Here is a 53,132-nt window from a genome sequence, read left to right as displayed (position 1 = left end):
CCGGAAATCTGCGGGCCGGGGGCCTGCGGGAAGCCGGAGGAGCGCCGGCCGGGCCTGCTCCACCGCCTCGCACTCGAGGACGAGCCGGGCGCCGGGCCCTGTCTCCTCGAGCGCCCTCGGAGGCGGAGCCGTTCAGAGCCCGTCGTCGGCCAACAGCTGGGAGCCGAGGGTGTCGTACGCCCATTGCTCCCACTTGGCCGGTGGCCACGCGCGGTCGCGGGTGAGGACCAGGAAGAGCTCCGGGCTGAGGATGGCGTAGACGATGTCCGCCGCTTCTTCGACGGGGACGGCGGTGCGGGCGCCCGGCTTCTCGGTCAGGGACTTCGCCGCTGTCGCGATCACCGTGTACCGCGGGTCCGTCCGGTCCGGCCACAACTCCCGGATCTCCGGGTTGGTCGCTGTCGCGGCGCGGACCATCTCGTTGACGGCCGCGACGCGTTCGAGTGTCCTGCGGGTGCCGGCGACCAGCGCGGCCAGCGCGGACTCGGCGGTGGGCGCGGTCGTGACCTCCGTGAACCAGGGCCGCTCCATCGTCGGCACGGGTTCGTCGTCGCCCGCGATCGTGACATCGACGAGTTCCTTGAGCAGCGAGGGCTTGTTGCGAAAGACGAAGTAGACGGTCTGCACCGCCACCCCTGCCCGGTCGGCGATCTCCTGCAGCTTGGTCGCCCCGTAGCCCTGCTCGACGAAGAGCGCGCCGGCCGCCTCGATGATCCGTCGCCGTGTCTCCTGAGCCTTGCCGCCCTGCTTCCCCTTGCCTTCACCCATGACTGGAGCTTATATCTAGAGTTGAACTCTAGAGGTTGACTCCAATCGTCGGAGGGCAAGCCGTGCACACGATCGCCAACCGTCAGCAGGCAGAGGCGTGGAACGACTGGGAGGGCGTCCTCTGGGCCGAACACCCCGAGCGTTACAACGGGATGATGGGCTCGTTCAACGCGCCCCTCTTCGCCGCCGCGGACATCACAGCCCGGGACCGGGTCCTCGACGTCGGCTGCGGCACCGGCCAGACGACGCGCCTCGCGGCGCGACGGGCCCACGACGGGAACGTCGTGGGTGTCGACCTGTCCGCGCCGATGCTGGAACGTGCCCGCCGTGACGCGGCCGCGGAAGGCCTCGACAACGTCACCTTCGAACAGGGGGACGCACAGGTGCATCCGTTCCCCGACCGCGGATTCGACGTCCTCGTCAGCCGCGGCGGTGTCATGTTCTTCGCCGACCACGTCGCGGCCTTCACCCATCTCGGGCACGCGCTCGTGCCCGCCGGCCGCCTCGCGTTCCTGGGGCCGCAGCCCGCGGGCCCGGACAGCGCCTACGCCCGCGCGACCGCCGCACTCTCGCCGTTCCTGCGCGAGGCGTCCCCCGCCTCCAGGGGTATGGGGTCGCTCCTCGACCCGGCGCGCATCCGCCGAGTGCTCGCCGCCGGCGGGTTCACCGACATCGAGGTGGCTCCGGTCGAGGCGCCCATGACCTTCGGCGCCGACGCGGGCGACGCCGTCGACTTCATCTTCTCCATGGGCCCGACGCGCTACAACCTGCGCGATGTCGACCCGGCGACCGTCACCCGCATCCGGGCCGAAGTGCACGACGCCCTCACGGAGTTCGAGACCGCAGACGGTGTCCGCATCCCCGGGGCGGTCTGGATCGTCACAGCGACGCGTGAGCGTGTCCGTCCGGGCGAGTGACGCATCGGGCACCGGCGTGCGGTGGCGTGAGCCGCCGGAACGCTTCGGGCCGTGGCGGACCGTCCACGGACGACACGCGCTGTGATCAGCCGACGGCACCCGGGACATGCCGCTTCAGCATGCTCGGCACCGTCACCGCGGCGGCATCACTCGTCCGGCTCCGATCCCGATCGGGGAGCCGGGTCCTGGAGAAGGGGGCAGGTGAGGGGCAGGACGCGTTCGGTCAGTCGGCCGGTGAGGTGGGTGTCGGTGAGGGTGGGGTCGGTGAGCCAGTCCGCTGTGGTCAGGCGGTCGATCAGGTGACGTAGTTCGTCGGGGTCGGCCGGCGTCCGGGGGGTGAGGGTGTCCAGGGGGACGCCCTGGCCGTCGGGGCCGAGGCGGCCCGAGGCGTCGGCCCGGGTGGCCAGGGTCAGGGCGAGCAGCCGGGTGCCGGCGGTGGCCTTGGTCTTGCGGAGCTTCTTGTCCGTCACGACCCGCTGGGCCCAGCCGGAGAGCTTGGGCCGCATCTTCCTGCCGAACGTGAACGGGCCCGTCCCGTCCTCGGGGGGCACCAGGGAGGGAACGGTGATCGGGGTGGGGTTCTCCGGCCGGGAGGCGAGCAGGTCGTCGACGGTGCCGGGGAGGGACAGCCAGCCGCAGCCGGTCAGCTTCTCCACCAGGTCCCGCGGATCGGTCAGGCCCAGCGCGTTGACGTCCTGGCCGACGAGGTTGCCGGTGCCGGTGTACGCGGTGCGCAGGGTCAGCATCAGCACCAGCAGCCGTGCCTCCGGTCCGGGCAGCGGGGCGTGGTCGGCCACGTGCGCGAGGACGGAGCGCGCGTGCTCCCACTGCGTCGGTACGGTCAGCAGCCGCGTCACGGCCGGCCCGTCGCCGTACGTGACGCCGCCGGTGCGCTGCTGGTGCTGGGAGCGGATGGTGGCGGCGGCCTGCTCGGCGCGCCGGGCCTCCTCCCGCAGGTCGTCGTCGCCGGTGACGGCGGCCCAGGTGGTGAAGGCGCGGGCCTTGCGTTCCTGGAGGTCGGCCAGGATCGCCAGGTCGGGCTGTTCGCGCCGCTGGTAGGCGCGGAAGAGGTCGCCGAGTTCGGTGAGTTCGTCCCGCAGGGTGTCGGGCAGCAGGTCGTGCGGGACGACCCGCTGGGCGATCCTCCCCTGCCGTGGGCGGCGCCGCGCGGGTACGGAGCGGGGGGTCGGGGCCGGAGCCGTCGTCCCGGCGGGGGGCTGATGATCGGAGAACTGCGGCGCGCCCACGCCCGTGGGCACGGGGGCCTGGTGGTCGGAGAACCGCGGCGCGCCCACGCCCGTGGCTGCGGAGGACGGGCGTTCGGCGGTCCGCGGGGCGGGCGTCCGGGAGGTGCCCACGGTCTTCGCCCCGGGGGTGGCGGCCGCGCACCGCGAGCAGCACTCCATCGCCTGCCACCAGCGCCCTTCCCGGTCGGTGACGACCGCGAGGACGACCGGGCCGCCGCACCGCCAGGGTTCGGCGCGCGCGGGGCGGCCGGTGGTGTCGGGCAGATGGGTGCGGCAGCTCTCGGCCCGGCACGCGCAGTACGCCTCGGCCCTGGGGACGGGGACGGCGCGCAGATGGGCCTTGAGGTGGGCGACCGCGGCCGCGCGGCCGTCGGCCGTGGACGCCAGGCGCTGTTCGGCGCAGGCGGGGCGGCTGCACGTGACGCGCACGGCCGTACTGCCCCGGCCGACGGCGTCCAGACGCACCGTCCACCAGCGCCCCGGCACCCGCTCGCCCGGATCGCCCACCGCGGCCTGTGTCATCCCGCTCTCCCTCCCGATGTGTCCCCGGTACCCGCCGCCGGCCCGCGAGGACCGAACGGCGTCACCTGGTGAACGCCCGGGGAGCGGGGCGGTTTCTCTCCGGGACGTGACAGTTCGGGTCGGCACCACGAAGGGGAGCGTTCCTCCCGGCGGGAACACCGCGCGGACGGCCTCATGCCGGGAGAAACGCTCCCGTCACCGGACGGCCGGCGTGCTCAGGAGCCGGTGGTGACCAGTGCCGGGACCGTCAGGCGGACCGGCAGGGCGCGGTGGCCGTTCATGATGAAGGTCGGCAGGGGCTGGAGTTCCTCCCGGGGGACGGCCAGTGACAGGTCGGGGAAGCGGGCGAAGAGGCGGGACAGGCCGGTGCGGGCCACCAGGCGGGCCACGCCCACGCCGAGGCAGTAGTGGGGGCCGAATCCGAAGGACAGGTGCTCCTTGTCCGTCCGGGTGAGGTCGAAGGAGCCGGGGGCGTCCGGGTGCAGTCGCGGGTCGCGGCCCACGGCGCTGTAGTTGACCAGGATCGGGTCGCCCTTGGGGATGGTGACGCCGTCGAGCTCGATGTCCTCGACTGCGTAGCGCAGCGGCAGGTGGGCCAGGGGCGACTCCACGCGCAGCGTCTCGTCGATCACGTCGTCCCAGGTGGCCTGCCCGGAGCGGACCAGCTCGAGCTGCGCGGGGTCCGACAGCAGCGCGGTGATGGCGTTGTCGAAGAAGTTGATGGTGGTCTCGGAGCCGGCGCCGAGGATCGCGAAGATGGTGTCGGTCAGCTCCTCCTCGGTCAGCCGCGAACCGTCCTCGTCGCGGGCGGCCACGAGGTCGCTGGTGATGTCCTCGCCGGGCTCGCGCCGCTTGTCGGCGATCAGGTCCGCCATCGCGCCGCGCCAGCCGGCGAGCACGGCCTGGGCCTGCTCGGGGGTGATGGTGGTGTCCACCATGGCGTCGATGACCTTGGCGGTCTTGGCGCGGGCCTCCTCGGGCATGCCGATCAGGTCGGCGACCAGGCGCGCGGGCAGCGGGTAGGCGAACCGCTCGCGCAGGTCCACCACCTCGCCGGGCGCGGTCTGCGCCAGGCCGTCGAGGAGCTGGTCGGTGAGTTCCTCCACGCGCGGGCGGAACGCCTCGGTGCGCCGCGGGCTGAACGCCTTGCCGGTCAGCTTGCGCAGCCGGACGTGGTTCTTGCCGTAGGCGGTGACCATGTTGTCCATGGCCACCCAGCTGATCAGCTCCCAGTCGGGCCGTATCTCACCGTTCCGGAAGGCGGGCCAGTGGTTGCGGGCGCTCTTGGTGACCCGCGGGTCGCCGAGCACCTTCTTGATGACGTCGTGGCCGTTCAGCGACCAGGCGAGGACACCGCCGGGCAGTTCCACCTGGACTGCGGGCCCCTGGTCCCGCAGGACGGCGGCCTCGCCGTGGATGTCCCGCCCGGTGGTGTCGAGGGCGAAGGGGCAGCCTTGCTCCATGGGATTTTCCCTGTCTGCAGAAGGGGCGGTCACTGTCCGGTGCCGAAGTGCGCGCGGGCCAGTTCCCGGCCGGCGTGCGAGGCGAGGAAGACGCCGTTGCCGGCGTGGCTGTGCAGCGTCGACAGGTCGCGCCAGACCCGTTCGACGCGTTCCCCCGCGCGTACGGAGCTGGAGCCCGCCGTCGGGAAGAGCTGGCCCTCGACGGCCCTCCAGCACAGGCGGACCACCTCACGGCTGATGGTGGCCAGCCGCAGCTCCTCCTCGCGGGTGAAGGCCGCCGCGTCCTTCAGGCAGAGCTGCTCCCACTGGCGTACGGCCTCGGTCATCGCCGCGTCGGCGGTGGCGATCATGCCGGTGGCCTCGCCGAAGCGGAACTGGAAGTCCGGGTCCTCGGTGCGCGGGACGATCGGGAAGAACGTGGTGGTACGGGTGCGCATCAGCTCCTCGTACGCGTCGAGGGCGCCCTGGGCCATGCCGACGGCCAGCGCGCCGAGTTCGAGCAGCATGAAGCTGAGCGGTCCGCCGCCGTACTCGGGGCCGTGCAGGGTGCGTCCCGGCAGCTCGTCGGTGACCGGGATCTGGCTGAGGTGGCCGGGCAGGGTGCGGTGGGCGGGGATGCGGGCGCCCTGGATGCGGATGCTGTGCGAGCCGCTGCCCTTGAGGCCGAGCTGGTCGCCCCAGTCGTCCAGGCGCTCGAACTGCGACCGTTCGGCGATGAACAGCATCGGCGCGGGCGGCCCGTCGGGGTCGTCGAAGACGAGGGTGTGGCCGATGAAGTGGGTGGCGTAGGGGGCGCCCGAGCAGTAGTTCCAGACGCCGTCCAGCAGCCAGGAGCCGTCCTCGGCGCGGGTCGCGCCGCCGGCGGGGGCGACCGTGGCCGGGCAGACGAAGTCGCCGCCGGCGAACAGCTCGGCCTGGGTGCGCTCGTCGAACAGGGTCGCGGCGACCAGCGCGTGGGCCGCGCCGAACAGGTACATCCAGCCGGTCGACGGGCAGCCGCGGGCCAGGGTCGTGGCGACCTTCATGAAGGTCGCCGGGCCGAACTCGTAGCCGCCGTACCGGCGCGGGACCAGGATGCGGTAGAAGCCGGCGCGGACGAACGCCTCGTGGGTGTCCTCCGCGTAATAACCGCGCCGCTCCGTCTCGGCCTGCCGGGCGGGCAGGCCGGCCGCCAGTTCCTCGGCGCGGGCGACGATCTCGTCCGGGGTGAGGTCCGGCTCCGGCACGGCCGCGCGCGGGGCGAACGTCTCGGGCAGGGTGGAAGTCATCGGGATCGGTCCTCTTGCGTCGAAGTCGGAGTCGAGGTCGAAGTCGAGGTCGAAGGGGTCGTCTGCGGGGCCGTCGAGGTCGTCACAGCTTCGCCAGCGGTGTCTGCGGGGCGCCGCTCAGGGCCGCGAGCAGGTGCCGGAACTGCTCCACCAGTTCGCGGGCGGTGCGCTCGTCGAAGCGGTTGTGGTCGAACTTCAGGCTGCCCGCGAGCTCTCCGCCGGGAAGGACGTCCATGGCCCACAGGCCGCCGTCCGGGATGGCCGAGCTGACCCGCTGCGACAGGGTGCGGCGCCGGATCTCGGTGAAGCGCGGGCCGTCCGTCACCTTGGCGTCCTTGCCGTCCCCGCCGTCCTCGCCGTCGAGCGGGAACGCCGACTGGAGCACCTCGAAGGCGACGACGGCGAGGAAGCCGTCGGCGAACGGTGCGAGCAGAGCCGGGCTGTCCTCGGCGATGCGGGCGAAGGGGATCTCGTTGCGGTAGGCGCCCACGCAGGCCGCGCGGGAGCGGTCGAGGACGTCGGCGAGGGTGGTGCAGTCGCCGGTGTCGATGCGGATCGGCACGAAGTTGAAGAACGGGCCGACCGAGTCCGCGAACCGCTCCTCGTAGCGGCCCGAGGAGAAGGTCGGGAAGACGACGTCGGTGGTGCCGGTGCGCCGGCGCAGCAGCACGCTGTAGGCGGCGGCCAGCACCATGAAGGGGGTGCAGCGCTCGGCGCGGGCGAACTCCACGACCTTCCTGGACAGTTCGGCGTCGAAGACGAAGCGGTGCACGCCGTACGCGCTCGGCAGGTCCGCCTGGGCCGGGCGGTCGGAGGTGATGCCGGTGATCTCGGCTCCGGCGAGGCGCTCGCGCCAGTAGGCGCGGGCCTGGTCGATGCGGCCGCTGTCGGCGTTCTCCTGCTGGTAGCGGGCGAACTCCCGGTACTGGGCCGCCTCGCCCTGCTCGGCCGTGCCGCCGGCCGCGCGGGCGCGGTAGGCGGCCACCAGGTCGCGCATCAGGACCTGGAGGGACCAGGCGTCGGTGGACGTGTGGTGGGTGGCGAGCACGAGGACGGCGTCGGTGGCGTCGAAGCGGCCCAGGAAGGCCCGCAGGTGGGGCAGTTCGCGCACCGGGTACGGGGCGGCGTCGAGGTCGTTCAGGAACTCCTCGGCGCGCACGTCGCGCGAGGTGTCCGCGTCGGGCAGGTCGGTGACCTCCAGGGCGACCGGCGCGGGCGGGTGGACGACCTGGTGGCCGCCCTCGTCGTCGCCGACCACGGCGGTGCGCAGCACCTCGTGCCGTTCGACCACGTCGTCGAGGGCACGCTGCAGGGCGTCGGTGTCGACGGCGCCGGTGACGCGCCAGCCGCACACCAGGGTGTGCCGGTGGCCGAAGGCGCCGTCCGTCTCGCCCTTGTCGAAGGCGCGCAGGAACTGCTGGTTGTACGACAGCGGGATCCGCCGGGCGGTGCCGTCGTCGGTCTGCGGCGCTGCGGTGGTGATGCTCAAGGTGACCAATCCTTTTCCCGGTCGTGGACGACCGCGTCGTACCTAATGGGCCTGGTGGGCCTGGAGGGGGGCGGGCGTCTGGTCCCGCAGCAGGGTTTCGAGTTCGGCGACGGTCGGGTGGCTGAGGATGTCCGCGGCGGACACCTCGACGCCCAGCTCGGCCCCGATGCGGCCGGCCAGCCGGATCGCCTGGAGGGACTCGCCGCCCAGTTCGAAGAAGCTGTCGTGGGGGCCGACCGCGTCGAGGCCGAGCGCGCGGGCGAACAGGTCGCACAGCAGTTGCCGGCCGGGCGTGAGCTCGTCGGTCTCCGGTACCGGTGCCGGTGCGGGCCGTTCGGGTGCGGGCAGCGCGGCGCGGTCCAGCTTGCCGTTGGGCGTCAGGGGCAGGGCGTCGAGCACGACGAAGGCGGCGGGCACCATGTAGTCGGGCAGCAGGGCGGCGACCGCGGCGCGCAGGCCGTCGGGGCCGGTGCCGTCGGGGTGGCCGGGTACGACGTAGGCGACGAGCCGCTTGTCCCCGCCGGGGCCGTCGTCCCGGGCGACGACGGCGACGTCGGCCACGCCGTCCTGGCGGGCCAGGACGTGCTCCACCTCGCCCGGCTCCACGAGGTAACCGCGGATCTTGACCTGGTCGCCGACGCGTCCGGCGAACTCCAGTCGCCCGTCGGCGGTACGCCGCATGAGGTCGCCGGTGCGGTACATGCGCGTACCGGCGGGGTCGGTGACGAAGCGGTCCTCCGTCAGGGCGGTGTCGTGGTGGTAGCCGCGGGCCAGCCGGTCGCCCGCGACGTACAGTTCGCCGGTCTCCCCGTCGGGCACGGGGTCCAGGCCGGGTCCGAGGAGCCGGAACTCCACCCCGTCCATCGGCCGGCCCACGGGGACCGGGCCGTCCGGCGGGCAGGCGGCGGTCATCGTCGTGTGCGCCGCGAAGGCGGTGAGCTCGGTGGCGCCGTACATGGCCCGTACGACGGTGTCCGGGCAGGCGTCGAGCACCCGCCGTACGGCCGTCGGGGCGATGACGTCGCCGCCGGTGAGCACCTCCCGGACCGGGGCGAAGAGGTCGGGGGCCTCCTGGGCGAAGACGCGGAAGAGTCCGGCCGTCACGTGCAGGGCGGTGATGGACTCGTCCGTGAGGAGCCGGCGGACGGTGGCCACGTCGGGCTCGCCCGGCGGGGCCAGGACGACACGGCCGCCGCGCAGCAGCGGCACCCAGATCTCGTACGTGGAGACGCCGAAGGCGTAGGGGGCCAGGGACAGGATCCGCCGGTGCGCCTCGGACCAGGAGGAGTCGGCGGTGAACGCGAGCACACCGCGGTGGGTGACCTCCACGCCCTTGGGCGCGCCGGTGGAACCCGAGGTGTGGATGACGTAGGCCACGGCGTCGGGGTCGCACGCGATGCCCGGGTCGGTGGCGGGTGCGGCGGCCACCGCCGGGTCGGTGGCGGGCTCGACGACTTCGCCGGCCCGCGGCAGTCCGCGCGAGCGCAGCGCGGCGTCGGTCAGCAGTACGGGCGCCCCGGCGCGGTCGGTGATCTGCTGCATCCGGGCGAGCGGGTAGGCGCTGTGCAGGGGCAGGTAGGCGCCGCCGGCCTTCAGTACGGCCAGCAGGGCGACGACGACCTCGGGGGAGCGTTCCATCAGCACGGCGACCGGGTCGCCCGGGCGCACGCCGAGGCCGATCAGCCGGTGCGCGAGCCGGTTGGCCCGCTCGTCGAGCTGACGGTAGGTCAGGGTGGTGCCGTCCAGGGGCGCCGAGACGGCCACGGCGTCCGGTGTCGAGCTCACCTGCGCGGCGAATCGCTGCTGAATCGATGTGCTGACCAAGGCGTTGTCCCATCCGATCGGCCCTCCGGGCGGCGGATGTCGCCGTGCCCCCGGCTCTGCCGGAACGGTCACACAGCGGTCCGGGACGCGGCATCTCCTGGATTGCCGCGCCCCGCACCGGTGCGCACGACGCGTGTACTTGGTCAGGTCGGTGGCTCAGCCGATGTCGAGTCCGGCGGTGAACCAGGCCTCGGCGGCCCGGATGCGGGCCTCGCACTCGGCCCGGTCCGCGCCCGCGATCACGAAGGCGACGAGGAAGTCCCCGGAGTGCGAGGCCTCGGGCACCCGCTCTCCGACCTGCGCGTACGTCGTGTACTTCAGGACGCCCGGCGGCAGGGTCGCCGGGTCGGGCAGGGCGCGCAGCACGCCCGGCCGCTTGGTGAACAGCAGCTGTCCGGCGATCTGCCCGGGGTCGGCCCGGCCCTCGTGGTCCACGGGCAGTCCCAGCTGGCGGCGCACCGGGTACTCCATGGGGTCGAAGCCGAACAGGGCGCGCTGGACGTCGCGCACCCCGGCCCCGCCCGCGCGCGAGGCGGCCTCGCACAGGACGAGTTCGTCGTCGTCGGTGTGGAACACCTCGATGTGGAAGGCGAAGTGCTCGGGTCCGCCGAAGGCCTCCAGGATCCGCTCGCCGAACTCGGTGAGCCTGCGGGTGAGCGGATCGGCGACGTCGAGGGCGATGTCGACCCGGCCCGCGCGGTCGCGGAAGTTCGCCAGCGCGTACAGGTAGCGGGAGGGCCACAGGGTGGCGATCCGCCCGTCCAGGACGGTGCCGTCGATGTGGCACATGGAGCCCTCGACGAACGTCTCGGCCAGCCACTGCGGCTCGCCGTCCGGGCCGGTCAGCTCGGCGGTGTCGAGCCATGCGGCCAGTTCCCCGTCCGTGCGCAGGACGGCCACGCCGACGGACAGGGCGCCGCGGCGCGGTTTGACCACCACGGGCAGTCCGTGACGGCCGGCGAAGGCGGTGAGGTCGGCGGCCGTGTGCAGCAGGGCGTGGTCGGCGACCTTGATGCCGGCCCGTACGGCCGCCTGCTTCATCTCCCACTTGTCGCGGTAGACGAGCGCGGTGTCCGGCCGCTGGCCGGGGAGCCCGTACCGCTCGCGCAGCACGGCGGCGCGCTCGATGTCGAACTCCTGGCAGGCCACGAGGTCCGTGACGCCGAACTCCTCGATGAGCTCGGCGGCCCGTTCCGCGACGCGGTCACTGGTGTCGTAGTCGGGCAGCACCTCGGCGTGCAGGTAGGGCGCGGTGGTGGGCAACTCCTCGCCGAACAGGGCGAGTTGCTCGGCCGAGCCGAGCAGGACGATCTTCTCGTCCCGGCCGGCGAGCCAGTTTTCGTAGGGGTTGGCCCGCAGGGAGCCGCGGTGCAGGACCAGGGTGGTCATGAGGGGGACCCTTCGGTGAAGATGCTGACGTAGCGCTCGCCGGTGTCGGGCAGGATCGTGACGACGGACTTGCCCGCGGACTCGGGCCGCCGTGCGAGGAGGGCCGCCGCGTACACGGCGGCGCCGGAGGAGACCCCCGCGAACAGGCCCTGTTCGCGCACCAGGGCGAGGGCGGTCTCGAGGGCGGCCTCGTCCGGGCAGGTGATCACCTCGTCGATGAGGTCGACGTCGGTGGTGGGCGACACGAAGCCGCCGTTGAGGCCGGGGATGCGGTGGGTGCCGGCGTACCCCCGGGACAGCACCGGGGAGTTCTCCGGTTCCACGGCGACGATCTCCAGGCCGGGGTTGTGTTCCCGCAGGTAGCGTCCGGCTCCGGTGAGGGTGCCGCCGGTGCCGACGCCCGCGACGAGCACGTCGACGCGGCCGCCGGTGTCGGCCCAGATCTCCGGTCCGGTGCTCTCGTAGTGGGCGCGGACGTTGTCGGGGTTCTCGTGCTGGCGCACGTACCAGGAACGGGGGGTCGCGGCCTGGATCTCCTCCGCCTTGGCGATGGCCCCCGCGAACCGCTCGGCGCTGGGCGTCTGCACGACCTCGGCGCCCAGCGCGTTCAGCAGGCCGATCCGCTCGGGGGTGGCGCTGTCGGGCAGGACGACGATGCAGCGGTAGCCGCGTCTGGCCGCCATGGCCGCGAGCGCGATGCCGGTGTTGCCCGAGGTGGACTCCACCACGGTGCCGCCGGGGGCGAGGTCACCGCGCTCCTCGGCGCCGCGCAGCATCGCCAGGGCGGCACGGTCCTTGCTGCTGGCGAAGGGGTTGGCGGACTCCAGCTTGGCGAGCACCTCGGCGCCGGGCGCGGCCCCGGCGACGGCGAGACGGACCAACGGGGTGTGGCCGATGAGCTCTTCGAGCCCGGCGGCGATGTTGCGTTCGGTACGGACGGCGGTGGTCACGGCAGTCTCCAGGGCGGGACGGAACGGGCGGCCGGGCGGCCGGGGGCGGGACGGCACGCCCCACGAGCGCTCACCGGGAACCGGCCGGGGCGAGCAGGCGTACGGCGTCGAGCGCGGGCGGTGCCGCTACGGCCGGGACGGACGGATTCGGAGCGGCGCATCCCAATCTCACGACCGCTCACCGGGAACCGGCCGGGGCGAGCAGACGTACGGCGTCCAGGGCGGACGTCGGGGCGGGCGACGCCACTTCGGTCGGGACGGACGGAGTCGGGGCCGCTCACCAGGAACCCGCCGAGGCGAGCAGGCGTACGGCGTCGAGGGCGGGCGGCGCCGCACCGGCCGGGTGGGCGACGGCCGGGGCGGACGTCGGGGCGGGGCGGACGGTCGAGCGGGCCGCGTAGACGCGGGCGCCGGGCGGGACGTCGTCCGTGACGGTGGCCATGGCGCCGATCAGGCAGTCGTCGCCGACCGTGACGGGACCGAGCACGGTGGCGTTGGCGCCGAGGACGACCCGGTCGCCGACCACCGGGTGCCGGCGGGCGCCGGGCGGGCGCGCGTTGTCCGCCCACCAGCCGACCGCCCCCAGCGTGACCTGCTGGTAGATCGTCACGTCGTCGCCGACGACGGCCGTCTGCCCGATCACGACGGACGCGCCGTGGTCGATGAAGACCCGTCGGCCCAGCCGCGCGCCGGGGTGGATCTCGACCCCGGTGCGGCGGCGCGCGACACGGGCGACGAGCCGTGCGGCCCAGCGGGTGCGCCCGCGGTGGAGCCGGTGCGCGACGCGGTGGGCCCACAGGGCGGACAGCCCGGTGTGGCCCAGCGCCTCCCAGCGGCCGCCGAGGGACGGGTCCCGTTCGACGACGACGCCGAGGTCCTCGCGCAGGGTGGTCAGCAGTCCTCGTCGTACGGACATGGTGGTCAACTCCTCCTGGTCGTTCAGGCCGCCCGCAGCTCCTCCTGGACCGCCGGGGCGACGTCGATGCGGATCTCCTCGCGGACCAGGTGCTCGCACAGCCGGACCGCGCTGTCGGGGTCGGCGGCCGTCACCGCGACGCTGCCGAGCCGGTCCCAGTTGTCGCGCAGCTCCCGTACGGTGTCGCCGGGCCGGACCGAGACCTGGGCGAGCAGCACCTCGGGCCGGGCGGCGACCTCCTCGACGCCGTGGACTGCGGTGACGGTGCCGGGCTCGCGCAGCACGAAACGGGTGACGGCGGCCGCGGTGGGCTCGGGGGGTGCGGCCAGCGGCTCGGTCAGGCCCAGCGGCCAGGCGGCCCCGTAGGCGATCAGGTCGATGCCGTAGGCGGCGCGGACCAGCTCCGGGATGTGGCCGCCGCCGAGCCGGTTGTGGGACTCGATGACCATCGGGCCGCGGGCGGAGAGCCGGATCTCGGTGTGGCTCGGCCCGTCGGTGACGTCCATCGCGGTGAGGAAGTCCTGGACCGCGGTGGTGAGCCGGCTCCGGTCGGTGTCGGAGAGCCGGGCGGGCACGACGTGGCCGAGTTCGGCGAAGTGGGCGTCGTCGGTGAGCTTCTCGGTGACGGCGACGACGACGTGGCGGCCGGCGAAGCTGAGCGACTCGACGCTGAACTCGGGGCCGTCGATGTAGGACTCCATGAGGAAGCCGTCGACGGTGAACATGGTGGAGCCGCGGTCGGTGCGCCCGCCCTGCAGCTGTTCGATCCGCGCCCATACGGCGTCGAGGTCCTGCGGGCCGTCCACGCGCAGCAGACCGAACCCGGCGGTCGTGGAGACGGGCTTGACGATGAAGGGGTAGCCGGCCCGCTCGCCGAAGGCGGCCAGGGAGGCGCGATCGTCGACCAGGCCGTGCTCGGGGACGGGCAGGCCGCGCTCGGCGAGGTGCCGGCGCATCAGGTACTTGTCGCGCATCCGGCGGCTGGCCTCGTAGCGCCTGCCGTCGCTCAGCCCGAACAGGTCGGCCAGCCGGCTCGCGGTGTTGAGGCCGGGTTCGGTGAGGGAGACCACCGCGTCGGCGCCGTAGACGTCGCGGGCGGCCTCGGCGAAGGGCCGTACGGTCTCCCAGTCGGTGTAGTCCAGCATCAGCAGCGCGTGGGCGGTGCTGTTCTGGTACGGGGTGATCTTGTCGGGGTGCTGGATCAGGACGGTCTTCGCCCCGAGCGCGTGGAAGCGCTCCAGGTGGGCGTCGACGCCGCCGATCAGCAGCACGGTCGGGGCGGGGTTCAACGCGGGGTTCCCTTCGGGGCGGTGGCTTCGCGCACGTCGGCGACGAGCAGGGAACGCACGCGGGCGATGCGCTCCTCGGCCTCGGCCGGCGACTGGGCGTCGACGACGACGTAGCCGTGACGGGTGGCGGAGTTCGTGGTGGGCGGGAGTTCGTCGCCGGGGGCGTGGGGGAAGTGCAGGGTGTGCACGTAGGGCAGGGCCAGTACGGCGTCGAGGCCGCGGACCTCCGCCAGGCGCCCCGGCGGCAGCAGGAAGAAACCGACGGACGCGGTGTGCAGGGCGGTGGGCGGCTCGGTGTCGGCCCCCGCGAGGGTGCGGAAGATCTCCGCCTCGATGTCGTACCCGGTGGCGGTCTCGATGAGCTGGGGGATGCGGTCGCCGCCCAGCCGCGTCTGGGACTCCACGACGCGCGGGCCGTGCTCGGTGAGGATCACCTCCGTGTGCGCGGGCCCGAAGACCAGGCCGGCGGCGTCGAGCAGCCGGGTCACCAGGGTGCGGACGGCGGCGTCGTCGGCGGGGGCGAGGAAGGCCGGGTGGATGTGGGAGGTCTCGACGAACAGGGGCGCGCCGGTGGTGCGCTTGGCGGTGATGCCGATGACGTGGTGCGTGCCGCCGGCGGACAGGGTCTCGACGCTGAACTCCGGGCCTTGCAGGTACTCCTCCACCAGATACGGTCCGGCGTGTCCCGCGGCGGTGACGCGGCCGGTCCACTCCTCGAGGTCGGCGGCGTCCCGGATCAGGGCGATGCCGCGGCTTCCGGACAGCCGGGTGGGTTTGACCACGACGGGCAGCGGCAGCCGCGACACGGCGGCGGCGACCGCCTCCGTGGTGAGGACGAGTTCGCTGCGCACGGGCGAGATCCCGTGCTCGCCGAGCAGGGCGCGCAGCGCCCCCTTGTCGTTGAGGCGGTGCACGGCGGCGGCGGGGTTGGGCGAGATCCCGAGCGCCTCCGCCTCGGCGACGACCGGGCCCATGCTGCTCTCCGCTCCCAGGTGCAGCACGGTGCCGATGTCGTGGGCCCGGACGGTGGAGGCGATCAGGGCGCGCAGCGCCGCCTCGTCGGAGAAGTCGGTCAGCAGCAGCTCGCGGGCGTGCTCGGCGACCGAGTCGAGGTAGGCCCGCTCGCGCAGGGCCGGGTCCCAGATCGCCCACACCTCGAACCCTGCCTGGGCGGCCTTGCGGACGAACTGGCTGTAGGGCATCACCATCAGCAACCGCTTGTTCGGCACGCCGTGTGTCATGCGGGGCTCCGTTCTCGTAGGACGTCTCGCGACGGCCCACTCATCGTTTTCCGCGCCGGGGAAAGCGGCATCTTCGCCCGTGCGGCGCCTCTGAAGTGTGGCTGTGACCTGGGTGTTCATCCGACTTCGCCAAGTCGAACGGCGCCGGGACGGTCTTGCCGGGACATGACGGCGCCCGGCTCCCCGCGCGGGGGAGCCGGGCGTCACGGCAGAGCCGGGCCGGGGGCGCTCAGCCCGTCAGCTGCCGGTCCAGGGCGTGCTCCAGGGGCGTCAGGGGGCGTTCGGGGCACAGCCGCTCGGGGTGCAGGGGCGCGGGGCCGGTCAGCGGTGGCCGCCGCTCGGCGAGCGGGACGGGGCCGATGAACAGCCAGCCGAAGGCGGACAGGGCTTCGTAGACGGGGTGCAGGAAGAAGACGGGGCGGGTCACGGGCGGACCATCCTTCGTTCGGCGTCGGGTCCCGGTGACCGTCACATCCGGTCCGGCCGGTGGGCATCCTCGGCCGTGCGGTGCTCACCGGCCGCCTCCAGCGCGGCCCGCCCCCGCTCTCCCAGCTCCAGCAGCAGGGCGAGTTCGACGGGCACGGTGTCCTCGCCGCGGTGCAGCATCCGGGCGGCGGCGGCCAGCGCGCCGGCCACCTGGTCGAGCCGGTCGGCGACCGGGCCCGCGTTGTGCGCCAGCAGGTCGCTGCCGGCTCCGGGGAGGGCGGCGACGGCCCGTACGACGCCTGCCAGCTCGTCGCCGGCGAGCGGCAGCAGGGCGGGGTCGACGTCGAGGAGTCCGCCCGCGACGACGGCCGCCACCACGTACGGCACGTGGCTGACGGCGGCCATGGCCAGGTCGTGTTCCTGCGGTGTCATGTCGCGGCGGACCGCGCCGCACAGGGCGGCCAGCTCGGCGACCGTCGCCAGCGCCCAGCGGGGGGTGGTGTCGTACGGGCACAGGATCCAGGGCCGGCCGGCGAACCGGGAGGCGGACGGGCCCGCCGGGCCTCCGGCCGGCAGCGGGTGGCCGGGGACGTAGCCCTTGAGGTCGCAGCCGCGCAGTTCGGCCTCGGCGGCGACGATGTCCTTGGTTCCGGCGGTGTCGGTGCAGACGTGGCCCAGGCCGCGGGCCTGGGCGTCGTGCAGGACGTCGACGACGGCGGACGGCGGGGTGGCGACGACGACGATGTCGGCGGGCGGACGGTCGGGGGTCCACGCCGTGCCCGCCCCCAGCCGCCGCGCCCTGTCGACCGCGTCCGCGTCCTGGTCGGCGAGGGCCACCTCGACCCCGGCCCCGGTGAGGGCGAGGGCGATCGAGGTGCCCGTGACACCACAGCCGATGACGACGGCGGTGCGCAGGAAGGCGGGTGTCATGTCGGCTCCTGGTGGGATGCGGGCGGGACGGCTGGTGGGGAGCGGACGCGGGGCGCGGGGCGGCCGGGCGGACGGTGCCCGTGGCGGTGACCGGGTGGGCAATGCCTGCGATGCGGATCAGTGCTCGCGGGACAGATCAGTGCTCGCGGAGCGGACCGGTGCTCGCGGAGCGGACCGGTGCTCGCCTCCTCCCTCGGCGGGCTGACCCGGGCGGGACGGCTGGTGGGGAGCGGACGCGGGGTGCGGGGGCGGCCGGGCGGACGGTGCCCGCCGCGGTCACCGGGCGGCCGGTGTCCGCGGTGCGGTTCAGTGTCCGTCTCCCTGCTCCGCGAACTGGCCCGGGTGGCGGCCCTCTCCGGCCGGGCCGCGGTAGGCCTGGGCGATGTCGAGCCAGCGTTCGGCCTCCGTGCCCTCGGCCTCGAGGGCCAGGTCGGCGCGGTGGCGGCGGCGGGTGACCAGGAGGCAGAAGTCCTCGGCCGGGCCGGTGATCCGGTCGGTGGCGTCCTCGGGGCCGAAGGCCCACAGTTCGCCGGTGGGTGAGGTCACCTCGATGCGGAACGGCTCGGCCGGCGGGGTCAGGCCGCGGGAGAGGTAGCCGAAGTCGCGGGTGAGGAAGGCGAAGAAGACCAGGTGGCGCAGGCGCCCGGTCGGTTCGCGGCGCACGCCGAGCGCGTCCGCGATGTCCTGCCCGTGGCCGAAGACCTCCATGATCCCCGCGGAGGCGAGCACGGCGGGCGGCAGCGGGTTGACCAGCCAGGGCACCACCTCGCCCTCCGGGACGGCGGCCAGCGCGTCGACGGAGGCCCGGCCCGACGCGCGGAAGCGGGCCAGCAGCTGGTCCGGCGGGAACTGGTTGAACTGGCGCAGCGCCGCGTCCACGGCCCCGTCGAAGTCGTGGGAGGCGCCGGCGGCGATCCGGGCGAAGGCCTCGGGGTCGGAGGCGGCGGTGCCGGCCAGGTGGAAGATGAAGGTCAGGTGGGCGATCTGGTCGGCGATGCGCCAGCCGGGTGCGGGTGTCGGAGTGTTCCAGGCGGCTTCGTCGAGGTCTTCGACGAGGCGGGCGGTCTCCTCGATGTCGGTCGTCAGGGCCTTCAGGACGTCGTCGATGCTGCTCATGGTCGGGGCTCCTTCGGGGTGGGTCGGTGCGGGGATGCGGGGGGTGTCCTCGTGGTGTGCGTGTGGCGGTCAGCCGCCGGCGGGTGCGGGGCGGGTGGGGCGGGCGTCGGGCAGGGGCGCGGCGAAGCGGCTTCCGGCGCGGACGGCGGCGGTCAGGGACGCCCAGGCGGCGAGCTCGACGAGTTCGCGGTCGCCGGGCCGGCCGGCCCGGAACGCGGTCACGTCCGCGTCGGTGATCTGGTACGGGGCGAGCGCGACGAGCAGGGACAGCCGTGCGGCGGGCCGCTGGTCGGGGGCGAGCCGGTCGGTGAGGGGGTCGAGCCAGGCGCGGCTCGGGCCGGGCGGTGTGCCGTCGCTGACGGCGAGTTCGGCGTGCAGCAGTTCGCGTACGGGCTCGGGGACCCAGTGTTCGGCGGACGCGTCGACGCAGGCGACGGCGCGGGCCAGGGCCCCGGCGACGGCCGGCTCGGGCCGGGCCCAGGCGAGCGCGGCGGGCAGCGGTGCCGCGGGGAGCAGGCCGAGGGAGGCTCCGGCGGTGACCGTGGTGCCGGTGTCCGGGCGCATGGCCCGTGCGACGATCCGCAGGGCCGGTCCGCGTCCGGCCCTGGGGGCCGCGGCGGGCACGGGCGAGTCGGGCAGGAACAGCCGGACCATCCGGTTGAGGTAGTGGAAGGTGACGGCGGTGGCCAGCAGTTCGGGGGCGTGCTCGGCCGCGAAGGGCGCGGGCCGCGGCGGGCCGCCGGCGGTGGTGAGGCCGCGGGCCCAGTCGGTGACGGCCGCCAGGGGCGCGGTGTCCGGCCCGGTCAGGGTCTGCAGTTTGGCTCGGTGGACGTCGACGCAGTACGCGCACTCGTTGGCCTGCGACACACCGGTGGCGACGGCCTCCTTGGCGGCTCGTCCGGCCCGGCCGTCGACGAGGAGGGTCTCGCGCAGCAGGACCCAGCAGGCGGCGAGCGTCTCGGGCGCCGGGGAGTGCAGTGCCAGCGGCGGCGCGAGGATCCCGAACTCCCGGCCGGCCCGGTCGTAGACGTCGGCCACCAGGCCCTTCGCCTCGTGCCGCGGGACCGCGGTGACGTGCCGGATCTGCTTGAGGGAGCCTTTCAGCATGGTTCTCACGAGTGGTCGCACCGCTGTCTCCTGGAATCGCGGGCCGGTTGCGTGAAGCAACCCACCGGGGAAGGGAAAGTCCTGTGAAGCAACTGACCGGTCGGCGGGAAGCGCGCCCGCCGGTGCGGGTCACACGCCGGCCGGCTGCCTGGGCTTGTTGCGCAGCAGCGGCAGGACCGCGTTCCGGCCGCTCTTGTAGCCGGTGGGCGCCGGGGCTCCGTAGCTCACGGCCACTCCCCTGCGCTGGGCCTCCGCCACGATGTGCGGGACCGCGCGTTCGGCGACGGCGGCGATGGTCATCGCCGGGTTGACGGTGAGCGCCCCGGGGATCGCGGACCCGTCGGTGACGAAGACACCGGAGTGGCCGCGCAGTTCGTTGGTGTCGTCCAGGGCCGAGGTGCGGGGGTCGTCGCCCATCCGGCAGGAGGCGAGGGGGTGCACGGTGTAGGCGCCGACCAGGTCGTTGGTCCACGGCATCACCTTGGCGAGGCCGTCCTTCTCCAGGATCTCCTTCACTTCCGCGTCGGACTGGTTCCAGCCGTGCCAGGTGTTCTTCGTGGGCCGGTAGGAGAGGTTGCCGCGGCCGAGCATCTGCTGGGAGATGCGCAGGGCGTTGCCGGTCTCCGGCGGCGGGCCGAAGACGCCCTCGTTGTCGTCCTCGATCATCGAGAAGATCGTCAGCCAGGACTTCCAGTTCTTGAGGATCTCCTTCTTCTCCCTGCCGAACCAGGTCGGCCCGGTGGCGTCGGGCACCTGGGCGAGGATGGTGCCGAGGCCCGGCGGGAAGTAGAGCTGCTCCAGCGAGTAGCGGGAGTACTCGGGCAGTGAGCCGTCCAGCTTGTCCCAGCTGGCCACGGTCGGCCCTCTGCCGATCGCGTTGGCGCCGTAGGGCAGTGCGCCGTCGCCGCGGGACAGGCCGAGGAGTTCGGCGACCTTGTCCTCGTTGAGGATGGCCGTGTTGAGCCGCTCCCCGTTGCCGGAGAAGTAGCGGCCGACCGCGTGCGGCATCGACCCGAGGTGGGCCTCGCTGCGCTGCAGGATGACCGGGGTGGCCGCGGCGCCGGCCGCCATCACGACGATCTTGGCCTCGATGACGCCGGACTCGTGGTGCACCCGGTAGTCCTGGTCGTCGACGACGTTGTAGTGGATCCGGTAGTCCCCTTCCGCGGTCCGGGTCAGGTGCTGCACCTCGTGCAGGGGCCGGATCTCGGCCCCGTGGGCGATCGCGGCCGGCAGATAGTTGACGGTGAGCGACTGCTTCGCCTCGAAGCGGCAGCCGGCCATCATGAAGTTGCAGTTGGCGCACTTGGAGTTGTCGACGGCGACGGCGAGCGGGTTGGCGGTGCGTCCGGCGTGGTTGCAGGCCGCGGCCCACAGTCCTCCGGCGTAACTGACGTCGCTCCATTCCTGCTTGCTCACCGAGAGGGATTCCTCGATCCGGTCGTACCAGGGGTCGAGGGTGTCGCGGCTGAGGGCGGCCGGCCACATCCGGCGGCCGATGCTGCCCTGGCGGTCGAAGACGAAGCGCGGGGCGCGCGGCATGGCCGCGAAGTAGACGACGCTGCCGCCGCCGACGCAGTTGCCGCCCAGCACGCTCATCCCGTCGCCGACGACGAAGTCGAAGGCCCGTGTGTAGGAGGAACCCAGCTTGTAGTCGTGCTCGAAGTCCGTGCTGCGCAGCCACGGTCCGCGTTCCAGGATGGTGACCTTCGCGCCGCCGGCGGCGAGGTGGTAGGCGGTGATGGCGCCGCCGAAGCCGCTGCCGATGACCAGGACGTCGGTCTTCTCGATCGCGTTGCTCATGCCGGGCTCCCGGTCGGGGTGGTGTCGGGGTGGAGGTCGGCCAGCTTGCGGCCGTAGCCGAAGTCCGCGAACCGCCACAGGCCGTCGGCGTCGGGGGCGGTGATGCCCATCGCCGTGAGGCCGGGGTGGCCGTCCCTGACGGCCTGCGCGGTGTGCAGGTGGGCGGCGGAGTCGAAGGCCATGTTGCAGAACAGGGAGAGCAGGACCCAGAAGTCCTTCTCCGGGTGGCCCGGGGTGGTCAGGGTCTGGATCAGCCGCACCCGGTCCTCGTAGTCGAGGGCCACGAAGGGCGGCACCGTGTCGTCCAGCTCCAGGCCGTTCTCGGCGGCGTGGGTCCTGGCGTGGCCGTTGACGAGGCCGGCCAGGTCCTCCAGGCCGTCGGCGACGCCGGTCGCGTCCCAGCGCAGGAGGTCCAGGGCGCCGGCGGCGACCGCTCCTCCGCCGGTGCCGGCGCCGGCTATCGCCCGGTCGTCGGGCCCGCGCTTCTCGCCGGGAACGATGGTGTCCGCATAGGCCTCGAGGGTGAGAGTCGCCTCGTCCCCGATGTCGACCCTGCGCTCGGGAATTCTTGCCGTTGCCTGCAACGCGTCCTCCCGGTCTCGTTGGTGGGATTCGTCTGGGGTGTGAAAAGAACGTAGAGCTGCCGAGTCTTTTCAAACAACTGACGCCGGCGGCGTTCAGCGAACGGTGAGTTGCATGAATGAACTAGGCGGAGTCGAAGCATCGCCGCCGTCGGCCCGTACAAATGGCCGTTCGATCGCTTAACGTTCTTGCCGACGTATTCCTCTTCCGTCGGACACGGGACCACCGTCCCGGAATGAAGAGGAGCCGGAACAATTCGTACCGGTCCAGGGGGGTGTCAAGGTTGGAAAGCACGGACAAGGCTCTGGAACTGCCGACGAACTTCACCCAGCGGGTCCTTATCGCGGTGTTGCGGCCGGCCGACTCCCCCCGGCTGAACGGGGTCGACCCCCTGCACGTGCAGCGCCTGGCCGATGTCCTGGCCTCGCTGCCGCCGATACTGGTCCACCGGCCGACGATGCGGATCGTCGACGGTTCGCACCGGGTGGCCGCCGCCGCCCTGAAGGGGCAGGACGCCGTCGAGGTGCACTACTTCGACGGACCCGAGAAGGACGCCTTCCTGCGCTCGGTGTCCGCGAACATCGCCCACGGGCTGCCGCTGTCGACGGCGGACCGCAAGGCCGCCGCCGAGCGCATCCTGCGCTCCCACCCGGACCTCTCCGACCGGACCGTCGCCACCTGCGCCGGCCTGGACCCCAAGACGGTCGCGGCCGTACGGCGCAGTTCAACCGTGGACTCTCCACGGTCGAACACGCGGACGGGCAGCGACGGCAGGGAGCACCCGCTGGACCGCACGCTGGAGCGGCTGCGGGCGGCGGAACTCATGACCAGCCGGCCGGAGCTGCCGCTGCGGGCCGTCGCCCAGCAGTCCGGCCTGTCCCTGGGCACCGCCCACGACGTGCGCAGACGTCTCCAGCGCGGGGAGACCCCGGTGCCGAGCCGGCGGCGCGGCAAGGCGCCGGAGGACCGGCCGGCGGACGCCGGCTCCGCCCCGGCCGCCCCCGCGGACCGGGAGCCCGCACCGGCCGAGCCCGGCCGCCCGGCGGCAGGCCGGCCGACGGCAGGCGGACGGCCGGCCACCGGCGGACGCAGCCGCACACCACTGGAGACACTGCGCAACCTCGCCGCCGACCCGTCGCTGCGCCAGTCCGAGTCCGGCCGCCACTTCCTGCGCTGGCTGCACACCCACTTCGTGGTGGACGAGGCATGGCGGCAGCAGGCGGGCGCCGTCCCCCCGCACTGCACGGCCACCGTGGCCGAACTGGCTCTGCAGTGCTCGCACACCTGGCGCAGGTTCGCCGAGGACCTGACCAGCCGCCGGCTGACCGACATGGGGCCGGCCGGCACCGTCCGGCCCGCGCCGACGTCCCGGAACTGACAGGCGCGGTATCGCCATTCTCGACCACCAGGGAGAAACGGTGACCTCCACCACGATCGAGCGTGCAGTCCACAGGGTGATCGTCGATATGCAGGCCAATCTGGGCCAGGATCTCACCATCGACGACATGGCGCGCACCGCGATGTTCAGCAAGTTCCACTTCACCCGGGTGTTCCGGGATGTGACGGGGACCTCACCGGGGCGATTTCTCTCAGCGCTCCGGCTGCAGGAGGCGAAACGCCTCCTGCTCGACACCACATTCAGCGTGGCCGACATCAGCAGTCAGGTCGGATACAGCAGCGTGGGCACGTTCAGTTCCCGCTTCAAGGCGTGTGTGGGGGTTTCTCCGAGCGTATTCAGAGAGCTCGGCGGATTCACCTCGGCCATCGACTCCGACGCGGGCCCCGAGGACGACGGCCCGCGCACCACCCTGCGCGGGCAGATCTCCCTGCCCGAGGGCCGCTTCCCCGGCCACTGCTTCGTCGGCCTCTTCCCCACACCGGTCCCGCAGGGGCAGCCGGTGCGCTGCATCGTCCTGGACGGACCCGGCGGCTTCGAGCTGCGCGACATACCCGCGGGCACCTGGTACGTGCTCGTGCACTCCGTCCCGTACGGCAGCGAGGACCTCCCGTCGGGCATCGGGGACGAGGACACCGTCTCCGTCGGCTGCTACGGGCCGGTCACCGCACACGCGGACACCCTGCTGCTGCCCGCCGAGATCACGCTGCGCCCGGTCGGGGAACTGGACCCGCCCGTACTGATGGCCCTGCTCGACCTACGGTCCAACGCACTGGAGCAGGCCGCCGGCTGACGCCCACGGAAAGTCGGCGCTGGGAGCGTTTCTCCCGGCCCGACGCTGCTCACGCGGTGTTTCGCCGGGAGGAACGCTCCCATCATGGTGCCGGAACGGGGGCCTGTGGAGACCTGGCCCGTGATGGCGCGCGCCGCGTCACTCAGCAGGAACGTCACGGTATCGGCCACCGGTGTGGCGTCGGAGGTGTCCCAGCCGAGCGGGGCCCGCTCCGGCCAGGAAGGGAATACGGCTACGACCGGGCTCTCCACCAGGTGCTCCGGCTTCCGCAGCCGACGGCCCGGAAAACAGGGTGCGGTCGGCTGAGCTGGGGTGCTAGGCAAGCGATGTGACAGAGAGTCTTGAGTATTCCGCCCTGCTGCGACTGATCGACGAGCGGTCGGCCGCGTTCCGGAGTGCGGTTGCCGCCGCGCCCGGCCTTGACGCGCCGGTGCCGTCCTGCCCCGAGTGGACGTTGTCCGATCTGGTGCGGCACCTGGGTACGGGCCAGCGCTGGTGGGCCGCGATCGTCGCCGCGGGCCCGGCCGATGCTCCGCCGGTCAAGGATGCCGCGGAGGTGCCGCGCGAACTCGAGGCGCTGCTGGCCTGGTACGCCGAGTCGAACGAGCTGCTGCTGAGCGCGCTGCGCGAGGCCGGCCCGGAGCGCGAGTGCTGGACGTGGTGGGGCGCCGGCGTGTCGCCGGCGAACGCCTGGGGCGTTGCCCGGCGCCGGGTGCACGAGGTGCTGGTGCACACCTACGACGCCCAGCTCGCCGCAGGCGCCGTGCAGCCGATGCCGGCGGACGTCGCGATCGACGGCGTGGCCGAGTTCCTCGACACCTGCAACTCCACCCCGGCGGCCTGGCCGCACGAGGCCGCCACCATCCACTACCACGCCACCGAGGGCCGCTCCTGGCTCCTCGCGCTGGACGGCACCGGCGCCTGGCCCGCACCCCTCACGGACGACGCCGCGCCCGCCTCCGCTTCGGCCACGGGCACGGCCGAGCAGCTGCTCCTCTTCGTCTGGGGCCGCCTCACGCCGAGCGACCTGAGGATCGAGGGCGACCAGCAGGTGTTCGAGCGGCTGATCGCCTGGGAGCCCGAGGAGTAGCCGGTCGAGCGGCGGTCATGGACCACGACTGTCTCCGCCGGCGACGAACACATGTCCCGCCCGTCTTCCACGGCGAGTCAGCGACATCAAAACTCACCAGGTGACACGACCGGACGGCCGCCTGACGCACGAGCGCCCCGCCGGTGGGTTCCGTCCGGCGGGGCACTCGCTCGAGGTCCTCCACTGCTGAGCAGCGTTCGGCGATGGACGTCACCGACGCGACACACCGCCGGGCTGAGCGGTCCCGGTGGACGGCCGCGCCGACCACGGCGGACGGAGCCCGGGACGGTGCGACGGAGAGCGCTCGCCCCTTCCGTGTGCGTCAGCCGGCCTCGCGGACCGTCATCGGCAGCCCGCCGCGCATCCGCAGCGACATCATCGGTTCCGGTACGCCCCGGTGCCCCGGTACGACGTCCAGGTCCAGGTCCCGGGTGACCAGCGCGGTGACGAAGACGGCCTCCATCATCCCGAGGCCGCTGCCCACGCAGAACCGGGGCCCCGCGCCGAAGGGGATGTAGGCGTACCGGGGGCGGTTGGCGGCCCGTGCCGCGTCGAAGCGGCCCGGGTCGAACCGTTCGGGGTCGTCCCACAGGTCCGGGTGGCGGTGCAGGGTGTAGGGGCAGACCAGGACGTCGGCCCCGGCCGGGACCGGGAAGCCGCCCACCTCGTCGGCCCGCTGTGCGATGCGCGGCAGGATCCACACCGGCGGGTACAGGCGCATGGCCTCCTGGATCACCTGCGTGGTGTACGTCAGCTTGTGCAGGTCGTCGGCGTCCGGCATACGGCCGTCGGCCAGGACGGCGCGGGCCTCGTCCCGCAGCAGGTCGCGCACGTGCGGATGGCGCGCCAGCAGGAGCAGGGTCCAGCCCAGGGTGCTCGCCGTGGTCTCGTGCCCGGCCAGCAGCAGGGTGACGAGTTCCTCGCGCAGCAGCCGGCGGCCCACGGCGGGGTCGTCGTGCCGGCGTGCGGCCAGGATCATCCGGGCGAACGCGTCGTCACCGGGAGCGGCCTCGTCCAGCCGGGAGGCGCGGTCGGCGACCAGTTCGTCGACGGTCCGGGTCAGGTCCCGGCGGGCCCTGCGGAACCGCCGCTGGGTGGCCAGCGGCACCCAGGTCGGCACCAGTCCTTGCGTCACCATGTCGAACATCGCCTGGTCCTGGACCGCCTCGAAGGCGTGGGCGATGCCGCCGTGACCGTCCAGGGACGTGTCCATGAGGGTGCGGCCCAGCACTCCGAGGGTCAGCCCGGTGAGCTCCTTGAGCACGTCGACGGGTCCCTGTCCGGCCCGGGTGCGCAGCAGGGCGACCAGCGCGGCCGCCTCCTCGGCGACCGCTCCCGCCTGTTCGGTGATGCGCCGGGGCCGGAACGCGGGCTGGACGTTGGTGCGCTGGGCGCGCCACAGCTCGCCCTCGCTGGTGAGCAGCCCGTCTCCGAGGATCTTGCGGGACTCCACCAGGCCGATGCCCTTGTGGTAGTTGGCGGCGTTGTCGGCCAGGACGTGTTTGGCGTAGTCGGGCCGGTTGAAGATGTACATCTTCTTCGGCCCCATGGCGACCCGCACGGCGTCGGACAGCCGGGCGGCGTCCCGCATCATGCCGAGCCGGTCCACGGCGAGCTTGCGCAGCAGTCCGGGCAGGGCCCACACCGGCGGGCCCGGGGGGTGCACGCTCATGTCACACCTCCGGTGCCTGGTCGGAGAGCTGCCGGAAGCGGCCCCCGTGGAACACCAGCGGCTCGCGCTCCGGCGCCTGGTCCAGGGCGAGCACGCGGCCCAGGAAGACCGCGTGGTCGCCACCGTCGTACGTCCGCCAGCTCGCGCACTCGAAGTGGGCCGCCGCCCCCGCGATCAGGGGGGCGGCGCTCCGGTGTCCCGGCAGCCAGCCGACGGCGTCGAACTGCCGTGCGCCGGCGGGCCGCGAGCGGCTGGCGAAGTACCGGGCCACGTCCTCCTGGTCCGCGGCCAGCACCGACACGGCGAACGTGTCGGCCTCGGCGAGGCTCCGGTACATGCCGGCGTCCCTGCCGACGCACAGCAGTACGAGCGCCGGGTCGAGGGAGACGGAGGTGAACGAGTTGGCGGTCATGCCCCGCGGGGAGGCGCCGCCGACCGTCACCACGGTCACCCCGGTGGCGAACGCCCCGAAGGCCCGCCGCAGCCGTGTGGCGTCGCCCGCGGAGGCGGTCCACGGCGGTGCGGCGGTCAGGGTGCTCATGCGGTCCGTCCCGTCAGGGAGGCGGGCCGCGCGCCGTACGGCTGCAGCGCGCGGGCCAGGGCCTCCGGGATGAGGGAGGGCACCGTGTTGGTGTTCGGACCGCGCATGCAGGCGATGCGCTGGCGGCCGCGGGCCACCAGGACCTCGGCGCCGCCGGTGACCTTGATGTAGTCGAAGCCGAACTCGAGCTGGGTCTGGCCCAGTTCGGACAGGCGCATCCGGATGGACAGCTCGTCGAACGCGGTGATCTCGGCGAAGAACTCGCAGTCCACCTTCAGCGTGAACAGCTTGAGGTCGTCCTGCAGGTCCGCCAGGATCTCCGGGGCCTTGTCCTGGAGGAACATCTCCCGGCAACGCCCCTGCCAGCGCAGGTAGTTGACGTAGTAGACATTGCCGACGAGGTTGGTCTCCTCGAAGCCGACGGTGTGCCGGTACTCGAAGTAGTCTTCCGCCATGGTCTAGGGCCGCCCTTCGGTTCGGTCCGTGTCGTGCACGAGGAAGGCGAAGACCGCGGGCTCCAGGGCGTCGCGCAGCGCGGTGACGAAGGTGGCGATGCGGATGCCGCCGACGGCGAACTCCACCCACGCCTCCTTGCGTCCGGGCAGCACGGTCAGCGGCGCCCCCGCCATGATCCCGGCCTTCTGGAGGCACTCGACGGCGCTCCACACCCGCGTGGCGGCGGTGTCGGGCGCCTCACCGGTCTCCTTGGCGACCAGCCGCGCCACCGGGGCGTGCTCGCCGAGCAGCCCCTGCCATTCGGCCTCCGAGCGCATGCTGACCGCTTCGATGTCGCAGGCCACCTCCGATGCGGAGACGGCGCTGAGGGTCACCCCGAGCCCGTGTGCCGCGGACATCGACAGGTGCCGGTCCGCCGGGAGTTCGGGGCGTCCGTCGGGCCGGTGGCTGACCGTCACCGGGGTGCCCAGGGCACGGGCCGCCGCGTCCGCGGTGAAACCGCGGCGCTGGGTCACCGAGCCGGCGGGCTGTCCGCCGTGCGGTTCGACGGCGACCGCGATCCGGGCGTCCAGGACGTCCTCGAGCGTGCGCTCCAGGTACGGGCCGAGCAGGGGCGCGACCCAGGGTCCTGCCCCGTCGGTCCGGCGCACGGCGTGCAGGGTCAGTCCCTCCCAGCGCTCGACGACGGTGCCGTCCTCGTCCCGTACGGCGATGTCGTAGACGTAGGTGTTGCCGTCCCGGCTGCGTTCGACGGCCGTGTACCTCAGCCGCTCCGGCACGTGGTCGCCGGAGCCGAGCGGGTGGATCCGCTCGACGCCGGACGGCAGCAGGGTGGCGTCGGGCACGCAGACCTGGTTGCCGTGCATGAGCGCGTCGCGCATGCCCGGGTCGGCCAGCAGCAGTTGCCCCGGCAGGAATCCGGCGAACCAGCCCTCGGGCCGGCGCCGCACGTCGACGTCGGCGTCGACGTGCCGGGCCGCGGCCCGGTGGAAGCGGCGCAGCCGCTGGAAGCGCGCTCCCTGGAAGAGCAGCCCGCCGTACAGGTCGGCGGCCGGGTCGAGCGGGACCGGCACGGTGCCCTCGGGCACCTGCTCGGGCGGCCCGTCGGGGGCCTGGGCGCCGCCGAAGACGAGCCGGGCCCGGAAGTGCTCGGCCACGAAGCCGGTGTCCTCGGCGTGCACGGCGACGTCGACGGTGTCGCGGCCGGTGACGGTGGCGGCGACGCGGATCCTGGTGCTGCCGTCCGGCGGCACGACGATGGGCCGCAGGAACTTCGCACCTTCGATGACGGGGGTGCCGTCCCAGCCGGTCGCGGCGGTCGCGACCTGTGTCATCGCCTCCATGCCCATGACGGCGGGCAGCAGCAGGTTGCCGTCGAGCAGGTGGTCGGCCAGGTAGGGGTCGGTGCCCGCGTTCAGCTCCACCTCGGTGACGAGTTCGACGCCGTGGTAGCGCACCAGCGGGTTGCCGGTGAACCGCAGCAGCGGCAGCGGCGGCAGGTCGCGGCGTACGGTCTCGATGCCCTCGGTGCGGCCGCTGACGACTGTGACCACGGGCGCGTCCGGGTCGGAGATCAGGCGCAGCAGGATCTCCACGCCCTGGTCGGGTGAGACGGGCGTGATGCCCTCGCGGGAGAGCGACTCGACGACGGAGAGCTTCTCGCCCATGCCGACGCCGGACCACACCGACCACTCCACGCACCTCGCGCGCAGCTGCGGATGGGTGCGGGCGGTCTCCTCGGTGAGGTCCGCCAGCCACTCGTTGGCGGTGGCGTAGTGGGCCTCGCCGCGCAGTCCGGCCCGGCCGATGATGCTGCCGAAGGAGACCAGCAGCTTCAGCCCGCCGGCCCCCACCGCGTCGAGGACGGTGCGCAGGCCGTCGACCTTCGGGGCGAAGGTGCGGCGGAAGTCCCGCGCGTCCAGCTCGGTCAGGGGGGCCGGTTCGTTGCGGCCGGCTCCGTGCAGTACGCCGGTGATCTTCCCCAGCGCCTTCTCCAGTTCGGCGACGGCCGCCGCGGTCCGCTCGGGGTCGGTGACGTCGGCGCGGGCGTAGTGCACGCCGACGCCGCTGTCGGCCATCCGCGCCAGGTTCTCGGCGAGTTCGGTGTCGGCGGCCGGGTCCGACCGGCCGAGCACGGCCAGCTTCGCCCCGGTCCTCCGGGCGACGGCCAGGGCGCACTCGGCGGAGATGCCCTTGCCGCCGCCGGTCACCAGCAGTACGTCGGTGGCGCCGAGCGGGAGGTCGGTGTTCTCCTGCTCGACCGGCAGGGCCCGCAGGGTCGGCACGCGCCGCACCCCGGCCGTGTCGTAGTGGGCCTCGCTGAACCGGGCGGTCGCGCGGACCTCGGTGACGACACGTGCCACCGCGTCGGCGTTCAGCGGGGTCTGGACGATCGTGGTGCGCAGGTGCGGGGCCTCCTGGTGCAGGGTCTTGGCCAGGCCCGCGGCGCCGCGTCCGTCCTGCACCAGGACGAACCGCCGCTCCCGTGCTCCGGCCAGGGCGTTCCTGGCGGCGGCGAGCACCTCGTCCACCTGCTGCGGGGGGCAGCCCCGGGGCAGGACGGCGAGGACGCCGGCGCCGGTGCCGGCGCCTTCCAGCGCCTTCTTCAGGTCCTGGCAGAAGGTCTGCTCGGCGGTGCCGAACAGTTCCCACACGCCGTCCGCCTCGGCGGCGCCGGCCGGCGGCGCGGCCACCTCCGCCAGGTCCACGGCGAACGGCCGCGCCCAGGGTGCGGCGCCCGTCACCGTGGCGGCGACGGTGGTGTCCTCGGCCGCCGTGGCGCCGGTGCTGACCAGGGTGTCCAGGGCCTCGGCGAGTTCGGTGAGGCTGGCGGTGGCGAAGTTGGTCGACAGCTGGGTCGGCGCGATCCCGAGGCGGGTCGCCGCGAGGTTGACGATCTGGCCGACGGTGATGGAGCTCAGGTGCAGGTCGTCCAGGAGCCGGCTGTCGGGGTCGACGAGTTCGGCCGGGAGTTCGGCGCGTTCGGCGACCAGGGCGCGCAGTACGTCCAGCGCCGGTTCCCGCTCCGCGGCCGTCTCCTCGACGGCGGGGGACGCCCCGCCCGTGGAGGCCGCGGGCACGGCGGCCGGAGGTTCCTGGACGGCGGGCGTACGGACCGGTGCGGCGGACGTGCCGGCCGGTGCCGCGGTCGCACCGGCCGGGACCTGTGCGGGCGCCGGGCGCGGCGCGCGGACGGCGGGCGGGCCGTCGTGGGGCGCCTGCTCGCACGGGCTGGCGAGGAAGGAGAACTCCTGGCCCACCTTCAGCGGCCGGATCAGCCGGTCCCGGAAGAGGCCCTCGAGCGCGACGGGCGCGCCCGCGACGAACGCGGCGCCCGCGACGCCCAGGAGGCCGCGCAGCGACTCGTCGTCGGTGTCCAGCGCGACGGCCGGTACGTCCGTGGCCGCCCGCGCGATGCCGCTGAGCACCCGGCCCGGGCCGACCTCGACGAACAGGTCGACGTGCCGGGCCGCCTCGCGCACCGCCTGGGTGAAGCGGACGGGAGCGGTGATCTGACGGCTCAGCAGCGCGGGGACGTCGGTGTCCCGGTCCAGTTCGCCGCCGGTGACGGTGGAGACGACCCTGCCGTGGACCTGTCCGAGGTCCGCCCCGGCCAGCCAGGTGCCGAACGACTCGGCCGCCGGGGCGACCAGGGGCGAGTGGAAGGCGTGGGAGACGGCGAGCCGGGTGCAGCCCACGCCGGCCTCACCGGCCCGGCGCTCGACGTCACCGACCGCCTCGACGGTGCCGGCGACCACGGTCTGCTCGGGGCCGTTGTATCCGGCGACGACCACGTCGAGGCCGGCGACGAGCTCCTCCGCCCGCTCGGGGGAGGCCTGCAGGGAGGCCATGGTGCCCGAGGCGCTGTGCCGGGCCATGGCCCCGCCCCGCACCCGCGCCGCCTCCAGCAGCGTCCGCTCGTCGAAGGCTCCCGCCCAGTGCAGGGCCGAGAGCTCGCCGAGGCTGTGCCCGACGGCGACGGCCGCCTCCAGGCGCAGCGTGTCGAGGACACGCAGTCCGGCGGCGGAGCCGGTGGCGATGCGCGGCTGGGCCACGTCGGTGGCGACCATGTCGCCGGTGCTCGGCAGACCGGCCCGCTCGAAGACGTCGGCGGCCTGCGCGAAACGGCGGCGCAGCGCGCCTCCGCCGGTGCCCTTGCCGGAGCCCTGCCCCGGGAAGAGGAACCCGATCCGGGCGGGTCCGGTGACCTTGCCCAGGAAGCCGCGCGCGTCGGCGGCGGTGTGGGTGCTCTCGCCGTTCTCCAGCAGGCCGGCCAGGTGCCGCAGGCGTCGCTCGGCGTCCTCCGGGGAGGAGACGACGACGGCCGCGCGGTGCGTCCTGCCCCGCAGTTCGCGCTGGAGGGTGGCGGCCAGGTCGGCGACCTGGCCGTAGGAGACCCGGGCGACGAAGTCGGCGACCTCGGTGATCCGGGTGCGCAGCTGCCGGGGCGACTCGGCGTCGAGGACGAGCAGTTCGCAGTCCTGCGGGGAGTCCGCCAGTTCGACGGGCCGGCGGTGCGCCGGCGGCCGGCGCCGGACGGCGGGTTCGTCGAGGACCACGTGCGTGTTGATGCCGCCGAAGCCCATGGCGGTGATGCCGGCCCGGCGCGGCACGCCCTCGGGCCAGGGTTCCGCCTTGCGCAGCGCCTTGAGGTTGGCCTGTTCGCCGGTGAGTACGGCGTGCGGGTCGACGGTGCCGATCGACGGCGGGACGGTGTGGTTGTCGAGGGCCAGGGCGGCCTTGATCAGGCCCGCGACGCCGGCGGCGGCCTTGGTGTGGCCGATCATGCCCTTGACCGAGGTGATGGCGGCGACGGGGACGTCCGGTCCGGCCGCGGCGCGTTCCTCGGTGAGCGCGGTGAGCTCGGTGGTGTCGCCGACGGGGGTCCCGGTGCCGTGGCCCTCGAAGAGGCGGACCGTCTCGATGCCGAAGCCGGCCCGTTCGTAGGCGCGCCGCAGGGCCAGCCGGTAGCCGCTGACCTCGGGGCGGGTGATCCCGCCCTGTCCGTCCGAGGAGACGCCCCAGCCCGCGATGGTCGCGTAGACGCGGTGGCCCGCCGCGAGGGCGTCCTCCTCGCGCATCAGGACGACGATCCCGCAGCCCTCCCCCGGCCAGAAGCCGTTGGAGCCGCGGTCGTAGAGCCTCATCTCGCCCTTGGCGAGGGCGCCCGTCTTCGCGAAGCCGATGATCTCGAACGGGTCGATCGACAGGTCCACGCCGCCGGCGACGCCGACGTCGATGTCGCCGGAGAGGAGCGCGGTGCCGGCCGTGGTGACCGACAGCAGGGAGGAGGAGCACGCCCCGTCGACGGTGTACCCGCCGCCGCCCAGGTCGAAGTGGTTGCAGATGCGGCCCGCGATGGTGTTGGCGAGCCCGCCGGCGAGCGAGTCCTCGTCGACGGCCGGGAACGGCTCCTTGTACGAGGTCTCGACCTCGGCGAGGAAGTCCGCGATGCGGGCGTCGTCCCAGCCGTCCTGCCCGGCGAGGGCGGAGGCCATCACGCGCCGTACGTAGGGCCAGCGCAGCCGCATGACGTTCGCACGGGAGAACTCGCCGGTGAGCGTGTTGCCCACCACCACTCCGGTGCGTTCGCGCGGCAGTCCCTCGCCGCCGGGGAACCCGGCGTCGGCCAGGGCCCGTCCGGCGGTGTCGAGGGCGAGCCAGTGCGTCATGTCCGTCGAGCGGAAGGTGCTGCCCGCGATGCGGTGGGCGACCCGGTCGAACGCGTAGCCCTCGATGACGGCTGCGTTGCGCGCGTAGAAGGTGTCGGGGGTGGACGGGTCGGCGTCCCAGTAGTCGTCCAGGTTCATCCGGACGTCGGGCAGCCGGCGGAAGGCCCGCCGTCCGGCGACGGCGTTGTCCCACAGTTCCCGGGGCGAGTTCGCGTCGGGGTAGCGGCACGCTATGCCGACGATGGCGATTCTGCTGCTCATGCGGTCACCGGCACCTTCCGCGTCGACGCCGGGTCCGCGGGCGGGCAGGCGCAGGCGTCCGCCGGGCAGTCGCAGGCCGGCTCGGCGACGGCGTTCGGGTCCGTGGTCCGCCCGGTCGCGTCGTCCCGGTCCACGGCCTGTTCGACGGCGGCCAGCGCCAGGGCCTCCTCGGCACGCCGCTTGGCCACGATGTCCGCGGTCCACAGGAAGGCGCCCCGGATGGCGCAGACGAGCGCGGTGGCGAAGAAGAGGCCGTAGGCCACGCTCATCGCGGTCAGGACGCCGTACATGGCGGCGACTCCGCCGCCGAAGGCGATCTGGCCCCACTTGGAGGACGGGGTCGTGCCGGGGTCCGTGATCATGTAGTTGGTGAAGAGCACGAACGCGACACCGGTCATCATCGCCAGGGCCGCCGGGATGGAGGTGCCGAACACCAGGCCGCGTACGACGGCCTGGAGGGCGAAGCCGCCGACCCAGGCGAGGATGAGCCACATGCGCTCGGTGAGCTTGGCGTTGAGCATCGTGCCGAGGGTGATGATGATCGCCGGGACGAGCCAGTCGAAGCCGCCGTCGAGGTACTCGGTGAACTGGTACGGCGGTGCGATGGAGGCCCACGGGAACAGCAGCAGGATGACGGCGATCCCGAAGTTCGATGGGTTCATGACATGTCGCATACGGCCCTTGAGCGGGGCCCTGAGCACCCACTTGGTGCCGACGGCGACGATGACGCCGAAGAGCATGACCCAGATGACGTCGTTGACGTAGGAGAGCATGTTCACCGCGAGCGCGGTGATGTGGGCCGGGAGCAGGAACTCCATCAGGCCCTTGAGGCCGTTGCCCTGGAAGCGGGGGGCGCGGCCCTCGGCCCGGGCGCCGATCGCCTCCAGGGCGATCTCCAGCGAGTAGGCGACGGCCAGGGCGATGAAGGGCCAGGTCCAGGGCTGCTCGAAGCCGAGCACGGTGTAGCCGAAGACGTTGAGCACGGAGATCGAGATGGCGAATCTCCGCAGCGCCGTGACGACCTTCGTGCTGTGGCGCGGGGTGGCGGTCTGGGACGGGGACATGATCACTTCTCCTTGGCCTGGGTGCCGAGCTCGAAGCCGTGCCGGCCGGGCTCCAGCCGCAGCTTCTGCTCGTGGACGTCGCCGTTGCGGTCGCGCCAGGTCAGCACGGTGGGCAGCGGTCCCTGGACGCCCTTGCCCAGGCCGATGTGCACGTCGGTGCTGCGCTTGCCGGAGTGGCCGCCCCCGCCGTCGAGACGGGCGACGCGCATGGTGCCGTCGGGCAGTTCGACACAGACCTCGGCGCCGACCACGGGCGCGCCGTCGGGGTGGGTCAGCTCCAGCTCCATGGAGGAACCGGCGTTCTCGCTGACGTTGCGGAAGAAGGCCGGCTCGTCCCACTGGCGGGCGACGGCCATGTCGAGGCGGCCGTCGCCGTCCACGTCGGCGGTGGCGATGCCGCGGGTCGGGACGGGCTCGCCGATGCCGAGCTCCTGGGACAGGTTGGCGTACCGGCCGCTCTCCTGGTCCTTGGCGAAGAACCGCATCCGCTGGCTGCCGGCCAGGTCGTCGCCGACCTCGACGTTGGGCCACCACTGCGGGTTGGCGACCAGGGCGTCGTTGGCGGTGGCCAGCTCCTGCAGCTGCGGCCAGCGGTTGTGCTTGCCCTTGACGAAGCCGAGGGCCTGGGTGATCTCCAGGTTCCCGTCGTTGTCGAAGTCGCCCATCTTCACGTCCCAGCCCCAGCCGGACCAGGCGAGCCCGAGGGGGGCGGACTCGTCCTCGTAGGGGGCGTCGCCCTCCAGGAAGCTGCCCCGCAGCTCGGCCTTGCTGTCGGCCCGGTTGACGAAGGCGAAGTTGGACTCCTGGATGCCGAACGACGTCGTGATGTTGCTGACGAACATGTCGAACAGGCCGTCGTGGTTCAGGTCGCCGAAGTCGACACCCATGCCCTTGAACGAACTGCGGCCCAGCTCCTTGGACTTGGGGACGGTGCCGGAGTGCTCGGCCTTGACCTCGCGGAACTCGATCTCACCGGGGCGGGAGACGTTGTGCAGCAGGGCCGAGGTGCCGAAGTCGTGGGCGAGGTACACCTCCGGCAGCCGGTCGCCGTCGAGGTCGGCGGCCGAGACGCCCAGCGACCAGCCCTTGTCCAGGCCCTGCGGGATGGCGTCGTCGGTCTTCTCGTACCCGTCCGGCGTCCAGCGGAAGAAGTGACCGCCGCCGCCGTTGCGGGCCTGCGAGAGGGAGTCGTTCATGGTGACGCCGCCGTCCTTGGAGGGGTCCAGGACGGGGCTGTCGGGGAAGTAGTTGCCGACGTAGATGTCGTCGTGGCCGTCACCGTCGAAGTCGGCGACGGCGGCGGTGTTGGAGTTCCACAGCGGCCCGGTGTACTTCGCGCCGGGCTTGCCGGGCAGCAGCTCGGTGGGCCGGAAGGAGTCCGCCGTCAGCGGCGCGCCCTTGGCGCCCTCGTTCTCGAAGATGACGGGGGTGCGGCCCCAGTAGTAGACGAGGAGGTCCATCGCGCCGTCCTCGTTGTAGTCGCCGGGCACACAGCCCATCGGCGCCATGGTCGTGCTGACGCCGAGCGGCGCCGGGTCGAGCGCGAAGGCCGCGTAGGCGTCCCCCCGTGTCGGCGCGGGGGTGACCACCGCCTGGTCGATGCGCGGGTCGCTGACGCACAGGTCGTTCGGCAGCCCGTCGCGGTCGAGGTCGTTGAGGGCGATGCCCGCGCCGACCGAGGAGATCCACGCGTCGATGTGCTTGAAGGCCTTGTTGACCTTACGGACCTCCTGCTTCTCGAATCCGGCAGGCATGGATATGGACATCGGCTCGAATGCGAAGTTCTTCGCGAGTGCGTCGACCTCGGAGGCCGACGACTCGGGAAGCCGTACCGCGTAGAAAGTTCCCACCATCAGCGCGAGGGCGACAATTCCCGGTGAATTCCTGCGCACCCAGTTCTTCGTGACCGTCACAGGTCGGCACCTTTCCGGAGCAGCGAAAGAGAAGAAAGTTCGGCGGAGACGTCACGCCGCCATGTCTCGTAGGCCGGGGAGGCGGCCCGCGGGTCTGCCGTACGCGGTCTGAGGTCCCGGCACACACGGGCGGCCCGCTCGGCCGTCGTGTCGCACACGACGCGGGCCGCGAGGTGGGTGTGCTCGATGACGGTGTCCGCCTTGATGCGCGCCTCGACGGCGAACGCGGAGCCCTGCGCCAGCGCCCAGCGGTGTTCGCCGGCCCCCTCGGCGAAGCTCCGCAGCTCGGCCTCGTCCACCCCGCCCGCGTAGGTGCAGGCGAGTCCGGCGCCCGCGTACAGGTCGCCGTGGCGGTGCTCGGGGTAGGCGCGGATCAGGCCGGTGACGACCTCGGGGTCGGTGCCCCCGACGAACCACAGGGCGCGGCCGATGCCCTGGTCGATGGCGTTCGGCGTGTAGTGGTTGTGTCCGCCGCGCCAGCGGAAGGGGTGCTGGACCTCGGGCGTGCGGACGTAGGAGTCCGTCTTGAAGTACGCCTGGTGGAAGCCGTATCCGTCCAGGGCCAGCCAGCGCAGCAGGGGGTCGGTGGCGCTGATGTCGGGCCACAGCGGCTTGGGCAGCCGCGCCATCGCCCAGCCGATGCCGACGTAGATCATGTAGTCGTGGTGCCGCCCCTGGCCCGCCAGCAGACCGGCCAGGCGGCCGCTGTGGCCCGGGAGCGCGTCGTGGACCACGGCGCCCATGCCCGCGCCCTCGTAGGCGAAGCCCCGCACGTCCCGGGGGACGGTCTCCAGCATCGCCTCGGTCTCGTCGGCCGAGGCCGCCTCCATCGCGTAGGCGTAGCCCTGGAGGAATGTCTCGCCTATTCTCTCCAGCCGTGCCTTGGCTTCCTCGTTCTTCACGTGAAATCCACGCACCTCCATGGTCGTTTCCGAAACAGGAGGTGTGAACAGCTTGCGTCGAATAGCTCCAAACCCAGTGGCCACGGTGATGACCCGCCCCTCTCAGCTCCCTGGAATTTCGCCAGCAAATCAAATTGAGCCAGGGGGCGGGACCGCACGTCTACTTCATATGTGCTCAACGGAGGAGAAGGCGGCGAGCCGTTCACGCACCCCCGCGCGCCAGCCCTCGTAGGCGGGTGCGGTGGCGCTGCGGACGGCGGCCGGGGCGCAGTCGTCGGCGAGCAGGGCGGCGGCCTCGGCGGACAGTCCGGTGAACGCCTCGACGGCGGCCTCGGTGTGCGCGGGCACGAACCCCGCGTGATGGCGGGCCTTCGCGGCGAACACCGACCCCTGCGCCAGGTGCCCGCGGTCGGAGCCCGCCTCCTCGCGCAGCAGGGCCAGTTCGGCCGGAGTGCTCCCGCCGGCGAAGGTCGCGGCGAGACCGACGCCGCTCCACAGGTCCGCCTGCCGGTCCCCGGCGAACGCCCGGACGGCCGCGGTGACGTGCCCGGCGTGCCCGCCGTGGATGAACCACAGGGCACGGCCGACCCCCTGGTCGAAGGCGCGGCGCCAGTAGGCGGGGTCGCCCTCCCAGGCGTACGGGTCGTCCAGCCGCTGGCGGGTCACCCAGGTGTCGGTGTCGAAGTAGGCGCGGTCGAAGCCGTAGCCGTCGACGCACAGCCAGCTCATCTGCGGGTAGTACGCGGGCCCGGACAGATCGGGGACGAGCTTCTTCCACAGGGGGCGCGGCAGCTTGGCCATGGCGAAGCCGATGCCGATGTAGTTCAGGAAGATGTGCGGCCTGCCGCCGCCGGTGAGCAGGTCGCGGGTGCGGTGGCCGGAGCGGCCCATCGTGTCGCGGATGGCGCACGCCATGGTGGCGCCCTCGTAGGCGAAGCCCCGCTGCTCGGGGTCGACCAGGCTCAGGCGGCGTTCGGTGGTCGCGAGGTCGCGGTCCTCGATGCCCCATTCGAAGCCGGTGACGACGGCCTGCGGAACGGCCTCGAGCCTCCGGGCCCGCTCGTCGTCCCGTACCGCGAAACCCCGGCCGGAGAAGCTCACCTCCTCCAGCGACGGGGCCATGACCAGCCTGCGCAGAGCTCCCAGTACGGGCATGTGCGTGCCTCCTCCTACGAGCGCCGCCCCGTTCCGGCGGCCGGGGGGCCATCGTGGGCGGTCCGGCCCGCGCCGGGCATCTTCGACCATGCCCTGCGCGGCGTTCAGCGGATGCGGCGTACCTGGACCTCCTCGTCGTGCACGGCACGGCCGCACTGCGCGCAGCGCAGCTCCGCGCGGACGGGGCTCTCGCAGCCGACGTGGTCCGCGCGGCGGGGCGGTCCCAGCTCGTGCGGCAGATTGCGGTCGCCCCACTGCATCAGGGCGAGGACGGCACAGGTGAGGTCCTTGCCCGCGGGGGTGAGCCGGTACTCGTACCGCACGGGCTTGTCCTGGTAGGGGACGCGCTCCATGACACCGTGCTCGACCAGCCTGGTCAGGCGGTTGGTCAGGACGTTCCTGGCGATGTCGAGGTTCTCCAGGAACCCTTCGAAGCGGCTGCTGCCGAGCAGCGCCGTACGGACGATCAGGAGCGTCCAGCGCTCTCCGATCACCTCGAGCGTTCGGGCGAGGTTGCAGTCCTGCCCCTCATACGTATGTCTCAGCATCTGATCACACCGGTAGGGAGGGCCTTTCGGCGGTTCCGGGGGTGGTCCACGGTGGCGTTCCGTCACCGCGGGAGTGGGCGGCGGCGTTCACACCGCCGCCAGGAGGTGGCGTTCGGGCACCGCGGGGGCGGCCTGCCGGGTGAACCGGTCGTAGGCGTAGGCCGCCGAGACGAGGGTCATGTGGTGGTGCCAGCCCGGATACGACCGGCCCTCGAAGTCGAGCAGTCCGAAGCCGTCCTTCATCTCGCGCACGGCCTCCCCCACCCGCGGCAGCAACCGCGCGAGCGCGAGGACGGATTCCGTACGGGTGTGGATGAGGCTGGTCAGCCAGAACTGGAGCGGGCGGCGTTCGCTGTCGGACCGGACGGCCAGCAGCCGGTAGGTGCGGTGGGCGTGGGCACCCGAGGAACCCTGACCGGGCAGGTGGACGAAGCTGGAGACGACCGTCACGGGGCGGCCGTCGCCGTCCCGGCGGGCCACCGTCTCGACGCGGTCCGGTATGCCGCCGCCCGCACCCAGGAGGCTGCCCGCCGTGAGGACCAGGCCGTAGCCGTCACCGCTGCGGGGACGCTGCGTCCGCAGGTGCCGGCCGACCATCACGTGCAGGTTGCCGGGCACCGGGACGACGAAGTCCCGCCCGCGCAGGGCGAGCCCGTGCAGCAGGGTCCTGACGCCGAAACCGGCGGCCGGGTCCAGGCTGCAGACGACCGGCAGTGGGGTGCTCCCGGCGGTGGTGGCGAGGGAGTCGATCAGGTCGAGGGCGTGCTGTTCCGCCGTACGCAGTCCGGCGTCGGACGGGATGCGGGCGCGCCGGCGGCGTTCGGGGTCCTTGGCCCAGGAACCCGGCAGCAGCAGACGCCAGTCGACCGGCGCGACCGCCCCCGCCGAGGCGAGGAAGGCGCCGACGCCGACCTGGCAGGTGACCGACCGTCCGGTGGAGGGCAGGAACCGGCGGTGCACCCCGCAGGAGTGCTCCCCCCGTTTGCGCAGTACGGCCTGGTCGACCACCCAGGCCATGGGGGGCGCCTGCCGCTCCGCCCACCTGGCCAGCTCCGTGCGGACCGGGTTCCACTCCCAGGGACTCGCGTTGACGAACTGGTGGAGCGACTGGGAGGTGGCCGGTGAGGCCGAGACCGTCGCGGCGAGGCGCCGGACCGACTTCTTGCCCGGGGTGGTGAGCAGCGCCTGCACATAGGCGTGGGCCCACCGGCGCTGATCGGCACGCGGCAGGCACTCGAAGATCTGCTCGGTGAAGACCGGTATCGAGGTGTTCGCGTGCGTCAGCGCTCGTCCAGCCATGGCAAGTCCCCTCCCCTGGATCGGTCCGCGGCTGTCGACCGCGCTAAAATAATAGCGAACAACCTCTTTTTTTCTCGACTCCGGGGAGTTGACGAATGCACTTCGCCAAGTTGGCCGGTCCGCTGCCCTCTGACCGGGCTGTTTGCCCACCGGACCCCGTACCGTCGGATCCCGTACCGCCGGTAAGGGGCCCGTCACGAGGACCGGCCGGTCCGTCACGAGGGCCGGCCGGCACACGGAGAAGACCACCACCGCACGCGGGACCGCCGGCCTTCCGCCCGCGCCCGATACCCCGTCACATGCCCGAGGAGGCGACATGGTGAGACAGGAGAGGGCCCTGCGCACCCGCGCGGCCGTGATCACGGCGGCCTCCGCGGAGTTCGCCCGCGCCGGCTACGACGGCACGTCGCTGTCCCGCATCAGCCAGCTGGCCGGCATGTCGGTCGGGGCACTGACCTTCCACTTCCGGACCAAGCAGGAACTGGCCGACGCCGTGCAGGAGGAGGGGCGGTCCGTGACACTCGCCGCACTGGACGGCCATGCCTACGCGGACCGCCCGGCGCTGTGCCAGGTGGTCGGCCTCACCCTCGAACTGGCCCGGCTCATGGAGGAGGAGGCCTCGGTCCGTGCCGCCATCCGGCTGAGCAGGGAACGCCCGGGCTCGGCCTCCTGGTCCCAGGCCTGGCTGCCGACCGTGCGCAAGCTCCTCGACGAGGCGCACGAGGCCGGTCAGCTCCGGGAGAGCGCTCCGGCCGCCGACGTGATGACACTGGTCGAGCACCTGACCGACGGAGCGGAGGTGTACCTGCGCGGCAGGGTCGAGGACGAGTCGGAACTCGGGAACGCCGTCGCACGACTGCGCACCGTCTGGAAACTCACGCTCACGGGGGTGTCGGCGGACCCGCCCGGCCCGGGACACCCAGCACCGCCCACGACCACCGAAACCTCGTCACCGCGCTGAGCCGGGACTTTCATCCTGGTCTTGCCGGCGCTCCACAAGGCATTCAGCGCCCCTGCCTGTCCGGCGACAACGATGCGGCGTCCACGACCTGGCTGACGGCGAGGGACCGTCGTATCGACTGATAATTACATTGCGTGATTGAAGATCCCGCTCCGTAATCAACGCGGTAAGGTCACCTTCAGACAATAAAAAGCCCGGCCCCCGAGATCTTGGCGGATAGAAGGGACCGGGCCCAACAAACCCGACGCTGTCGGTGCTCCTGACCGAGAAGACCCGGAGCCGTCAGTGCTCCTGATCAAAAGGATCCGGAGCCGTCAGTGCTCCCGATCGTACGAGAGTTACGCGCCAAAGCGCTAGCGGACTCGTCGGCGCATCAGGAACAACGAGGGCGCATCGGGTGGAAAGGTATACCCGAAGTGCTGCACCACCAGCGCGGTCGCCGTGAAGCGGCCGCCCACGACACGACGGACGTCATCCGTCTGCCTGGCTGGTCGAGGGCCTCAGGCGTGAACACTCCAGGCTGGTTCCGGGCCGTCGCACGTACAAGGACCCGCGCCGCCCACGCTGATCGCGCGGGAGGCAGCGCGAGCACTCGACACCGTGGGGCTGTCATGCCGGATCCGCGCACCGTACGCCGCGTCTCCGCGCGCCCGGTCCTCGCTGGGGGCGCCCGGTGAGCACTCCATTCTTCCCTCGCGCCACCCGCCGGGGCGCTGCCATGGACTGGGTGAAGTTCGACGCCGAACTCGCCCGTGACGGCAGCGTGGACCCCGTCGACAAAGCCCTGTACGCGGCCATCGCCTCGTTCGTCGACGCGGAGACCCGGGAGTCTCCGGAGACAACGGATCTGGATCCGAACAACATCCCGCCGTGGGTGCCCACCAGGAAGCGCCTGGCGGAGTGCATCGGGAAGTCGCTGGACACCCTCGACCGCGCGACCAAGCGCCTGGAGGCGCGTGGCCTGCTCCGCGTCCACCGGCAGCCTGACCCCACCAACCCACGCCGGATACTGCCCAGCGAGTACGAACTCCTGGACCACCACATCTGGGATGAGCGGGCCGCCCAGCGCGCAGCAGAGCGGGCCGCCAGAAAGGCCGGTGGCCGGGAAACCCGCGGCTCGGGGGGTGGCCGCACGGATGCGGCTACCCCTGGCCGCACCCATGCGGCTACCCCTGGCCGCACCGGTGCGGCGGTAAAAGACATAAGAGAAAGTCTTGAAGAAGGATCGGGAGAAGCAGCGCCTTCGGCGCGTAGCGCCGGTGGCGTGCGTAGCACTTCAACCTCAGGTAGGAGCGCGCGGGATGGGCGTAGCGGCTCCGCCGCGTCGGGCAAGGCGGGCTCGTCGTCGGGGAAGGGCGGAAAGGCTGTCGTGCCGGATCAGCGGGGCGCGGACGGCACAAGGCTGACCCGGGAGCAGACGGCGGCGGTACACGCCGTAGAAGCCCTGCTACCGCAGCTGCTGGTCGCCAGGCTGCCGTACGGGCACATCCCGCAGCGGAACCGGACGGCCGTCCTGGAGGCCCTGGAGTCCCGCACGGTGGACCAGCTGCGGAAGCGGATCGCGCACCGGTGGGTGGCCTACGGGTACGAGCCGGTTCTCCACGACGGCGAGCTGCGGTCGGCGGTCGGTGTCGCCCTGGAGCTGATCGCCCCGACGCCGTACTGCCCGGACCCGTCGTGCGAGGACGGCGTCATGATCGATACCGGCGAGGACTGCCGGGCTTGCTCAGAGCGCCGCAAGGCCCGCCGGGTGGCTCGCCTCACCGGGAAGACCTCACCCACCGGCAAGAGCGGCAACCCGAAGGCCCCGGCGCCCGAATGTGTTGACTGCGGCCGCCCGCTCCCTGGAACCGCCCCCGTTGACGGCGTGTGCCAGCGGTGCACCGAAGAAGCCGCAGCCGCCTTCGCCGCCCTCGCGGCCAGCCTCTCCGGCCAGTCTCCGACACAGGAGGACGACGACACAACGACGGAGCGCGAGATCCTGGAGCTGGAGGGGCAGCGCCGCCGGGCCCGCCGGGCGGCAGGGACGGCCCTGGCCTTCGAGGACACCGACGTCGAACAGACCGCTGCCGACGCGGCGGAAGACACCCGGCTGCGCGCGGAGCTGCTGGCCGCCAACCCCTGGATGGCCTGCTACACGCAGACCCCGGCGACCGCCCCAGGGGGCGCCCCGTTGTGACCCGAGAGCGGCGGACCGCTCAGACCGCCTCATGAATACCGAGATCAGAACGGGTCAGGACGCGCCCCGCGTTTTTCAGGCCTTGGCCACCGCGATCTCGCGCACCCGGCCGGACAGCTCCCGTACCGCGCGCGTCTTGGCGTACGGCGTGAGTTCCTTGCGCATCGTGGCGAAGTGGTCGTCTCCCCGGACGGACGACACGTGCTCGTACTCGTCGAGGAACCGGCCCCACGACTCGCACGACGCCTCGACGTGCCCGTACCGGAGCTGCCGCTGCGCAAGAAGCGCGTAGGCGTGGACGCGGCCCTGCCGTTCGTTGGCCGGCTGCACTCTGATGGACTGGCGCAGGGCGCTGATGCTGCCGGGCAGGTCGTTCTCCTCCGACAGCACGTGGGAGACGTGGAAGAGGTAGGCGGTCTGGTCGTAGCCGCCGATCGCATCGCGCCGGTTGTCGGCCTTCGCGAGTGCCGTCTCGGCTTCGCGAAGCCGGATGTGGGCCTGGCGACGGTCCCCCACCATGCTCGCCGCATGTGCCTGCTGTCCTCGCAGGAACGCCATCAGACGCGGCCCGGCCGACGGTGCGGCCTCGGCCGCGGAGTCCGCCAGCTCCAGCGCAGTCCGCCCGTGCCGCAGGTTCGACGCCTGGAGCGACATGCCGCGCAGCGTGCGGCAGTAGGTGACGTGGTCCTGCGCCTCATCAGCCAGTTTGAGCGCTTGGACGTAGTACTTCTGGCCCAGGCCGTGGGCCTTCTCGTACATGGCCATCCACCCTGTGAGGTACGTCAGGTCCGACGCGGCGGCGAGCATGTCCTGCTTCACCGGTGCGGATGCCTGCGCCTTGAGCCACGGGCCTACGGTGTTGACGAGGAACGCGGCCGCCATGGGCCGGGCGTGGCCGGCGCCGAACTCGTCGAGGATGTCGGCGATGCGCTCCGTCATGGACCGCACCGACGCTACTTGGGATGCGCCGATGCGGGTGGTGGCCTTGCCCGGGGTGACCGGGTCACCGGCCGCCCGCGCCGTGTGCTGGAACGCGGGCACGGAGAGCGCTGCGGAGAACAGAGTCGCGGCCAGGACACCGCGACGGGACGGGTCCATGTCCGCCCTTCCCAGGTCGACCAACTCCTCCACAGTGTCCACTGGTTGTGAGCCGTCAGCGGATACCGCGGGTTGCAGACCGGCCTCCGCGTGTGTGACCGGCCGCCCCAACCGAGCGGACAGCGCCTCCAGGATCAGCGGCCTGACCTCGGGTTTCGGCGGCGTGCCGGCGATCCAGTGGGCAACGGCCGTTCGGTCGTACGAAAGGTCCAGCCCGGCCTGCGGGCCGAGCCTGTTCACCTGCTGGGCGAGTTGCGTGCGCGTCCATCTCGCCTGTTCGAGCAGCCTGTTCAAGGCAGGGTTGGGCGTGCGTTTTCTCGTGGCCATGCCCTCAACTCCCGACAGCTCCATGGCGTTCACGGTGTTCACGGTCCCACCTGCCCTCAACGGTACACACAGACAGTGATCACGCGGTTACCTCTTACGAGTCAAGCACCGATCTCGGCCCTTGGGAGCAGAGGTGACCAGCGCACCACCACTGAGAAGAGACACCGCCACGGCGGCAGACGACCTCTGCCGTGAGCGCCGACCCGAACGCCCACGCCTGACCGACGACCGGGTGAGCGTGTCCTTCGAGGTCCGCCCGCCCCGAGCCGGGGACGGCATCCCCGAACAGGACGCGCTCCGCGTGCGGATGGCCCGGCGGGTGACCGCGGCCCGACTCCGGTACTGCGGCCTGGACCCGCTGGTCGACGACGCCGAGCTCATCGTCTCCGAGCTGGTCACCAACGCCATCCAGCACGGCAACGGCACTCGCGTCACCTTCACCATGACGGTCCACGACGGCTTCCTGCGCCTGGCCGTGCACGGCGAGACACCCGGCCGACCGGTCGTCCGCGCCGCCGACGACGACGCCGAATACGGCCGAGGCCTCTTCCTCGTCGACCACCTCACCACCGCCCACGGCGGCACCTGGGGCACCAGCGACGACGGAACCACCACCTGGTGCAACCTCGCTGTCCCCGCAGGCCGACCGTGATCGCCCCCAACGCCGGCCGGAGCTTCTCTCCACCCCGTACCTCAGTGGACACCGTCCGTACTGTCCCGTCCTGTACGAGAGAGAACACCGTGCGTCCCGAGCCGCCCTTGGTCCCCTTCGTCGTCCAGCGTGAGGGGGAGGAAGCCGCCCCCGACAACCTGATGCTGACCACGATCGGGCCGGGCCGCTACCGGCTGCACTACGCCGACGAGGACCCCCGGGACCGGGACCTGCGCGGCGTGCTGTGGGCCCGCTGCTCCTTCGGCGAGGTCGACGACCTCGGGAAGCCGACGGGCCGGCCGCAGTGGCGGATGATGCACCCCCTGCGGCAGCGGGGGACGATGCAGGCGCTGCGCTGCCAGGTCTGCGCCGAACGAGCACGGACCCCGCTCGGCTACATCTTCCTCGCCGGCCCCGGCACGGTTGACCCGGACGACCCGATGGTCCTCACGAACCAGCCGCCGGTGTGCCCCCGGCACGCGCGTTCCGCCGCCGACCTGTGCCCGCACCTCACCCGCGACCCGATGGTGCTCCTGGCACAGAGCGCCCCCATGTACGGCGTGAACGGTGTCGGCTACGGCTACGGCGACTTGGGCGTACAGGTCGTCAAGCGGCCCAAAGGGCCGATCCCGTACGGCCACGAACTCCTGCCGACCGTCCTCGCCTCCCAGATGGTGCGCCGCCTCAGCACCTTCCGGGCCGTGGGCCTGGACGAACTGCTCTGGGAGCTGGAGCGCGCCACATGAAGCCCCTGTCCTGCGGCCCGGGCGTTCCCCTCGGCCTGGGCCGCAGGACATCGCACGCCGTGGGGTCGCCCCCAGAACTGGTCGGGCTTCAGCAGGCTGCTGATGCCGCTCACGACAAGCTGCAGCTCCTCAGCGATCACCACCCGCAGCGCCAGGCATGGTTCGATGCCTCTGTAGCGGTGCAGGAAGCCTTGGCGCAGTACGCCCGCACCAAGCGCCTCAACCGGTTACGAGGTCGAGAGAAGGCTCCGGCAGATCGTGTGGCACCCTGCCACCACCGCTGATCGCCCCGGCACCACGCTCCAAGCGCCTCACGCTTTGGTGCAGACGAGCTGCGGATGGCAGAGAAAATTACACATACCGCTGAAGCTTGCAGAGTTTGTTACCTTCTAGATGTAACAAACTCTGCCAGGAGATGTAACTATGTCTGCATGGATCGCAGTGAGCAGCTGATGACTTTGGCCGGGCCGGCCACTGATCAGTGGGGGCTGGTGACAGCTGCGCAGGCCAAGAAGCTTGGCTTGAGCGCTGTCCAGCTCAAGCGCTTGACCGAGGCTGACTTGCTGACGAACGTGGGCCGCGGTGTCTATGCCCTGCCTGCCGTCGGACTGCCGCAGCACCTGGAGATCAAGGTGGCCTGGCTGCGCCTGCAGCCGGAAATCTTCGCCTGGGAGCGAAGCCCCGGGTGCGAGGATTCGGGCGTCGTCTCGCACGCCTCCGCATGCCAGCTCCACAACCTTGGGGACATTCCGGCCCCCGAGGTGGAGATCAGCGTGCCGCGCCGGCGCACGACCACTGAGCCGTTTGTCCGGCTGCGCACCGCAAGGCTGGAGCCTGCCGACATCACGATCATCGACGGCTTGCCGGTGACCAGCCCCGAGCGGACCGTCGTCGACCTCCTGCACGCCAAGGCCGACGGAGGGCATGTGGGCGGGGTGATCGCGGATGCCGAACGGCGAGACCTGGTGGACATCGACGCCCTGGCGGACCGTGTTCAGCCATTTGCCCGCAGGTACGGCTTTGCCGCAGCCGCCACAGGGCACGAACTGATCGAACACCTGGCGGGGCAGGCCGGCCGGAACCTCCACTTCCAGGAACTGGCCCATGCCGGCCGGGAAGGCTTCGTCGTCGGCGCTCAGCTTGCCGACCTGCACAACGCTGACCGCCTGCTCGGGGCGAACGCCACAGCCGCACAAGTTTTTGCGTCCCGCCTTCACAGTCTCGAGGGGCGGCAGGACATGTGGGAAGCGATGGCGAAACTCATGCCCGACCTCTCCCACTTCGAGAAGGTCCAGCAGGCTTTGGCTCAGATACTGGCCTCCCCGTCCTACACCGAACTGATCAAGGGACACACGAGGTGGAGCGGTGCCGTGCGGGCGTTGTACGAGGGGAGCATGCCCAAGTCTGACCTCTCGGCGTTGGCGGAGGCGGCTCAGCGTGCTGTCACCTTGTCGCCCGAGGTTCAGCGAGCGATTCAGCAAGCGGCTGTGCCCGGCCCCGGCGTAAGCCGGGCCATCAAGGCCCTGCAGCAACTCGAACAGGCACCGCCGGGGCGTGCGGACGAATCAGGTGACAACGACGCTTTGCAGACCGAGGAGGAAGAGCCAAACGGACTGAACGGCACGCAGGACCCCGAGTAGAGTCAGCGGCTCCAACTACTCGGGAGCGAGCGGCGCGTGGGCAGAACCTATGCCAGTCCAACGGCATTCCAGGCAGCTCTGACACAGGCCGCCCGGAACATGTCCAAGAAGACCGGCATGAGCGTTACCGACCTCATGAAGATCTTCTACTTCAACCGGCTCGCAGCCCGCGTCTTCACCAAAGAACCGGACGACTGGCTCATCAAAGGCGGACAGGCCCTGCTGGTCCGCTACCGCGGCGCTGCACGTCTCAGCCAGGACATCGACCTGCAATGCGCCCAGCCCGACCGCACCGCCGACGAAGCCCGGCAGCTGGTGATCGAGGCCGCCTCCCTCGAACTCGACGACCACCTGCGCTACACACCCGGCAAGTTCCTCGGCCACAGCGATGAAGGACGCGGCGGCGCACAGTACTTCCAGGTGTTCCTCGGCACCAAGCCTGTCGCCAGCATCAAGGTCGATCTCGTGGTCGGCCGCACCCTGTCCGGCACACCGGAAACCCGGACCCTCAAATCCGCCGTCGACATCGAATGGCCCGTGGACTGGCCCGAAGTCCGTCTCTACCCCGTCATCGACCACATTGCCGACAAGATCTGCGCCATGTACGAACGCCACGGCGACAACGGACAGTTCGGGTCCAACCGCTACCGTGACCTGGCCGACCTTCTCCTGATCAGCCAGCAGGAAACTGTGCCCGGCGACGCCGCATGTCAGGCTCTGCACCGTGAAGCGGACCGTCGCCGCAGCAACGGCACCTCCGTCGTCCTGCCGACCGTTTTCGAAGCACCCGGCCCTGACTGGCCCGACGGCTACCCCCAGCAGGCGGCCCTGGTCGTCGGCCTGCTGGGCTGCGCCGGCTACGCTGAAGCAGCACAAGCCGCCGCCGCGTTCATGAACCCCATGCTCACCTCAACCGCCCAGGGCACCTGGAACCCGAAGACCGCGACCTGGTCGTAAATACTCGACAGCGCCGGCGCCCACCACCGACCGATACCACGGAGCCGCGTCCTCCATCCGCTCCAGCACCGACGCCCCCGGATCGCACCCGGCGACCCGCCAGACCTCGTCGCTCCGGTACCAGTGGTCCGTGGCGACCAGGGCGAACTGACGCTCACTCACGGGAACTTGCGCGGCCCTCAGCCGCTCCAGGCACTCCTGCCAGGGCAGCTCCGCCGTCACGGCGGGCAGTACGTCGTGACGCGCCAGAGTGTGCAGCAGGTCCCCCACGCGCACCGGCCGGGGATGGCTCGCGTGCCAGATGCCACCGCGGCTGTCGGCCCGCCCGCCGGCCCCGGCCCCGGGACCGAGCGCGAGGCGGGCGACGAGCCGCGCCAGGTCGTCCACGGCCACGGCGGACACCCTGCCGCGTCCGCCCTCCCACAGCGCGGGAACGGCGCGCAGGCACTGGGCGAGCAGCGGCACGACCCAGCGGTCCCCCCTGCCGAGCACCAGTCCCGGACGCAGCACGGTGGCGCCCGCGGCCAGGGCGTGGGTCTCCCCGGCCAGCCGGGTGCGACTGGCCGGGGAGACGGGCGCGGGGACGACCTCGTCCACCCCGGTGCCCCGGTGCGGGCCGGGGCCGTACACCGCCGCCGTCGACAGGTGCACGATGCGGCTCACGCCGCTCCGGGCCGCCTCCCGCATCAGAGCGGCCGTCCCGTCGACGTTGACCGCGGCGCACTCGGACTCGTCCGGGCTGATGACGGCGGCCATGTGGAGGAGCACGTCGGCCCCCTCGCACACGCCGCGCAGCGTCCGGGGCTGCGCCATGTCCGCCGGGACCCACTCGTCGGCCGGCCCGGCGCCCTCCGGCCGCCGTCTGCCGACCGTCCGGACGACCAGGCGTTCACCCGAGCCGGCATCTTCCCCCGTGCGGTGCCCGGCGAGTTCGCGGAGCACCGCCGAGCCGATGAACCCGGTGGCGCCGGTCAGCACCACGCGCAACGGTCTCATGCGGCCAGCCGCTGACGGTCCACCGGGAACGAGAGCTTCGCCCTGGCCTGCGGGGTGGCGATGGCGGGGAGCAGGTAACGCCACATCGACACGAGGCGTTCCGGCAGATCGGCGCGTTCGCTGGAGACGTTGGAGAACACCTGGATGCCGCTGTAGGCGCCGACGAGCACGTTGGCGAACTCCGCTTCGTCGACGTCGGCCAGCAGCTCGCCCTGTTTCCGGGCCTCCCGCAGCAGCGCGCGGAACTCGCTCACCCACTCCTGGTACGCCGTGTCGTCACGGGCCCCGAACTCGCCCTGCTCGACGGCGAGCCGCACGCTGGCCCGGAACAGCACGTTGTTCTGCAGTTCGCGGGCGAGGAAGAAGGTGAGGTCGACCAGCTTCTGGAGACCGGCCGTCTCCACGGAGAAGTGCACGAACTCCTGCTGGTGGGCCAGCACGGCCTGCGCCAGGCTCCTCTTGGACTTGAAGTGGAAGTACATGCCGCCCTGGGTCACCTGGGCCCGGTTCATGATCTTGCTGATGCTGGCTCCGCTGTAACCGCACTCGTCGAAGATCTCCGCAGCCGCGTACAGGATCGTCTCCCGGGTCTTCACAGCCCGTTCCTGCTTCGGCTCAGCCATTTCAGTGCCTCGATCACTCTCGACAAAAAAAACGAACGCCCCTATTTTACAGGGCAACGCCTTCGGCCGGTAGGCAGAAGGCGCCCACTCACGCTGCTTCCGGGGGGATAGTCATGCTCACCACTGCGGAGAACCCTGCTGCTGCAAGACCGCTCCTGACCACCACCGTCGCCAAGGAATACGTGCACCGCGCGGCCCTGGCGGAGGTGTTCCTCACGGAGTGGACGAAGGCGGGACCCGCCTCGTTCACCGTGAGCGCCCAGTGGCCGCGCAGCCACAGCTTCTACGAGTGCGAGAACGGGCTCTACGACCCGCTGCTGCTCTGCGAGACCGTCCGCCAGACCTTCCCCCTGCTGGCCCACGTCGCCTACGACGTCCCCCTGGGCCACCAGCTGAGCTGGTCCCGCTTCCAGTACTCGGTCAACATGGACGCGATGGGCCTCGAGCTGAACCCGGCCGAGCTCGAACTGCACGTGACGTGCTCGGACATCCGTTTCCTCCGGTCGATCCCCGCGTCGATGTCCATGCACATCGAGGCGGTGCGCGGCGGTACTCTCCTCGCGGTCGCGGACACCCACTTCGGCTGCCACTCCCCCGCCGTCTACCGGCGGCTGCGCGCCGGACGGGCAGGCGACTTCGGCGCCTTCCTGAACGCGCCGGCAGCGCCCCGGCCGGTCGAGCGGACCACGGTGAACCGCCACCGGCTGCGGGACATCGTCCTGTCACCCACCCAGCAGCAACAGCGCTGGCAACTGCGCGTCGACACCGGGCACCCGGTGCTCTTCGACCACCCCGTCGACCACGTGCCCGGAATGCTGCTCCTGGAATCCGTACGCCAGGTGGCGCACGCCGTGCGGCCGTTCCCGACCGGCGCGGCACCGGCGTCGATGGACGCGACCTTCAAGAAGTACGTCGAGTTCGACGAACCCTGCTGGATAGAGACGGCTCCGGCCGCCGAGACCACCGAGGCCGCACCGACGCGCGACGGACGCCAGACGGTCCGCGTCAACGCGTTCCAGGGAGAGGAACTGGCCTTCACCGCGACGACCGAGATGGTCGACACGGCGCCGTAACGAGCCACGGCCCGCCTTCGGGCGGGCCGTCCGCGGTTTCACCGCCACAGCGCCACAGCGCCACTAAAAAAGTTCCAAGGGCTGAACCCAGTGTGCCACCACTGGGCTCACAGCCATGTGTCATGCCACCCGTCGAGCCGTCTGCCCGACGGGCGAAGGCCCGTCGGGATGCCACTCCCCAGGGCCCTCTTCGGTTCCGGACGAACCTCGAAGCCATGCGACGGCTTCGTCATGCCCCCTACCAGGAGACGCCCTCATCATGGAGCAAAGCCGCGGCATTGACCAGCCCTCTCAGCTCGCATCCGCGAGTACACGCCCTTTTGGGCAACTTTCCGCACCCCACGAACCCGACCGGTCCCCGCTGCCCGACGGCACCCGGACCCCTTCTCGCATGTACATACGACAACGGGTCAAGGTTCCGATGCGGCTGGTGGAGTCGCCCCACTACTCGGACGCCGCCCTCAGCGTCTACGTGAAGGTCAAGGCACTGGCCCGACGCCCCGAGGGATGCACCGCCGGGATCGCCACGCTCGCCTCCTACCTGCGGCTGTCCGAGTCGACCGTGCAACGCGGCCTGGCCCAGCTCCGCGCGGCCGGTCCCGACGGCCTCGTGGAGTTACCGGAGAGCCGGCGCAGGTCCCTTCCCGGCGGATACGGGACGACGGCCCGCCGACAGGTCAGGCCCATGACGTCGACGGAACGATTCGTCTGGCTGCCGGTGACCGCCAGCGAGTGCCTCCGCCCACGCCTGCTGCGCGCCTTCGCCGTGATCTCCTACGCCGTCGCACAGAAGCACCCGCTGACCTCCCGCGTGCTCGCCGGAGTCCTCCGCCACCACTCGGGACCCCGGGCGGGCCTGCCCCTCACCACGGGCGCCGTCACCCGTATCGTCGAGCAGTTGGACGCGTCGGGCTGGATCACCGTCCACCGCCGGGCCGGGGAACACGGGCGGCACCTGTTCGGGGTCCACGACGGACGCACCCCCGCCTCCCTTGATGACCGTTCAGGTACCCGGACTGGTGAGGGATCGCTCGCGTACAAGGAAGACCGGAGAACTGACCGACCCGATGACGACGCCGACCGCGCCTCACCCGCCGTAGGCGAGAGACAGGTGGGTGAGGGGGCAGCCACCGCGGTCGCACCGCACAGCCGTCTCGCGCTGCGCGCGGGTGACACGAGTCTCTCCCCCGTACGCACCGCACGCACCGGGCACAGGCCCTACGCGGGGCCACAGCTGACCTTCAGCCCGCGGCTCCACTCCGTACTGGAACCCGTGCGTTTCCTGCTCAAGGACCTGAACACCTATGTGCAACGGCGGCTGGGGCGGGAGATCGCCCGGCAGCTCGACGCGGGCGCGGGCGTCGAACGCCTGCGGAGCCGTCTCACGCAGCGGCTCGCCGCGACCTTGGTCGAGGACATCCGCGATCCCGGACGCTGGCTGCTCGGCGTGGCCCTGCCCCGCTGGGGCTGCGCCGACCCGGACTGCGAGACCGGCACGCTCTGGTCGACCGGCCGGCGCTGCCGCGCCTGCCGGGAGACGATCGCGGACCGGTACGCCCCGCCACGGAACGCGGAAACCGCACCCGTCCCGCCACCGTCCCCACCGAGCCGTTCCGCAGGTGGCCGGCCGGACCGCCCGGCGTGGACGCCACCGAAGGCGTCGGGCCCCGTCGTGGTGGCCCGCTGCCGGGGCCGTGACGGCACCTGTTCCCGCAGGGCCCCCCACGGCCTGTGCTGGAGATGCCGGGTGGAGGCCGTGGACACCGCACCGACGACACCGGCTCAGGAGTCGGGGCGGGGGGTGGGGTTTAGGCGGTAAAAATAAACCCCGGGGCCCGCCCCCCCCCCCCCCCCACAAGGGCCCCCCGGCG

42 protein-coding genes are annotated in these 53,132 nt (G+C 72.3%); 12 read left to right on the top strand and 30 right to left on the bottom strand.

Features of this window, described 5'->3' with window-relative positions:
- Positions 1 to 132 precede the first annotated feature (132 nt).
- A complete protein-coding gene (locus ACFV5H_RS15630; RefSeq protein WP_385195139.1) occupies positions 133 to 768 on the bottom strand; it encodes a TetR/AcrR family transcriptional regulator in 636 nt (211 codons plus the stop codon).
- Positions 769 to 830: 62 nt separating this feature from the next.
- On the opposite strand from ACFV5H_RS15630, the gene ACFV5H_RS15625 reads away from it, so the two are divergent.
- Positions 831 to 1,685, top strand: a complete 855-nt coding sequence (locus tag ACFV5H_RS15625; RefSeq protein WP_385046446.1) for a class I SAM-dependent methyltransferase — start codon at positions 831 to 833, stop codon at positions 1,683 to 1,685.
- 146 nt (positions 1,686 to 1,831) lie between these two features.
- Here the strand turns inward: ACFV5H_RS15625 and ACFV5H_RS15620 are convergent, their stop codons facing one another.
- The 16 genes from ACFV5H_RS15620 to ACFV5H_RS15545 all read right to left on the bottom strand — a co-directional run bounded on the left by ACFV5H_RS15620 (position 1,832) and on the right by ACFV5H_RS15545 (position 21,249).
- A complete protein-coding gene (locus ACFV5H_RS15620) occupies positions 1,832 to 3,454 on the bottom strand; it encodes a hypothetical protein (protein WP_385195136.1) in 1,623 nt (540 codons plus the stop codon).
- 215 nt (positions 3,455 to 3,669) lie between these two features.
- The gene (locus tag ACFV5H_RS15615; protein ID WP_385046441.1) at positions 3,670 to 4,917 is read right to left on the bottom strand and encodes a cytochrome P450; all 1,248 of its coding nucleotides are present in this window, start codon (positions 4,915 to 4,917) and stop codon (positions 3,670 to 3,672) included.
- Between the two features lie 29 nt (positions 4,918 to 4,946).
- On the bottom strand, positions 4,947 to 6,185 hold the full coding sequence (locus ACFV5H_RS15610) for an acyl-CoA dehydrogenase family protein (RefSeq protein WP_385195134.1): 1,239 nt from the start codon (positions 6,183 to 6,185) through the stop codon (positions 4,947 to 4,949).
- Between the two features lie 82 nt (positions 6,186 to 6,267).
- Entirely contained in the window at positions 6,268 to 7,674 is a 1,407-nt protein-coding gene (locus tag ACFV5H_RS15605; RefSeq protein ID WP_385046435.1) for a condensation domain-containing protein, read from the bottom strand.
- A gap of 42 nt (positions 7,675 to 7,716) precedes the next feature.
- Positions 7,717 to 9,459 carry a non-ribosomal peptide synthetase gene (locus ACFV5H_RS15600; protein ID WP_385195131.1) on the bottom strand — a complete coding sequence of 581 codons (1,743 nt, stop codon included), beginning with the start codon at positions 9,457 to 9,459 and terminating at the stop codon, positions 7,717 to 7,719.
- 195 nt (positions 9,460 to 9,654) lie between these two features.
- Complete coding sequence (locus tag ACFV5H_RS15595) at positions 9,655 to 10,887, bottom strand: NikS protein (RefSeq protein ID WP_385195128.1); 1,233 nt, start codon at positions 10,885 to 10,887, stop codon at positions 9,655 to 9,657.
- The gene (cysK, locus tag ACFV5H_RS15590; RefSeq protein ID WP_385195125.1) at positions 10,884 to 11,837 is read right to left on the bottom strand and encodes a cysteine synthase A; all 954 of its coding nucleotides are present in this window, start codon (positions 11,835 to 11,837) and stop codon (positions 10,884 to 10,886) included. The genes ACFV5H_RS15595 and cysK overlap by 4 nt, the downstream gene beginning before the upstream one ends.
- Before the next feature lie 277 nt (positions 11,838 to 12,114).
- Positions 12,115 to 12,753, bottom strand: coding sequence for a serine O-acetyltransferase EpsC (gene epsC, locus ACFV5H_RS15585; RefSeq protein WP_385046424.1), 639 nt, complete (start codon positions 12,751 to 12,753; stop codon positions 12,115 to 12,117).
- A 23-nt stretch (positions 12,754 to 12,776) separates the two neighbouring features.
- A complete protein-coding gene (locus ACFV5H_RS15580; protein WP_385195122.1) occupies positions 12,777 to 14,042 on the bottom strand; it encodes an ATP-grasp domain-containing protein in 1,266 nt (421 codons plus the stop codon).
- Positions 14,039 to 15,283: an ATP-grasp domain-containing protein gene (locus ACFV5H_RS15575; RefSeq protein ID WP_385046418.1), complete on the bottom strand. Its 1,245-nt coding sequence runs from the start codon at positions 15,281 to 15,283 to the stop codon at positions 14,039 to 14,041. The genes ACFV5H_RS15580 and ACFV5H_RS15575 overlap by 4 nt, the downstream gene beginning before the upstream one ends.
- Before the next feature lie 229 nt (positions 15,284 to 15,512).
- The gene (locus ACFV5H_RS15570; protein ID WP_073936186.1) at positions 15,513 to 15,710 is read right to left on the bottom strand and encodes a DUF6059 family protein; all 198 of its coding nucleotides are present in this window, start codon (positions 15,708 to 15,710) and stop codon (positions 15,513 to 15,515) included.
- Positions 15,711 to 15,751: 41 nt separating this feature from the next.
- Entirely contained in the window at positions 15,752 to 16,639 is an 888-nt protein-coding gene (locus ACFV5H_RS15565) for a prephenate dehydrogenase/arogenate dehydrogenase family protein (RefSeq protein ID WP_385046415.1), read from the bottom strand.
- Positions 16,640 to 16,945: 306 nt separating this feature from the next.
- On the bottom strand, positions 16,946 to 17,755 hold the full coding sequence (locus ACFV5H_RS15560; protein ID WP_385046413.1) for a TIGR03084 family metal-binding protein: 810 nt from the start codon (positions 17,753 to 17,755) through the stop codon (positions 16,946 to 16,948).
- 69 nt (positions 17,756 to 17,824) lie between these two features.
- On the bottom strand, positions 17,825 to 18,862 hold the full coding sequence (locus tag ACFV5H_RS15555) for a carboxymuconolactone decarboxylase family protein (RefSeq protein WP_385046410.1): 1,038 nt from the start codon (positions 18,860 to 18,862) through the stop codon (positions 17,825 to 17,827).
- Positions 18,863 to 18,991: 129 nt separating this feature from the next.
- Positions 18,992 to 20,665, bottom strand: a complete 1,674-nt coding sequence (locus ACFV5H_RS15550) for an FAD-dependent oxidoreductase (RefSeq protein WP_385046407.1) — start codon at positions 20,663 to 20,665, stop codon at positions 18,992 to 18,994.
- Entirely contained in the window at positions 20,662 to 21,249 is a 588-nt protein-coding gene (locus ACFV5H_RS15545; RefSeq protein ID WP_385046404.1) for a DUF5987 family protein, read from the bottom strand. The genes ACFV5H_RS15550 and ACFV5H_RS15545 overlap by 4 nt, the downstream gene beginning before the upstream one ends.
- Before the next feature lie 281 nt (positions 21,250 to 21,530).
- Here ACFV5H_RS15545 and ACFV5H_RS15540 point away from each other — a divergent pair, with 281 nt between their 5' ends.
- The 3 genes from ACFV5H_RS15540 (at position 21,531) to ACFV5H_RS15530 (ending at position 24,526) form a co-directional block, all read left to right on the top strand.
- Entirely contained in the window at positions 21,531 to 22,625 is a 1,095-nt protein-coding gene (locus tag ACFV5H_RS15540) for a transcriptional regulator (RefSeq protein WP_385195119.1), read from the top strand.
- Positions 22,626 to 22,713: 88 nt separating this feature from the next.
- The gene (locus ACFV5H_RS15535; protein WP_385195149.1) at positions 22,714 to 23,436 is read left to right on the top strand and encodes a helix-turn-helix transcriptional regulator; all 723 of its coding nucleotides are present in this window, start codon (positions 22,714 to 22,716) and stop codon (positions 23,434 to 23,436) included.
- Positions 23,437 to 23,764: 328 nt separating this feature from the next.
- Positions 23,765 to 24,526 carry a maleylpyruvate isomerase family mycothiol-dependent enzyme gene (locus tag ACFV5H_RS15530; protein ID WP_385195117.1) on the top strand — a complete coding sequence of 254 codons (762 nt, stop codon included), beginning with the start codon at positions 23,765 to 23,767 and terminating at the stop codon, positions 24,524 to 24,526.
- Positions 24,527 to 24,848: 322 nt separating this feature from the next.
- Here ACFV5H_RS15530 and ACFV5H_RS15525 read toward each other — a convergent pair whose 3' ends face one another.
- The 10 genes from ACFV5H_RS15525 to ACFV5H_RS15480 form a co-directional block, all read right to left on the bottom strand.
- Positions 24,849 to 26,198, bottom strand: coding sequence for a cytochrome P450 (locus ACFV5H_RS15525; protein ID WP_385195114.1), 1,350 nt, complete (start codon positions 26,196 to 26,198; stop codon positions 24,849 to 24,851).
- A gap of 1 nt (position 26,199) precedes the next feature.
- The gene (locus ACFV5H_RS15520) at positions 26,200 to 26,739 is read right to left on the bottom strand and encodes a flavin reductase family protein (RefSeq protein ID WP_385046374.1); all 540 of its coding nucleotides are present in this window, start codon (positions 26,737 to 26,739) and stop codon (positions 26,200 to 26,202) included.
- The gene (locus ACFV5H_RS15515) at positions 26,736 to 27,194 is read right to left on the bottom strand and encodes a thioesterase family protein (protein WP_073937998.1); all 459 of its coding nucleotides are present in this window, start codon (positions 27,192 to 27,194) and stop codon (positions 26,736 to 26,738) included. Before ACFV5H_RS15515 ends, ACFV5H_RS15520 begins: the two co-directional genes overlap by 4 nt.
- A 3-nt stretch (positions 27,195 to 27,197) precedes the next feature.
- Positions 27,198 to 33,128, bottom strand: a complete 5,931-nt coding sequence (locus ACFV5H_RS15510; RefSeq protein ID WP_385195111.1) for an SDR family NAD(P)-dependent oxidoreductase — start codon at positions 33,126 to 33,128, stop codon at positions 27,198 to 27,200.
- Positions 33,125 to 34,192 (bottom strand): enediyne biosynthesis protein, encoded by a 1,068-nt coding sequence (locus ACFV5H_RS15505; protein ID WP_385046368.1) that lies wholly within the window; start codon positions 34,190 to 34,192, stop codon positions 33,125 to 33,127. Before ACFV5H_RS15505 ends, ACFV5H_RS15510 begins: the two co-directional genes overlap by 4 nt.
- 2 nt (positions 34,193 to 34,194) lie before the next feature.
- Entirely contained in the window at positions 34,195 to 36,045 is a 1,851-nt protein-coding gene (locus tag ACFV5H_RS15500) for a CRTAC1 family protein (RefSeq protein ID WP_385046551.1), read from the bottom strand.
- 56 nt (positions 36,046 to 36,101) lie between these two features.
- Entirely contained in the window at positions 36,102 to 37,091 is a 990-nt protein-coding gene (locus ACFV5H_RS15495; protein ID WP_385046365.1) for a DUF1702 family protein, read from the bottom strand.
- Positions 37,092 to 37,172: 81 nt separating this feature from the next.
- Positions 37,173 to 38,162: a DUF1702 family protein gene (locus tag ACFV5H_RS15490; RefSeq protein WP_385046362.1), complete on the bottom strand. Its 990-nt coding sequence runs from the start codon at positions 38,160 to 38,162 to the stop codon at positions 37,173 to 37,175.
- 104 nt (positions 38,163 to 38,266) lie between these two features.
- Entirely contained in the window at positions 38,267 to 38,710 is a 444-nt protein-coding gene (locus ACFV5H_RS15485) for a winged helix-turn-helix transcriptional regulator (protein ID WP_385046359.1), read from the bottom strand.
- Between the two features lie 87 nt (positions 38,711 to 38,797).
- Positions 38,798 to 40,009, bottom strand: coding sequence for an IS701 family transposase (locus ACFV5H_RS15480; protein ID WP_385046356.1), 1,212 nt, complete (start codon positions 40,007 to 40,009; stop codon positions 38,798 to 38,800).
- A gap of 316 nt (positions 40,010 to 40,325) precedes the next feature.
- Here ACFV5H_RS15480 and ACFV5H_RS15475 point away from each other — a divergent pair, with 316 nt between their 5' ends.
- Both ACFV5H_RS15475 and ACFV5H_RS15470 read left to right on the top strand, forming a co-directional pair.
- The gene (locus ACFV5H_RS15475) at positions 40,326 to 40,970 is read left to right on the top strand and encodes a TetR family transcriptional regulator (protein WP_385195108.1); all 645 of its coding nucleotides are present in this window, start codon (positions 40,326 to 40,328) and stop codon (positions 40,968 to 40,970) included.
- A gap of 1,369 nt (positions 40,971 to 42,339) precedes the next feature.
- A complete protein-coding gene (locus tag ACFV5H_RS15470) occupies positions 42,340 to 43,149 on the top strand; it encodes a hypothetical protein (RefSeq protein WP_385195105.1) in 810 nt (269 codons plus the stop codon).
- Between the two features lie 75 nt (positions 43,150 to 43,224).
- Here the strand turns inward: ACFV5H_RS15470 and ACFV5H_RS15465 are convergent, their stop codons facing one another.
- A complete protein-coding gene (locus tag ACFV5H_RS15465; protein ID WP_385195147.1) occupies positions 43,225 to 44,574 on the bottom strand; it encodes a hypothetical protein in 1,350 nt (449 codons plus the stop codon).
- Between the two features lie 232 nt (positions 44,575 to 44,806).
- Between ACFV5H_RS15465 and ACFV5H_RS15460 the strand changes: the two genes are divergently transcribed.
- The 4 genes from ACFV5H_RS15460 (at position 44,807) to ACFV5H_RS15445 (ending at position 48,569) form a co-directional block, all read left to right on the top strand.
- Entirely contained in the window at positions 44,807 to 45,226 is a 420-nt protein-coding gene (locus tag ACFV5H_RS15460; protein WP_385195103.1) for an ATP-binding protein, read from the top strand.
- Positions 45,227 to 45,315: 89 nt separating this feature from the next.
- Positions 45,316 to 45,972 (top strand): hypothetical protein, encoded by a 657-nt coding sequence (locus ACFV5H_RS15455; protein WP_385195100.1) that lies wholly within the window; start codon positions 45,316 to 45,318, stop codon positions 45,970 to 45,972.
- 431 nt (positions 45,973 to 46,403) lie between these two features.
- Positions 46,404 to 47,612, top strand: a complete 1,209-nt coding sequence (locus tag ACFV5H_RS15450) for a type IV toxin-antitoxin system AbiEi family antitoxin domain-containing protein (protein ID WP_385195098.1) — start codon at positions 46,404 to 46,406, stop codon at positions 47,610 to 47,612.
- Between the two features lie 99 nt (positions 47,613 to 47,711).
- Complete coding sequence (locus tag ACFV5H_RS15445) at positions 47,712 to 48,569, top strand: nucleotidyl transferase AbiEii/AbiGii toxin family protein (RefSeq protein ID WP_385195095.1); 858 nt, start codon at positions 47,712 to 47,714, stop codon at positions 48,567 to 48,569.
- Here the strand turns inward: ACFV5H_RS15445 and ACFV5H_RS15440 are convergent.
- Together ACFV5H_RS15440 and ACFV5H_RS15435 are read right to left on the bottom strand one after the other, a co-directional pair.
- A complete protein-coding gene (locus tag ACFV5H_RS15440; RefSeq protein ID WP_385195093.1) occupies positions 48,522 to 49,565 on the bottom strand; it encodes an NAD-dependent epimerase/dehydratase family protein in 1,044 nt (347 codons plus the stop codon). The two genes, ACFV5H_RS15445 and ACFV5H_RS15440, sit on opposite strands and share 48 nt — an antisense overlap.
- Positions 49,562 to 50,188, bottom strand: a complete 627-nt coding sequence (locus tag ACFV5H_RS15435) for a ScbR family autoregulator-binding transcription factor (protein WP_385046329.1) — start codon at positions 50,186 to 50,188, stop codon at positions 49,562 to 49,564. The genes ACFV5H_RS15440 and ACFV5H_RS15435 overlap by 4 nt, the downstream gene beginning before the upstream one ends.
- 113 nt (positions 50,189 to 50,301) lie before the next feature.
- On the opposite strand from ACFV5H_RS15435, the gene ACFV5H_RS15430 reads away from it, so the two are divergent.
- Together ACFV5H_RS15430 and ACFV5H_RS15425 are read left to right on the top strand one after the other, a co-directional pair.
- Positions 50,302 to 51,261, top strand: a complete 960-nt coding sequence (locus ACFV5H_RS15430; RefSeq protein ID WP_385195091.1) for a ScbA/BarX family gamma-butyrolactone biosynthesis protein — start codon at positions 50,302 to 50,304, stop codon at positions 51,259 to 51,261.
- A gap of 391 nt (positions 51,262 to 51,652) precedes the next feature.
- Positions 51,653 to 53,080, top strand: a complete 1,428-nt coding sequence (locus tag ACFV5H_RS15425; RefSeq protein ID WP_385195089.1) for a hypothetical protein — start codon at positions 51,653 to 51,655, stop codon at positions 53,078 to 53,080.
- The last annotated feature ends 52 nt before the right edge of the window (positions 53,081 to 53,132 follow it).

The sequence above is a fragment of the Streptomyces sp. NPDC059787 genome (genome assembly GCF_042732315.1).
Lineage (GTDB): Bacteria > Actinomycetota > Actinomycetes > Streptomycetales > Streptomycetaceae > Streptomyces > Streptomyces atrovirens.
The sequence above is the reverse complement of the archived record's forward strand: the minus strand, read 5'-3'. Positions and strand labels throughout refer to the sequence as shown.

Excerpts from the sequence above, each read along its gene's own strand:
- ACFV5H_RS15450 (WP_385195098.1), top strand. The coding sequence starts at position 46,404 with ATGGATCGCAGTGAGCAGCTGATGACTTTGGCCGGGCCGGCCACTGAT.
- ACFV5H_RS15435 (WP_385046329.1), bottom strand. The coding sequence starts at position 50,188 with ATGGCTGAGCCGAAGCAGGAACGGGCTGTGAAGACCCGGGAGACGATC.
- ACFV5H_RS15505 (WP_385046368.1), bottom strand. The coding sequence starts at position 34,192 with ATGTCCCCGTCCCAGACCGCCACCCCGCGCCACAGCACGAAGGTCGTC.
- ACFV5H_RS15430 (WP_385195091.1), top strand. The coding sequence starts at position 50,302 with ATGCTCACCACTGCGGAGAACCCTGCTGCTGCAAGACCGCTCCTGACC.
- ACFV5H_RS15615 (WP_385046441.1), bottom strand. The coding sequence starts at position 4,917 with ATGGAGCAAGGCTGCCCCTTCGCCCTCGACACCACCGGGCGGGACATC.
- ACFV5H_RS15465 (WP_385195147.1), bottom strand. The coding sequence starts at position 44,574 with ATGGCCACGAGAAAACGCACGCCCAACCCTGCCTTGAACAGGCTGCTC.
- epsC (WP_385046424.1), bottom strand. The coding sequence starts at position 12,753 with ATGTCCGTACGACGAGGACTGCTGACCACCCTGCGCGAGGACCTCGGC.
- ACFV5H_RS15550 (WP_385046407.1), bottom strand. The coding sequence starts at position 20,665 with ATGAGCAACGCGATCGAGAAGACCGACGTCCTGGTCATCGGCAGCGGC.
- ACFV5H_RS15510 (WP_385195111.1), bottom strand. The coding sequence starts at position 33,128 with ATGAGCAGCAGAATCGCCATCGTCGGCATAGCGTGCCGCTACCCCGAC.
- ACFV5H_RS15500 (WP_385046551.1), bottom strand. The coding sequence starts at position 36,045 with ATGGTGGGAACTTTCTACGCGGTACGGCTTCCCGAGTCGTCGGCCTCC.
- ACFV5H_RS15535 (WP_385195149.1), top strand. The coding sequence starts at position 22,714 with ATGCAGGCCAATCTGGGCCAGGATCTCACCATCGACGACATGGCGCGC.
- ACFV5H_RS15610 (WP_385195134.1), bottom strand. The coding sequence starts at position 6,185 with ATGACTTCCACCCTGCCCGAGACGTTCGCCCCGCGCGCGGCCGTGCCG.
- ACFV5H_RS15525 (WP_385195114.1), bottom strand. The coding sequence starts at position 26,198 with ATGAGCGTGCACCCCCCGGGCCCGCCGGTGTGGGCCCTGCCCGGACTG.
- ACFV5H_RS15555 (WP_385046410.1), bottom strand. The coding sequence starts at position 18,862 with ATGCTGAAAGGCTCCCTCAAGCAGATCCGGCACGTCACCGCGGTCCCG.
- ACFV5H_RS15440 (WP_385195093.1), bottom strand. The coding sequence starts at position 49,565 with ATGAGACCGTTGCGCGTGGTGCTGACCGGCGCCACCGGGTTCATCGGC.
- ACFV5H_RS15620 (WP_385195136.1), bottom strand. The coding sequence starts at position 3,454 with ATGACACAGGCCGCGGTGGGCGATCCGGGCGAGCGGGTGCCGGGGCGC.
- ACFV5H_RS15445 (WP_385195095.1), top strand. The coding sequence starts at position 47,712 with ATGTCCAAGAAGACCGGCATGAGCGTTACCGACCTCATGAAGATCTTC.
- ACFV5H_RS15595 (WP_385195128.1), bottom strand. The coding sequence starts at position 10,887 with ATGACCACCCTGGTCCTGCACCGCGGCTCCCTGCGGGCCAACCCCTAC.
- ACFV5H_RS15515 (WP_073937998.1), bottom strand. The coding sequence starts at position 27,194 with ATGGCGGAAGACTACTTCGAGTACCGGCACACCGTCGGCTTCGAGGAG.
- ACFV5H_RS15565 (WP_385046415.1), bottom strand. The coding sequence starts at position 16,639 with ATGACACCCGCCTTCCTGCGCACCGCCGTCGTCATCGGCTGTGGTGTC.
- ACFV5H_RS15520 (WP_385046374.1), bottom strand. The coding sequence starts at position 26,739 with ATGAGCACCCTGACCGCCGCACCGCCGTGGACCGCCTCCGCGGGCGAC.
- ACFV5H_RS15575 (WP_385046418.1), bottom strand. The coding sequence starts at position 15,283 with ATGACACACGGCGTGCCGAACAAGCGGTTGCTGATGGTGATGCCCTAC.
- ACFV5H_RS15560 (WP_385046413.1), bottom strand. The coding sequence starts at position 17,755 with ATGAGCAGCATCGACGACGTCCTGAAGGCCCTGACGACCGACATCGAG.
- ACFV5H_RS15425 (WP_385195089.1), top strand. The coding sequence starts at position 51,653 with ATGTACATACGACAACGGGTCAAGGTTCCGATGCGGCTGGTGGAGTCG.
- ACFV5H_RS15630 (WP_385195139.1), bottom strand. The coding sequence starts at position 768 with ATGGGTGAAGGCAAGGGGAAGCAGGGCGGCAAGGCTCAGGAGACACGG.
- ACFV5H_RS15490 (WP_385046362.1), bottom strand. The coding sequence starts at position 38,162 with ATGCCCGTACTGGGAGCTCTGCGCAGGCTGGTCATGGCCCCGTCGCTG.
- ACFV5H_RS15475 (WP_385195108.1), top strand. The coding sequence starts at position 40,326 with ATGGTGAGACAGGAGAGGGCCCTGCGCACCCGCGCGGCCGTGATCACG.
- ACFV5H_RS15480 (WP_385046356.1), bottom strand. The coding sequence starts at position 40,009 with ATGGCTGGACGAGCGCTGACGCACGCGAACACCTCGATACCGGTCTTC.
- ACFV5H_RS15485 (WP_385046359.1), bottom strand. The coding sequence starts at position 38,710 with ATGCTGAGACATACGTATGAGGGGCAGGACTGCAACCTCGCCCGAACG.